Raw genomic sequence first — 57671 nt, 5'->3', positions numbered from 1 at the left:
ATATTAATCGCCTGGTTTACTTTCGTAACAAAACCTTCAGGTGCAGCTGATCCGTGCGCAAGACTCGGTGCGAGACTTGCACTCTTGAAATCTTCAATCGTTTCTTTTCCATATTCATCATAGTTTGATAGATCAGCATCTACACGAGCTGGAATGGAACCTTTTAATGGATTAAATGCATCCTGCCCTTCAACAGAGCCAAGAACAGATAAGAATTTCTTAACGTCTTCAGGATTTGCTACACCCTTTGGCAAACCAAACGTATCCGTAATTACCATAAACATCTCTTCAGTACCTGGCGTTGCCACCCAACCAAAGTCCTCTTTCACCTTCAAATTAAGATCATTCACAAAGTAACCCTTCGCCCAATCTCCCATGACGTTCATCGCGGCTTCTCCATCTGCGACGAGCTGAGAAGCATCTTGCCAGTTACGAGAGCTATGGTCTTCGTTTACGTAGCTCAGCATTTTTTTGAAATTCTCAGTGGCTTCTTTTACTTTTGGATCATTAAATGATAGTTCCCCAGTAAAAAGCTTTTTGTAATCATCCGCACCAAGCGTTCCAAGGAGCGCTGTTTCAAAGAGATGCGTTGCTGTCCAGGGCTCTTTGTCACCTAGGGCAAGCGGTGTAACGCCAGCTTCCTGTAGCTGGTCCGCTGCAGTAAAAAACTCTTCGAATGTAGTCGGCGGCTCAACGCCATTTTCTTCGAAAACGCTCGTGTTATACCAGAGAACGTTTCCACGATGTATATTCACTGGAACGGAGTAAATATCCCCGTCTTTACTAACAAGATCAACTAAATCTTCTGGAAACTTATCTTCCCAACCTTCCGACTCGTAAAGATCGTTAAGCGTTTCCATTTTTCCCGCTGCAACCCAACCGTCATTTAACTCAGAACCACCATGAACTTGAAACGTTGCAGGAGGATCATCACCCTGCATGCGACTTGCAAGTACTGCCTTTGCATTCGTTCCTGCTCCGCCAGCAACGGCCGCATTTTCCACTTCAATATCAGGGTATTCTTCTTTAAATAAATCAATAAGCGCATTCAATCCATCTTCTTCCCCAGCACCTGTCCACCAGCTGAAAATATCAAGTGTTTCTTCATTATTTGACTCGCTATTGCCGTTTGTTTCCCCAGAACTCGAACAAGCAGAGAGTGGTACCAGAGCTAACACTAGAATTAAAAACCAACCGGTAAATGATTTAAGCCTTCCCTTCATACGATCGATCCCCCCATATCTTTTGTTACTCTTACTCTATCAAAATAAATCCTCACAAAATTATGTAAGCGTCTTCATATTTTTGTGGTTACCTTCACTTTTTTGTGGTTGTTTCATAAGCTAGTACAAGACAAATGAAAGAAGGGTCTTCTCATGCAAAGAGAGAATGATAAGGTAAGCAGATATTTCTGTTCGATTGAGGTGAAAATGAAGTGAAGTTATCCGAATTAAATCCAGACACTCTCTCAAGAGAAGAAATTACAACGTTAATGTTTCATGACACCATAGATGATCAGCAAACCGGGGAATGTATTCTCGTGTTTGGTGCCAAAACAATTCACCGCGTCATTAAAGCAGCAAACCTCTATCATGATAAACGCGCCCCTAAAATTCTCGTATCTGGTTCCGCAGCAAGATGGGGAGAAAATGAAGAACCTGAAGCCATATGGATGAGAGATCGGTTAGTCGAACTTGGTGTCCCATCTGAAGATATCCTTCTGGAGCTGGAAGCTGCAAATACAACAGAGAATGTACTCGCCTCGCTTATGGTGCTACAACGCTCCATCGGTCTTAATCAGATTCATCGACTCCTAATCGTCAGCTCTCCCTATCATATGAAAAGATGCCACCTCACCCTTACAACGTATATGCCAGATTGGATCTCTTATAGCTTTTGTAGTGACGATCGCGAATCAGGACAGCGAAACAACTGGTGGAAAGATGAACGAGAGAAGGCGCGAGTGATGAAAGAACTCCATTCGATTCAGCGGTATGTACAGGAGGGTATATTGAAAGATGGGGAGGTGCGTAGATAAACAAAGATAGGATTCTATTCTTTCAATGAATAGCTAAACGCCCAGCCACCTATTGGCTGGGCGTTTTTTATTGAAGAATCATCTTCGCAGTAAGTCATTTTTTATAGTTATAAAGCAGGAGAAATGCTTGTTTGTGCACGATTTCTCTTGAAAAACGCCATGGAAGCAACATTAAATTCTCGAGGTTTTTCAACATTACAAACGTGACCGCATTGCTCTAAAATGAGATGATTTGCCTGTTCATCACTTCTAGTATCTTCTAGCAAAGGCTTCAGAAAAAGGTGATCCTGTTCACCTGAAATGTATAGTTTCGGGATGTTTCCACTATTTTCTTGGACATCCATGTAAGTTTCTTTTACGTGAGGAGCCAGTTTATACCATGCAAGAAAATCGCTTCGATTCATTTTCAGGGCTTCTCTAATAAAGAGTTTTCGTGAACGCGCGTGATTCGATTTTGGCATCATGACATAAGCAAACAATTTATATAACCACATATATGGAATAAAAGATTTCACTGCATTTCCAGCCATCAGCAAAAAGGAAGCTAAGGGATTGAATCGGGTAATCGCTCCACCAAGCACAGCACTTTGAACACGTTCAGGTGCCTGTTGTAGCAAGTGATGTACCGCAACTGAACCTAGTGAAATGCCCACTAAATGGGCTTTCGTAATCTTTAGTTGATCGAGAAGAGCGAGAATTTCATTAGCAATTAGTTCACTCGTAAAAGGTTTCCCATAGCTAGACGTACTTGGTGATTGGCCATGACCTGGTAAGTTGATCGCTAACACATGATACTTCTTTTTGTATGTGCCTATTTGGTGACAGAAGATCCCGTAGTTTCCTCCGAGACCATGTAGCAAGACGATCGTTTCACTGCCACTGACCTTGTTTTTGTAAAGCTTATAATCAAGCATGATGATAATTCCTCTCTGTTTAAGGGATGTTGCGTCCCATAATTGCGTCTCAAGACAGTATAACTTTAGAAGGGTGGAGAAGGAAATAGGTAAATGGGTAATGACAAGAAACCGTCAATAGCTTGATAGGAAGACGATAAGCAGCGACTCCCCTTTTGATCCTAGTTTCATACCAACAACTTGTTACGATATTGCGAAGGCGACAAACCGACTTTTCGCTTAAATACTCGACTGAAATAATTCGGATCTTTATATCCGACGTTGAAACAAATCTCTTTTAAACTTTTGGAGGCATCCAGCATCTCTCGTTTTGCTTCATCAATCCGAACTTCTGTAACGTAATCAATGAATGTTATGCCGCTCTTATCTTTAAATAATTTACTGACGTAATAAGGGCTAAGCTCAACGTGCTCCGCTGCTTCTTCAAGGGTGAGCTGTTTATGAAAATGAGCTCGAATGTATTGCTTGACCTGTTCAAGACGATCCCCGCCGTGGAGCGCACGCCATTCCTGGACATACACACTTAACTTCCGGAGCTTTTCTCGCGCTAGATTGGTAGCTTCATACTCATTTTCCGCACGGAGGTATACATAAGAAGATAAGACGATTCCATTGTTTTGAAGAATACGTTCAGCGACAAGAAAGAGTTCATTCAGTTTTTGAACATAAGTGGAAGCTGGTTCAACTGAAATCATTTCAACATACACATCAAGTTCTTTCATCGCTCTTGTGAAGTCACCATTGTTGATCGCATTGATCACAATCGACTCCTGCTCCTGTGTGCGATCTTGTCTAGGTACGTTAGCACTTTTCCCTTCATGATAAAAGGCATAAGTGACATCTTGTTCAACATCTAGATCGCGAACAGTATGAAGGGCTTCTCGATAAGATGCGACAAATTGCTCGGCTTCCTTATATGGCCTCCCCACCCCAATACAAACCGCTACGCCAAAATGCTGATAGAATTCATGAAGAAGGTTTCGTAACATAGGCTGTAATTTCGCTTTTAGCCGCTTGTCTTTCTCCTGAAGGCTGTCACTAAAAAGAAAGCAGGGTAAATAGAATTCATCTCTTACTCCGATTAAAGCTTCAGCAGGAAAGGCGCTTTTTACTTTCTTTTTGATCCACTGAACCATTTCATTGAAGCAATCCTGTTTGTTTGGAAACTTAAAAACAAGGGCATAACCTGCTGTCGTTTGAAAGCCAAGCAGTTCGCTCCATTCAGCAGGACTGAACTCTGTTACTTGATTCATTAAGATCGCATTCATCCACTCACCTTCTAGTAAGTGAACGGCTTTTGCAAGCTGTGCTTGAACATGGTCTTTTTTGGCAGCTTCTTCTCGCTCTATTTCAAGTTCTGTAGAGACACGTGAAAGGGCAGCTAGAATTTCACTCTTACGTCCTGGCTTTAACAAATATTCTTTCACCCCTTGCTGCATCACGTCCCTTGCATAGTTAAATGTGTCAAAAGCAGAAAGCATAATAAATCGAATGTTCGGATGGTTGCGCTTAATCGTTCGAACTGCCGCTATCCCATCAATCCCCGGCATTTTAATGTCCATAAAAACAATATGCGGATGAAATTCGCCTACAAACGAAATGGCTTCTCTCCCATTTTTCGCTTTTACTAGTTTTACCTGATCGCCATATTCTCGTGTTATCATCATTTCGATTGCATCCCGCTCCAGCTGCTCGTCATCGACAATCATGATTTTAAGCAAATTGTTCATCTCCTTTTTGTTTTCTATAAGGTAAATTCAGTCGAACCGTTGTTCCAACTTCTTTAGAAGAATGAACGGTCATGGAACCGGCCTGCTGGGAGAACAATTCAATTCGTTTCTTCACATTTTGCATGCCAAGACCCGTAGAATGACCCTGTCTATTTCCAATAAGCGAATGTTCATCATTGGAAAATAATTGTGACAACCTTGTCGTTTCCATTCCTACTCCGTTATCCGCCACCTCGATAATGACATCGTCTTGTTCCGCATAAATGCGAATCATAATTTCGCCACCCTCTTCATACGTTTCCACACCGTGTATAAAGGCATTTTCTACAATTGGCTGAAGCGTTAGCACAGGGATCTTGCAGTCGAGCACGTTCTCGTCTGCGATCACATCAAATTTCACTCGTTCACCAAACCGCGACTTCTGAATAAAAAAATATTCTCTCACAATCGTTAATTCATCTTTTAATGTCACGTCTTTTGCTAAATTTCCAAGATTGTAACGTAGAAGAGCGGCTACCGATTCAATAAGCTCACTCGTTTGTTCAGCCCCTTCAATATAAGCACGTCTTGAAATCGTATTAAGGGTATTAAAAAGAAAGTGAGGATTCATCTGACTTTGAAGACTTTTTAACTCCATTTCCTTTAAAAGCTGATCGAGCTCTGATTTTTGCTTCATTTCAATAATTAATCCTTGTATATTTTCCTGCATGCGGTAAAAGGTTTCTGCCAATAACTGCAGTTCACTTCTCGATTTTACGACAACTTTATTTGCCGTAAAATCTCCCCTTGCTAGTTTTTTAGCTGCAGCCGCAAGTTCATGAATCGGTTTTGTAATGCCACGCGAAAACCAGAAGGCCATTAAGAAGCTAAAGATAATCATGGAAACGAATAACGAAATCCCCATCCACTGAAGGTAGGAACTTTTTTGATCCATTTCATTGTAAAACGTGCGGTAATCCGTTAATTCAGAATTAATAAGCGTTAAGGTGGTTTCCTGAATAAAGGTAGAGATTTGCGCCGCTTCGTTTAAGTGACCTGAATATTGATTAATTTCCTGCCTCTGAAAAGCCTGTACGGTAATGTCGCATTCAAGTAAAAAGCTTTCGATCATGTTTTCATAATTTGTAACGATTTGATCGTTTCCTTCATTTTTCACTATATCGAGGAGATCTTCCTTTTCTTGCGAAAGAATTTTTCGTTCAGTCGCATAAGCGGTTAATTCTGTTTGCGTTCGTGCCGTTAAATACGTATTCATCGCTTCATAGACCGTATTGGTTTGTTGCGAGATTTCATTTAAGACGATAAACCGCTCAAAACTCGTGTGATAATCATCAATCGTACGCTGACTGCTATGAAACAAGTAAAACGCGACACCGTTCATCAAAATAACAAGCAATGTAAAAAAGAGAATAAATCTCGCTTGAATTTTCATTGTTGTTTCATCCCTCCCGGCGTCATTGTTTCTGTTTCGATCAAGTCTTTCTGCCGCACTACATCTGTCATCGTGTGGTGATAGGTAGAAACCTTATCACCTTCAAGCACTTGAATCATCAATTCTACGGCGTCGTATCCCATCTCATATGGTTTTTGTTCAACAGTCGCTTCAAGCTTTCCATCTTTAAGAAGTTGAAGGGTTTCCGGGAGAATATCAAACCCAATCACATAAACGCGATCCGTCATGCCAATGCTTTCAAGAACTTGAACGATGCCGATCGCATCAAGGGCACTCGTTCCGTAAAAGGCATTAACGTCAGGGTAATCTTTTATCATCTCATACGTTTTTTCAGCTGCTTGGATTCGTGTAATTTGTGATTCAGCAATAGCAACGACGTTCACGCGATCGCTACCTTTAATTGCATCTTTAAATCCCTCGACCCGAAGCTTTTGATTTGCTGAATCATAACGGCCCGTAATGATGCCAACCTTTATTTCATCTTCTGTATCTTTTAGTAACGCTTGTCCTGCTAGAAACCCAGCATAATAATTATCCGTTCCAACGTACGCCACGCGCTTACTTTCAGGAGCATCCGTATCGATAGTTAAAAAAGGAATCCCTTTTTCTGATACGCGATTAATAATCGGAGGTGATACCTTCTGATTCAATCCCTGCGCGATGATGCCATCCACTTTTGATGCAGCCGCCATTTCAATCATTTTCATATGTTCATCAAGGTTAGCTTGTTTGGGGCCTGTATACTGTAATGACACATGATGCTTCTTAGCTGCAGCGCGTGCTCCTTTTTCGACAAGTCGCCAGTAATCATTATCAACCTCTTCCGTAACAAGGACGAAGCGATAATCCGGAGCTTTATAAGAAGCAGAAGGACGGTCTGGGGTTAAATTGAAAGCCCTTACAGAATAGAATAAAAAAAAAGAAAAGGTTACCGTTACTAGCAAACCACCAATCACGTATATCCAGCGCGCCATTGATTTACCTCCTTTTTTTAGTGGGGTCAGGCTCGCGCCTGACCCCCTCAAAAGACACTTGTCCTCCCTCAGAGGACTTTCCTTATGTCATTATATATCGAACGCTCCAAACGGAATCAACTTGTTTTTATGAAAAGCAAAAAAGACTGTCCGCCGAACGATGATCGACCCTCGTTCAGCGAGACAGCTTTTTCCTTTAACGCCATAGCTTCCATTTCGCTAAAAGCTGTTGTTTCTTCACTTGTAACAGTGTCTCTCCTTCTTCGTTTTTATTCTGTTTCTGCCACTCGTAGAAACTGGCGACAGAAATCAAAGTCGCGCCTGCGATTAAGAGGTAAGCCCACCACGGCATGTTGCCCCAGTAAGGTCTCGTTTGCAATAGAAGATTTAAAAGCAACACGCTACAACCGATCAAGAAGTAAGATTTGATTCGATAGAAAAAGCCTGCAAGGACTGAAGCAAGGGAAAGCCCTCCAGCAATGAGCGCATCATAAATGGTGTTACTCATAAGCGCATCGAATACAAGTATGACCGCTACAATCAAAAGCACGCCCCATTCGATAACATTCATGATTTGTCTACTTTGATCCCATGTTTTCTTTGATAAATAAATACTGACCGCAAGCCACGGTAATACATATACTTCCGTCATAATATATTCATTGATTTCAATGTGATGAAGAAGCGTGTAATACGGGACAAATAGCGAGAGTGCCGCAGCAGTTTTTATCACTTTTGCAGGAATTCCAGCTGGAACCCTTTTTATTTGTAAAAAGAAAAAAGCAACGATAAAGAGAGCTCTTAGTTCATCCGCCCAAAGAGAGACGAGCGTCAGGTCTTGATAAAGGTTGAGCACGAATAGAAAGGCAATAACAGCATACCAATCAATATGCTTTTCATGCATTCGCTTTCCACGAAGGGAATAGAGTTTATGATGAATCAAGGATCCAGTCGCTAACAAAACGACAGCTGCTCCAACGTATACCAACGTTTGAATCTCCACAGTCTCGATTGGTAAAAGAAAGATCATCGATTGCACAAAAAGTAGTGGAACAATCGCGAACAGCTGCCAACCGGATTGATGCATCACGTAAAGAAGCAGAGCAGCATAAAAGAGACCAACAGCTAAAGGGATTAACTGAATTTCCTCGTACGTATTGATAAAAGGAAAAAGTCCAAACACGGCAAACGGCACCGCGTACCATTTCACTCGTTCACTCCATATCTCACCAAGAACGAACCATAAACCAAACATAACTAAACTCGGTACAAACCCTATATACGTATACGCCTTGTTTTGCATTTCTAACGAATCAATGATCGCTATATAAAGCAAAGGAAGAACCGTAAAACCTGCATATAAAAAGGTGCGAATTTGCCATTCGATTTTCCTCGTCAGCATGGAATAAACATAAACGACAAGCGCGATAACGTATAATACCGGCTCGTTTCCATGTTCAGAAACGGTATAAAAGAGAGCGGCGGGTAAATAAAGATGACCCAAATAGAAATAAGCACGCTGGATTACGTTATCTTTTTTTCCAAGCGTATCGGCAATCAGGATCAGAAGAACTGCCCCAGGAATCCACAGAAACATTCCTTGAATAGGGAGAGCTTCTGCAATCGAAAGATAGGTTCCTAGTGTGAAAAAACTTAGCAGTGGCCAAAGCGTCTCTTCCTTGGTGCGCTTGAAAATAAGATAAAGCATCCCAACTGCACCAAGCAATAACCCAGAGCGAACAAACAATTCATTTACCGCCGCTGCAAGCAAGAGAAGTAACGACAATCCATAAAAACTAACACCCGTCCAAAAGGCCATCTCTTCCAATACTTCCGCATCTTTTTTACGCCAAAAATAGTGTAGCCCGACGACCAAAACCGCTACGATGGCTGTATGAAAAGGTAGTCCAAAGGTATTTTCATAGAAATCATTTCTCGCAAATGGAGAGTAAAGCGCGAGTAAGGCAACACCCCACGTGATCGGATTGAGCAATGCGCCAGTAAAGCGAAGCCATTTCCACTTCCCTTTTTGATAGATTGATAAATACAAAAAGCAAAGTACGAGTAATAAGCTACTTTCCAACCACCATCGACTGCTAACGAGTCCAAGTAAAAGCGACAAAAGGATGGGGCCAAACGAAATAAAGAGTGCTCCCGTCTGCATTCTTTTCGTTACATCCCACTCATTCCAATAGAAACCACCTGCATATAAGAGGAATCCTGTTGCAAACATATGAAGCATCACCGTTTCGGTTGAGGGCTCCGTATACAATAAGCCCATTTAATAAAGTCCAGCTACAGCAAGAAATAATGGCGCCAGAAATCCAAAGATCCGGTAACGCGTTACATTCGCAAGAGCGATATAATTGATGCTAATGATCACATAACCGAGCACAAGAAGCCATGACGGATCATCATAACGTAAGATTAATCCTTTATACGTAATAAAGATAAAGGCAGAGAGCGATACGACGCCACTCGTTAACTGAAACACTTTTTTCATATATGGATTTTGAAGACGATCGACCGACTGTAGTCCAATAAAAATAAACCCTACAAGCGCATAAAGCATAACGTCGGCCGACTCAAGGACAGAATGCTCGATTAGCTGATAGATTCCATATATGAGCAAAAACGTAAACACAAAATGATAGTCTTTTTGTTTGCCAATATAGATCATGGCTAGATACAGAAATGCTGTCACAATGACATTGAAACTATAAAAAACTTCGCTTTCGTAAAAGAACAGAAGGAGCAAGGTTGAGAGAATGAGATTGCCTTGAGCATAAATGGGTAGTTCTTTTGTAAAAAGTACAAGCTTCTCTCTTTTTTTTGCGCGTGCATAAAAGAGTAGCAGCAATCCGTTAAACAACACGATTCCAAGATAAAACAAATCCACTGTTGGCTGAAAAACTTGAATAAAGAAAGCAGCGCCGATGCTCAGCGTCACAAATGAAAACCAAACAAATAACCGTGAGTGCTGACGGTTGGCCTGTATGAAATAAAGCGGTAAACAAAGGAAGACACCAATCAAACCAAGTACTTCATTTCCCGCGCCACTGACGGATAGCCATTCCCCAAAGAGCTGAAAGTATCCTGCTGAAAAAACAACGATCGGAAGAAAAAGACTTCCTAAAACTAAAAATGAAAAAGCCGTTTTTTCGATACGGAGCTTATGACCACTCAGCCAGCTGATACCAAAAAACACAGCTGCAATTCCTCCAATAAGAGCGGTCTTCATAATTGAAGTCATCACATCCCACGTACTTGTAGCAAGAACAAGTGCCCCCAGTAGCAGAAACACAACGCCAATAATTAAGATCCACGTTAAATTCCGATCTCTAAGCTCCTGCGTGGATTTCACTTTCTTTTCTTTTACTGGCGCCGGCTTAGCTGGAACCCTTTCTGGTGGAGCAAGGACTTCCTCTTGCTCTACAGGTGCGTCAACCCATTCAATAGAAGAATGAATCATTTTTTCATAAGCGCTAGACACGACCTCAAAAGTTTGATCAGTGATGTAATTTTTTGACCTGAGCCGCCTTAGCTCAAGAAGAAACAACTCTTCTCTTTCTTGCTCATTCACGTTCCACACCCCCAGCGATTAACAACATTTTCCTTATTTTCTTCTTGTACTTAGTTTACTCATACTCATTTCTCCCTTGCAATATGATTTCTGTAATCTGCTGTATCTTCGCAAAAAAAGCGACTGTCCACCTGTGGTGGACAATCGCTTTGTTTTGTCTTTGGAGGGGGTCAGGTTCCGACCTGACCCCACAAATAACCTTTTTGCTCTAACAATTCTTCATGCGTGCCTTTTTCAATAATCTTCCCTTGATCGAGGGCGATAATTTGATCCGCTCGTTGGATCGTATTCAATCGGTGCGCGATAATGAAACTTGTACGTCCCTCCATTAAAGCCCATAGTGCTTTTTGAATTTGAATTTCTGTTCGTGTATCAATGCTGCTTGTTGCTTCATCAAGAATCAAAATCGCAGGATCGGCGAGTACTGCTCTTGCGATGGAAAGAAGCTGTCTTTGACCGAAACTAATCCCTCCCCCGTCTTGATTCAGCACTGTATCATATCCTTCTGATAAACGTGAAATAAACGTGTGCGCATTGGCTACTCGCGCTGCTTCTTCTACTTCTTCATCTGTTGCATCCAGGCGTCCATAGCGAATGTTTTCGCGAACGGTTCCGTTAAACAAAAAGGTATCTTGAAGAACAAAACCCATGTTTTGTCTCAGGCTTTCCCGCTTCACTTTCGTAACGTCGTGATCATCCACTTCAATTGTGCCCTCATTCAGTTCGTAGAAGCGCATAAGCAAGTTCACGATTGTTGTTTTCCCTGCTCCTGTTGGGCCAATAATCGCAACCGATTCCCCTGCTTTTGCTTCAAACGAGAGATTCGTAAGCGTTGCACCATCTTTTTCATAACCAAACGATACGTTCCGAAACGCCACTTTCCCTTTCACCTGTTGGAGTGACACAGCATCCCCTTCATCTGGCCGCTCTTCTTTTTCATCCAAAATGGTAAAGACGCGCTCCGCACCAGCTACAGCGGATAGTATCGTATTAAATTGGTTTGCCAGATCATTCAACGGTCTTGTGAATAGACGCGAATACTGAATGAACGCTACAATGACACCAATTGAAACCAAACCTTGAAGTGACAGCAAACCACCAGCCGCCGCAATCAGCAAGAAACTGACGTTATTCAGTACGTTCATCAATTTCGGAATAAATCCTGAATACGTCATTGCCCAGAATCCCGATGTTCGTAGCGCTTCATTTTTTTCATCCAATTGCGTTAAGACACGTTTTTCTTGAGAAAAAGATTTAATAATTTGCTGCCCTGATAGCGTCTCCTCAATGACGCTATTCATTTCTCCAAGGTTTCGCTGCTGTTCTTTAAAATAATGCCCCGTTCGATTCGTAATCCACTTCATCCCGAGAAACATAAGGGGAATGATCGTGAACGTGATTAACGTTAAAAGCGGACTTAACCACAACATCAGTCCTACTGTACCAATCAAAGTAAGTACACTAGAGAAGATCTGAATGACCGAACTATTTAACGTTCGACTAACATTTTCAATATCGTTTGTTAGTCGGCTCATAAGTTCCCCATGCGTTTTCTTATCAAAAAAAGGAATGGGCAGGCGATGAAGATGATGAAACAAATCTTTCCTCATGCGATAAACCGTTTTCTGTGCAATGCCGATCATCCAGAAATTCTGAAAAAAGGTGGCTGCTGATTGCAACACATAAACGGATACAAGCAAACCAAGAATCCACGGTAGACCTTCTAACTTTCCTGGCACAAGATAGTTATCAATCGCCACGCTTGTTAAATAAGGACCAAGCAAACTAAATCCTGAGCTAAACACGACCATCACAATGACAAGAAAAAGCCAGCCTTTTTGGAGGGATAAATAGCGCCAAATTCGCGCAACCGTGCCCTTCAAATCATCCGGTCGTTTTCGTTTAGAGGGTTTTTTGTTTGAGCTCATGGGCCGCCTCCTCTCCGTACTGAGAAATGTAGATCTCGCGATAAACATCACTTTTTTCAAGAAGATGATCATGGGTTCCTTCTCCGATAATCGCTCCATCTTCGAGAAGAATGATTTTATCTGCTTCTTTAATTGAACTGATTTTCTGAGCAATTAATAAAATCATACTTTCCTGATCCTTAAGTGCTTGTTGCAACTGTGCCTCAGTTTTCAGATCAAGCGCACTTGTACTGTCATCGAGAATTAATATCTCCGGATTTCGAATGAGAGCTCTGGCAATGGATAAACGCTGTTTCTGGCCTCCAGAAAGGTTGATTCCTTTTTGTCCGAGAATTGTATCGTACTGATTTGGAAGCGTCAGAATAAACGAATGAATTTGAGCTGCTTTAGCCGCTCTTTCCACTTCTTCTCTGCTTGCATCCTCTTTTCCCCAGCGAATATTATCACCAATGGTGCCACTAAAAAGAACCACTTCCTGCGGAACAACGCCAATTCGACTTCTGAGTTCATCCAAGGCAATGGCTGTTTCGTTAACACCATTGAATAAAACGTTTCCTTCAGTCGGTTCATACAACCTTGGAATTAACTGAATCATGGAAGATTTTCCAGATCCCGTGGCTCCCATCACCCCAACCAACTGACCTTTTTCTGCTATGAAACTAAGATCTCTGAGAACATCTTCTTCTGAATTCGGATAGCGGAAGCTCACGTGCTGAAATTCAAGCTTTTCTAATGGCGCTATCTTAACGCCTGATTCTTTTTCAACATACGTCTCTGTCTGCAACACTTCCTGCATCCGATAAGCAGAAGCTCTTGCTCGTGAGAGAAGCATAAGAATAAACGAAAACATTGTAAGCGCCACTGTAATTCGCGTCCCATATGTAATGATTGCTGAAATTTCACCAACCTGCGCTGTGCCAGCAACAACTTTCACGCCCCCAAACCAGAGCACAGCAACAATCGCAACATTCATAAGAATTAAGAGAACCGGCGTAGCAAGTTCAATTAAACGAAGTGACGTTACCGTTTGACTCATTAAGTTTTCATTGACCTGCTTAAATCTCTGCTGTTCATGCTTACTTCGAAGGTAAGCTTTAATAAGTCTCACGCCGACTAAATTTTCTCTCATCACGCCGTTAACTCGGTCTAGCTTTTCCTGAACTGAGCTGAAAAGTGGAACGCCTTTTTTCATGACAAAAAAAAGAAAGACAATGACGAGTGGAATCGCAGCGGTTAATAGTAGAGCGAGCTGAACATCCACAACAAAAGCCATAACGACACCACCAACAACAAGCAATGGGGCACGGACCATGATGCGGAGGCCCATAAAAACGACAAGTTGCACTTGATTGACATCATTGGTTAGCCTCGTTAACAAAGAAGATGTTGGAAAGCGATTAAAGTCTGCAAAAGCAAACGACTGTACTTTTTCAAAAAGCGCTTTTCGTAAATCATATCCAAAATGCTGACTAACGTAAGAAGCAAGATACGTGTTAATAATGGAGGCGACAAAAGAAATAGCGGTAAGAACGATCATCCAAATCCCTAATTCAGTAATCACACTCAGGTTTTCTTTTGCAATTCCGTTATCAATAATATCTGCCATGAACAGTGGCAACCAGAGCTCGACGGCCAATTCAACAAGCATTAAAAGGGCCGCTACAATCGCCGCCACTTTGTAAGGTTTAATAAAGGTTACTATTTTTCGCATGGCATCCTCCCTCATTGTCCTTCCTTTTCTCTTATTTTTACATTATACAGGATATTTAGGGGCTCGAACAAAAATGAGCTTTTTCAGGAAAAGGATAAAAATAACAAAAGCCAGCTCCTATTTAGAGCTGGCTACAACCTATGCTTTTTCGCTTTTTGAAACGATCATTTCAAGATCGCCTTCTAATTTGCATGTTTTCATTGTTGTTGGAATAATCAAATGATCCCCCTGCTTAATGTTATGAGAAGAATCGTTAGAGCGAATCATCCCTTCTCCACTAAGGACACTTACAAGCAAATAAGGATGGTTCTCTGGAAGAAAATAAGCTCCATCAAGCTCCCACTTATAAACCGTAAAATATTCTGAAGATACAAGCTCGATCTGCTTCAAACCGTCTTCTTCTGTCACAACGGGAGAAAACGGCGGATCTTCATGAGGAATCGTAGAGACGTCAATCGAACGTTCAATATGAAGCTCGCGTGTATTTCCATTCGCATCGGTTCGATCATAATCATACACGCGGTACGTTGTATCTGAACTTTGCTGGGTTTCAAGAATCATCGTTCCTGCACCGATCGCATGGATGGTTCCACTTGGTACAAAATAAAATTCACCTGGTTCAATTGAAATGCGGCGCAGCAAGTTATCCCAATCCCCAGCTGCAATCATCTCTTTGAACGATTCTTTTGACTGAGCGTGATGCCCAAAAATTAATTCAGATCCCGGATCGCAATCAATGATATACCAACATTCTGTTTTTCCGTAAGCCTCTCCCTCGACTTCTCTCGCATACGAATCATCAGGGTGAACTTGAACGGAAAGATCCTGATCAGCATCGAGAATTTTCACTAAAAGTGGAAAGTGTTCGCCCTCTTCATGACCAAATAGTTCTCGATAATTTTCCCAAACTTCATTTAATTTCTTTCCAGCAAGCGGACCATTACGCACTTCACTTGCGCCGTTTTGGTGAGCTGAAATTCCCCAGCATTCACCAGTCGTTTCAGTTGGAATCGTATACCCAAAAACATCTCGTAGCTTCGTCCCACCCCAAAGACGATCCTTAAATTCGGGTGTTAGAAAAAGTGGTTCGTGTTGATACATGTTCTTCCTCCTACTCTCTTTTTAGCTTTTCATCATCAAATTTCTGCCGTCCATGCATCGCCGCCCCAATAATGCCAGCTTTATCATGGAGTTGAACCGGTTCAATTGCGATTTTCCCTTGGAGTCCTTCGTACACATAAACATCGACTTTCTTTCGTAACATCGGTAAGATCATGTCTTTTGCCTGCATCACGCCTCCGCCGAGAATAAAGATTGACGGATCAACAGTATGAACAAGATTCGCGATTCCGATCGCAAGTGCATCCACTGCTTCATCAATAATCTTGACCGCTTCCTCATTGTCTTCTTTAGCAAGTTGAAACACATCTTCTGCTCCTAAAGTTTTGCCAAGTCGCGCCTGTCCTTCTCGTGCAATTGATGTACCTGAAGCAAGCGCTTCAAGGGATCCAGCGTTCATATTCGCATGCTTCTGACCACCAGGCTGGATAATCATATTACCAATCTCCGCGCTATAACCATGTTCGCCTTGCATAAGGCGATTATTTTGCACGTAGCCTCCGCCAACCCCTGTGCTAACTGTTATGTAAAAAGTACTTTCTCGACCCTTTCCCCCGCCATATAATGCTTCACCAAGCGCAGCGGCATCAGCGTCATTGACGAGATACGTCGGGATGCCGATTGCTTCTTGAATCATTGCGGTAATCGGCACATCTTTCCATCCAGGGAGATTAGGTGGGGACACCACGATTCCATCAAATGGATTTAAAGGTCCTGGTGAACCAATCCCAATGGAAACCGCTGAATACGCTTTTTTCACTTTTTTTATTAAATTGGTCATTCGCTCAATAATCAATTCGTAACCCTGATCGGCTTGTGTCGCTATTTGTTTCACTTGCAGAATTCGTCCGTTCTCATCGACAATCCCAACACGAAGATTTGTCCCACCAAGGTCTACTCCGATATACACGTTTTCCATTTCTCTACCTCCCTATCATTCTTTCTTATATCCTACCACGAATCCTTTTGTAAGAAGGAATTGAACGAAAAATGTGAAAAAATCTCCAAGTTTTCTTAGTGAAGGACAAATAAATTTTAAAGCGAGTATTGTCATTTTTAAGAAAATTCTTCCTAATCATCCAACCCTCTGCTAAACTAATAATAAAATGACACAAATCGGGTGACTTCAATGGTTTTTGACGGCATTTTACTAGCAATTCTTGTCGGGTATTTAAGAAAAGGAAGTTTAAAAGGCTTTGCTTATCTCTCATTTCGAGCTGGATGGATCTTTCCATTGCTGCTTGTCATTGAGGTGCTTATCTTTTCCTTTCAATCGACCTACGCATGGATTGGAAAACTAAGCGCACCGCTCTTTATGCTGATTTACATCGTCGGACTAACATTTCTTTGGTTAAATCGAAAAATGAACATTGGGATCATGATTCTTTTCATCGGTGTGCTATTAAATTTCATCGTAATGGCTCTAAACGGAGGAAGAATGCCTGTATCTCTCGAATCAGCGAATATTCTTGATCCTGCTTATGCAGAAGCTATCAAAAATGGTCTTTATGGAAAACATGCTGTGCTGACCGATCGCACTGCCCTCTGGTTTCTCGGTGACGTGATTCCAATTACGGATCCTTATCCAAAAGATCAAGTCATTAGTATTGGTGACGTTATTATGAATATTGGTATTTTTATTTTCATCCAGCGCGTTATGGTTAAGACCAAACATCCAGATACCCTCATCCAAACGCCAGCGCCTCAAAAAGGGACTTGAAAGGAGGTGGACATTAATGGAAAGGAAAGAGGGAATTAAGCTAACAGGCATACTTATGAATATTGCAATTATTACTACTGCTGTTATCGCACTAACTTCTGGATTTAAATTGGTTTAATCACAAAGGAGAGGCGCTGCTTCTCCTAAAAAACTAAATTTAAATGAGAGTGATCGAGACATGAAGGGCACCTTTCAGAAATCAACTAATGTTGTAAGCGTATATCTTGCACTCATTTCTATCGCAGGAAGTTCACTCTTCCTCACTCAGTACTTACTGACATTTCATTCAATTAACTGGAGTCTGGCCTTCACGTTCATAGCGGCAATCTTATTATTGAATCATTATACGATTCTGTTGCCACCAAGCGGTAACTCGTTATCGATGGATTCAGCGATCTACCTGGCAGTCCTATTTGTATTTGGTCTCCACTTGACGCTATCCCTTTTGCTTGTCACTTCGATCATCTATGCTTTATACAACAAAAACGTTGTCTGGTGGAAACACCTATTTAACTTTGCGATTTATAGCATCATGATCATCGGTGCATATGAAGTTCTTAAGCTCTCCGGTGAATTAAGCGGTATGCTAACATTCTTCAACGTTGCCTCTTATATGTTTTCTTTGGTCGTGTACTTTAGTTTAAATGTACTCTTAATCGGAGTTTTCTTCCTTTTATCCGCATCGGAAAACTTATATCAAATTGTGCAAGGTATGTTGAAAGAAACGATATCAAGTTATTTCATTACGCTTGGTCTTTCCTTGATTCTCGTTTTATTAATGCAACAACAGGTCATTCTTGGCATGCTATTGTTTTTATCCGTAGCTGTCGTGCTATCCGTTTCGTTTAAACAGTATTTTGAACTTTATCAAGAAGTTTCACAGAAAGCAGATATCGATCATCTCACTGAGCTATACAATCACGGTTATTTCAAGTCACTTTTAGAGGACGAAATAAAATCCGCAAAAGCCACAGGACAGCCTTTATCCATCGGGTTAATCGATCTTGATGATTTCAAAAAATACAATGATCAGCACGGTCATTTACAGGGCGACAGACTGTTAAAACACTTCGGTGCCGAACTAAAAAGGTATGCGAAAGACGTGTTTACAGCCGCTCGATATGGTGGAGAAGAATTTGCGCTATTAATGCCCGGAAAAACAGAGCGGGAAGCGTATCACATCATTAACCATCTTCGAAAAGAAGTAAACGACCACTATTTTGAAGGTGTTGAAGTTCTTCCACACGGCTGCTTATCTTTCTCAGCAGGAGTTATTCAATACGATCGGGACATGTATGATTCGTCGGAAGTTCTTGAGAAGGCAGATCAAGCGATGTATTTTTCTAAAACCAAAGGGAAAAACAACGTTTGTATTTATGATGCGAATCACGTTCTTTCCAAAACGTTTTACAACCATAAAGAAATGGAACTTCTAGAGCAACAATTGAAAATTTTTCTATCCAAAGATGTTTATACGTACAAACATAGTAAACGAGTTCATGAGTATGCAATTGAGTTCAGCAATCATTTGAATTTGAATGCAAATGATCAGAAAACCCTCGTAATGGGTGCCTTAATTCACGATATCGGAAAGCTTGAAATTCCTCGTGAAATTATCAACAAAAAAGGCAAGCTGACGAAAGACGAATGGGAAATGGTTCAGAAGCACGTTACCTGGGGCAAGGAAATTGTGTCGACAAATCGCCAACTCCACGACCTCCTCCCACTCGTCGAACTGCACCACGAACGTTTTGATGGAAAAGGTTATCCTTATGGATTAAGCGGTAAAGAGCTCCCAAAACTTGTACGCATGTTAACGATTATTGATTCGTTTGATGCCATGACAACCGAACGTCCTTACCAAAAAACAAAATCGATCAGCGAAGCGATGGATGAGTTAGAAAAATGTGCAGGTACTCAGTTTGATCCCGAACTCGTCCATGAATTTATCAAAGTCATTAATGAGAATCCCGCTCTTAATGAAAATCCGATTCAGATTACGATTTAAATAAGCGAATGCCGAGGCATTCGCTTATTTTTATTGTCGATAGGAAGTTAACTTTTCACTTAACTCCTTCGTATTTGTATAGACCGATTGATAGATTGGAAACAGTCTACGATAGGCCCCCACTCTCTCCTTATTCGGAGTAAATCGTTCTTTCTCTTTTAAGAATCTCACACTGCAAGATTCGAGAGTCGGAAACCAACCGCATCCATACGCTGCGAGCATAGAAGCTCCAAGGGCCGGGCCTTCTTCCGTCTCATATTTAATAATGGTCGCATCAAAAATATCTGCCTGCATTTGAAGCCAGTCTCTGTTTTTTGCACCGCCACCAATCGAGACAATTTCATCAATCCGCTTTCCGCTCTCTCGAAACTTCACAATCGACTCATACAACGAAAACGTGATGCCTTCTAATATAGCTTTTACAAAATGAGATCGCGAATGGAACGTATCCATCCCAATGAAACTTCCGCGTATCGTAGCATCAGCATGCGGCGTTCGTTCTCCCGCTAAATACGGAGTAAACAACAGCCCGTTTGCACCAGGTGGAATTTCATTGATAGAAGAAAGTAACTTTTCAAATGAAACATCTTCAGCAAATTGTTCTCGGAACCAGCTTAAGCTTTGCCCGGCAGAAAGCGTCACCCCCATCGTATAATAAGCATCTGGTTGACTATGATTAAAATAGTGAACGTTCCCCTCAAACTCCAGGTTCGCGCTTTCTTCGTATGACAAAATCACACCAGAAGTGCCAATACTACATAAGGTTCGCCCATTTTTTAAAATCCCTGCTCCAACTGCGCCACATGCATTATCTGCTCCTCCTGCATACACTTTCACACCATCAAGTCCACGCACAAGATCTTCCTTCACTTTACCAGTCTGCTCGGAAGATTCGACTAATGGCGGGCAAAGTGAAAGGTTGATTCCCGTTTTTTCAGCCACTTCTTTACTCCATGCTTTTTCTCGTATGTTTAATAGGAGCGTACCAGCTGCATCTGAGTAGTCCATATGTAGGTCGCCTGTTAATTTGAAGCGCACATAATCCTTTGGCAGAAGAAAGACTTCCGCTTCTTTATAAACATCAGGTTCATTTTCCTTCACCCATAATAATTTTGAAAGAGTCATGCCTTCAAGGGATGGATTTTTCGTGATTTCATAGAGTCTCTTTTCTCCAACTCGTTCCTCAATCGTTCGACACTGTTTCGTAGAACGCGTATCATTCCACAAAATTGCTCGGCGAAGCGGATGCTTTTTTGCATCGAGTAAAACGAGGCCGTGCATTTGCCCTGAAAAGCTAATACCTTCCACATTAGAATAAGGGAGCTGAGACATTAAGTCCTGAAGTGCAGCAATCGTCTCATTAACCCAATCCTCAGGATCTTGTTCACTATAGCCAAACTTCGGATTATAGAGTGGATAGCTCCTTGAGGATTCAGCACATATTTGTCCCTCTTGATCAACCGCAATTACTTTCACTGCACTTGTTCCAAGATCAATTCCAATCACATAGCTCAAAAGAAGAAGCTCCTTTCAACTCAAATTTTTAGAAATGTGACGTTCATTACCACATCGGCTCGTCACAATCCGTAACATGATAAAAGAACGGTAAAATACCGATCGTAACAACTGCCATTGCAAGCTCAACCGGCAAAATAATCGAGAGCGAAACATCAAATGCAAGCATCGGTAGCCAGAGTACCGCAACACTACTCGGAATCACAGCCAGGTTATTCCTTGTCCTGCGAGTAGGGTACTGTTTACTTCCACAAGATGGACAGCAATCGTATTTTTTAAAATTAAGGACAGCGCGAAAGGTTTCTTTCCAAGTCCATTTTGTTTGACATTGCTGACAAATAGCCATCGTTAACCCCCCTACTCTTTATACGAGTAGCGTTTATAATGGGTTTCAAATCGGAAAAAAGCTGACCGAATGGGCTCAGCTTTTTAAGAATAATATTAGTTTTGTACATCCTCTTCTAGAGCGTGAATCATAATTTTAATGGCATCTCGAATACTCGTAAACGGAAAACCGGTGTGTGCTGAATGATGAAGCGTCATCTCAAAAGTAGGTGGCACATGAACAAATCCTGCAGGAATCGTAAGGTCTTTTTGTTCAAGCGCATACAGCACGCTATACATGACGTTATTACAAAGGTAGGTTCCAGCCGTATTGGAAATTTCGGCAGGGATGCCATTTTGCATGAGTGCGTCCGTCATTTTTTTAATGGGAAGCGTGGAAAAATAAGCTGCCGGACCTCCCTCAACAATCGGTTGGTCTTCAGGGGCGTGTCCCGCGTTATCTTCTACACTGTCATTCACATTTATCGCAATACGTTCTGGTGTAATTTTCGTCCGATCCGCAGCAAGTCCAAGCATAATCACTGCTACAGGATCACACTGTTCAACATACTCAATCAGCATTTCTGCCGCTCGTTCATAATCGACAGGCAGCACGCGTGAAATAATTTCAAACCCACCAATCGTTTCTTCGTCCAATTCCATCACAATCTGCTCGGTTGGGTTATGACGATGCTCAAGAAAAGGTTCAAAACCAGTTAACAATAAAGGTTTCACTTCACTCTCCCCTTTCGCTTTAAACCAGATCTGGTGAAGATACAAATCTCCTATATTACCTTTTTATAACCTTTTTTCATCCGATTTAATCTAGAAATTTCAGTAAATCTTTTTCCACAATCATAAAAATTGGTCTTCTATTGAGAAGTTCTTCACATTTTAAATGAAGGGTTTTCTTTATTGAATCACGAACCTCTGTCGTATAACGCTTATCTAAACAAAAGGAGGCAACACCGTATGTCTTTTTCAAAACTTGTTTTCACGCCACTCAGTTACACCGGATGGGGGGCACTTGAACAGCTTTTACCTGAGGTAGAGAAGCACTCGCCTGAGCGTATTCTTGTTGTAACTGATCCCGTTTTAAATGACATTGGTCTCGTTGACCGCGTACGCATTCCCCTAGAGAATGCAGGGTATACAGTCGACATTTATACAGATATTGTTCCTGAACCCCCTCTCGCCATTGGTGAAGAACTCGTCAGCTATACGAAAGAAAAGGCATTCGATCTCGTTATCGGCCTAGGCGGAGGAAGTGCATTAGATCTCGCCAAATTAACGGCCGTTTTATCGGCACATGACGGTTCTGCCAGTGATTATCTCAATTTATCAGGAAACCGAGAGATTACGGACAAAGGCCGCCCTAAAATACTAATCCCTACAACAGCAGGAACTGGTTCTGAAGTAACCAATATCGCGGTGCTCTCTCTTGAAAGCTCAAAAGATGTCGTTACACACGACTATCTACTCGCAGATGCAGCGATTGTTGACCCAGAACTCACCCTTTCTGTACCGGCAAAGGTTACCGCGGCAACAGGTGTTGATGCCCTTACCCATGCGATTGAAGCGTACGTCTCGGTCAACGCAAGTCCGACGACGGATGGACTTGCTTTACAAGCAATCCGGCTAATTAGCCGCTCCATCAGACGCGCCGTTACGAATGGAGAAGATCGGAAAGCACGTATCGATATGAGTAACGGAAGCTATATGGCCGGCCTTGCCTTCTTTAATGCAGGAGTGGCCGGCGTTCATGCTCTCGCCTATCCTCTTGGCGGTCAGTTTCACATTGCTCATGGAGAATCCAATGCGGTGTTGCTTCCATATGTGATGGGATATATTCGAAAAAGCTGTACAAAGCGAATGGGGGATATATTGAACGCGCTCGGTGGTAACTCTCAATTTCTTTCAGAAGAGGAAGCTTCCTATGAATGCGTTCGCCAATTAGAAAGACTTGTTAAGGATGTCGGCATTCCAAGTACACTTAGCGGTTTTGATATTCCAAGTTCAGCACTTGAATCACTCACTGAAGACGGTCTGAAACAGAAAAGACTTCTTGCCAGAAGCCCGCTTCCTCTTTACGAAGCCGATATTCGCGCGATCTATCAATCTGCTTTTAATGGCGAAGTTGTAGAAGCGTCATATGCCAATATTCAGCACCCTTAAATTCAATCATGAAAGCCCGCTGCTTAAGCGGGCTTTCATGATTGATCATCCTATTGTTAGGGAACATCACTTAAAACGGAAATAGGTGGTGTCATACTTGGGTTACTTCTTATTACTTATTCTTTCTCTTGCGATCATGATCTTTCTTATAAGAGTTCCGCTAACCGATCGCTTTCCTCCAGCGATTCGCAAAATGGGCGTAATCTTTCTTGCGTTAATCTCGCTTGTCTTTCTTGCCTTATTAATTGCTTCATTTATAGGATGATAAAAAGGCGAAAGTGTCCGCCTGGGGTGGACACTTTCGCCTTTTTTGTTTGTGAGAGGGGCCAGGCTCGAGCCTGACCCCTCTCACAACCGCTGTTCACACAAACGTCGTCGCTAAATAAATCACCACTGGCATCGTAGCTAAACTCGACACAGTAGATACAAGCGTTGCACTCGAAACGTTTTGAGGTTCCGTATGAAATTGAATGGCGTACATCGTCGTATTGGCGGCAGTCGGCGTTGCCGCCATAATGATCATAATTTGTTTTGTCAATGGATCCACAGGCATAAATACAACAATTCCAGCAGCAATAAGCGGCGCAATCATTAATTTAAGCGATAGCGCCGTTGATAGCTTTTGCCAATCAATCGCACGCAACCGTATATTGGCAAGCTGCATGCCGAGCGTCACCATAATAACGGGAATCGCTGCATCCGCTATCAAGTCCACGCCATCACGGATCGTGCCGAGCGGAATTTGTAACCATTGAAACAAAAGACCAACAATGGCACCGTAAACCATCGGCATTTTTCTCACTGCTCTAAGGGCTGCTTTAATTCCGTCGTGATCTGGACTTCCTTTTGCCGCATAGTAGACCCCAAGCGTGCTCATTAACAACTGCTGTAGCACCATTAACACAATCGCCGTTTCCATTCCGAGCGTTCCAAATAGAAACAGGACAAGCGGCGTGCCATAATTTCCGTTATTCATAAATGCGCTCGACAAAACCAAACCGCACCGTTCTGATTCGGTATAGCCGTATATTTTCGATAAAATGCTGACAAGCCCAATCAGTGCAAAGCACAAACCAAGCATGTAGATCGATAAATACCCGTAGGACGAATCAATTTCTTGTTCATAGAACGTTCGAAAAACAAGAAGCGGCACGAGCACATATAACGCGAGATTTGAGAGGACCCTCGTCTCTAATTTTAAAAAGCGCTGCGCAAGATAACCGACGCCAAATACGAAAAAGATCGGTAGCAGTATGGTTATGATCGACATCTTCATTCTCCTTCAGCTTCTAAAAGCTATAGCGTCCTATTAGAGGATGAAAAGGGAACCGATTCGATTCATCGGCCCCCTTTCTACTCTCATCCGTTAAAAACGATAATTTTTTCTTCCGTCATTTCTTCAATCGCATAGCGCGGACCTTCTTTGCCCGTTCCACTTTTCTTCACGCCACCGTATGGCATATGATCAACACGATAGCCTGACGTATCATTAATTATGAGTCCACCTACATGAACCTCATTGATCGCCTTTAAGGTAAACGCGAGATCATTCGTAAAGAGCCCAGCTTGAAGACCATACTCGGAATCATTCACTCTCGCAATCACGTCATCTGTTGAACGGTACGTGCTTACCGCTACGACCGGACCAAAGACTTCTTGACGACAAACCTTCATATCATCATTCACATTCGTGAGAATCGTAGGTTGATAGAAAACGCCATCTCGTTTTCCACCCGTTTCAATCACAGCTCCCTGATCAACTGCTTCTTGTACCCAGCTCTCGACGCGAATTGCTTCACGTTCAGCAATCATCGGGCCAATATCAGTCGCCGCGTCCATTGGATCACCTAAAACAAGTCCTTCTGTTACTTCCTTCATTTTTGCAAGAAACGGCTCATAAATATCTTCATGGACATAGACGCGTTGGACTGAAATACAAACTTGCCCTGCATTATTAAAACTTTTTTGCGCTGACTGCGTTGCCGCTGTTTCAACGTCGGCATCATGATGCACAATCGTCGCTGAATTGTTTCCTAGCTCTAACGCTACTTTACGCAATCCTGCTTTTTCACGAATATGTTGCCCAACACGTGGACTTCCAGTGAAGGTAAACATGTTCACATCTTGATTCGAAAGAAGCCATTCGCCTACCGTTGCTCCCTCTCCCGTAATCAAATTTAGGCGTCCTGCTGGAAGTCCCGCTTCTTCAAATATTTCCGTTAAAAGAATCGCACAAACCGGCGTCACTTCAGCTGGTTTTAATACCACGCTATTGCCAGCTGCAAGTGCAGGGCCAATTTTGTGGCACACAAGATTCAGTGGTACGTTAAATGGCGTGATCGCTGCAACAACCCCAATTGGAAAGCGTCTAGTATACGCCTGACGCTGTTCTGACCCAGGCGCAGCTTCAACCGGAATACCTTCGCCGTGAATTCGCTTTGCTTCTTCTGCCGAAACTTCTAATGTTAGAGCAGCACGACCTACTTCACCTTTACACTCCGCTAAAGGCTTTCCAACTTCCTTAGCAAGCACTTCTCCAAGCTCATCCTGACGAGCTCGAAGTGTTGCGGCTGCCTTAAGCAAAACCGTGTATCGATCGTAAGGCGAAAAAGGGGTTTTCAATGCTGTCTTAGCCGCTTGCACCGCATCGGTTACATCCTGTTCATCAGCTGTACCTGTTTTCGCTGCTATTTCTTGGGTATACTTGTTTAGCACGTCATCTGTTGCTGTTTTTTCTCGCCATTCCCCATTGATGAATAGCCCATAAGTTCGAACTGAAGTTTGTGTAGCCACGTTAACATCATCCTCCTCTTTTATAACGTTACGACCTTTTTACCTGACAAAAGTTCTTCTGCTTTCCCCTGACTACCAAATACGCGAATCTTTTCCTGAACTTTTTCTTTCATGCGTAAGCGACCGAGACCAAGTGAACTAGCGAGCACAATATCATCCGGGTTTTCTGCAAAAGCTTCTTGAACGCCTCTCGTAAATGCCTGACGAAGCTCAGTGTCCACATTGATTTTCGCAATACCTAGTGAAATCGCTCGTTGCACCTGCTCATCCGGCACATCGGATCCGCCGTGTAGGACAACTGGACGCTTGACTGCATCAACAATTTCTTTTAATCGCTCGAAACGAAGGTTAGGCGTTTCTTTATAAATTCCGTGTGCTGTTCCAATCGATACGGCGAGGTAATCCACATCTGTTGCTTCTACGAAAGCGACGGCTTCTTCTGTCGTTGTAATCAGTGCATCCTTTTCATCAACCGTAATGTCATCTTCCGTGCCACCGATTTTACCGATTTCTCCTTCTGATCCAATCCCAAGTGCTCTTGCAATATCGACCACTTTTTTCGTGGTTGCCGTGTTTTCTTCAAAAGATAAACCAGACCCATCAAACATGACGGATTGGAAGCCCATTTGCACAGCTTGCATCGTTTGCTCGAACTGACGGCTGTGATCAAGGTGAATCGCGACAGGAACATCAAACTCTCTTTCATACGTATCGATCAACCCTTTTAATGCTTCCATGCCCAGGGTTTGAATTACTTTCTGCCCCACTTGTATCATAATAGGTGCCTTTTCCTCTGCAGCTGCTTCAAAAATCGCTAGCACGGTTTCTGCGTTATGTGCGCTAAATGCCCCTACCCCATATCCATTTTGAAAAGCATGATCCAGCATTGTTTTTCCGTTAATAAATGGCATCATCATTTCTCCCTTCTATCGTTTCAATTCAATATTGTAATGGTACTGATCACTTCTGTATTTCGTTTTTGTATATTCGATTGGATGATCATTCAATCCATAGCTGAGACGCGTCATTTCAAGTAATGCTTCACCCGGCCGGATCGCCAATGAATCTGCTTCATCAATCGTAGCGTTAATCGCGGCAATTCGCTCTTTTGCTTTGTTTAAATAAACCTGATAGTTTTCTAGAATTTCATAGTATTTCGCTTTATTTAAATCATGCTGCATAAGTATCTTTCCAATTGACTCTGGCCAGCACGTTCGTTCAAGGGCAACAGGCGTCTCATCCGCAAACCGTATGCGTTCAACGAGAAGAATCGGAGCTCCTTCAGCCACTTGAAGCATTTCACTTTCATGAAAAAGGTTTTCCTTAAATTCAGCTCGTATCAATTTGGATGAAGGAACCTGCCCTTTTTCCATTACTTCTTCCGCAAAACCTTTTAACTGCCCAAGGTTACCTACCAATTGATGTGGCTTTACGATCGTGCCATGACCCTGTTTCTTTTCGAGCAAACCATTTTGAACGAGAATCGCAATGGCCTGACGAATCGTCGTCCGGCTAACACCAAATTCCTTGATGAGCGCTTGCTCTGTTGGAATGATCGTATTTGGTTTCCACGTTCCACTCTGAATGCGGTCGATCAGAACATCTTTTATTTGGAGATAAAGCGCCTCTCCGTTCTGATTAATCGACATACATTTCAGTCCTATGTAATGGCGGTGGGTACGACCTAATATCTTCACCGATAAGCGGTTTTAGCCATTGATAATATGCTTTCTGATCTTCAATGAACACCTCAGGCATCACTCGTTCTCCAGCAGCCACTACGTTACGAAGTTCAATCGGGGTCATCCTTACTGAATAGCGATGGTGAGCATTCCGTTGAATGGAGACCATCACATTTGAAACCCCTTCACGAATCCATTCGCCTCCAACGCTCCCCACACGATAAGCTTCTTCTCGATCAACGTCCGAAACGACTTCAGAAAAACTTCGCTGGTTCATGCCTAGAAGTTCAGCTCTTGTCATAACGTTTAACTCACTTTTTAAAAAGCCAGCTACCTCATTGGAAATTCCACCAAGCACTGTTCTACCAGCGACATTTCCTCGCGCTACTTGACCCGTCTTTCCAAAACAAACGCCTTCACTCACAACGACCGTGGCATACCCAAACCGATTTAATGCGGTGTTTACATTTTCAAGAAGCATTTCTGCTTGAATTGGTCGCTCTGGAATACCAATAAAATGCGGCCCTTCTTCTTCATACTCCTTAAGAAGCCCAGATGCCGCGGCCAGCCACCCTGCGTTTCTTCCCATCGTTTCAAGTACACGAACTTTTTCAAAATTCTTCATAGAAGCGAGGTCGCGGCTCATATCTCGCGTCGCCTGAGCAACATATCGAGCCGAACTTCCAAAGCCAGGCGCATGATCTGTACCACCGAGATCGTTATCCACCGTTTTGGGAAGTCCGATGACTTGAAGGGAAAAATTTTGCCTCTTTGCTTCCAATTCTACTTTCGCTAGTGCTTCCATGGTTCCGTTACCGCCGATAAAAACAAGCACATCGACCCCCTGCGCCTGTAGCAGGTGCACCCCTTTTTCAATATGCTCATCTGTTAGTGGAAACCGACCTGATCCAAGACACGCCCCAGGTACGTCTCGATGAAGATGGATGCGACGTAGCATCTCATCATCACCATCTAAATACATCCCATGCGCTAATCCTTCATAACCATTTTGTATAAAAAGCAGAGAATGATCGCGTTCGATCTCTTTCACAAACCCTGCGAGGGTAGCATTTATTACGGCCGTAGGTCCCCCGGCCTGACCAATAGCGACCTTTTTCATGCAACTGTCTCCCTTCAGTTCTTTGTATAGACCGTCGTCTTCAGACCAAGCTGCTTTCCAAGTTCAACGAGCTCATCGGCTACATCATCATAAATAATGGCGTAGTGTGGTTCGAAGCCTTCTTCCATTAACCCATATAACGTGTCATTGATTTCGGTTTCAAGTTCCACTTCAACAGACGTTCCATTGAAACGCTGAGGCGTATCGAGTGCGTTTCCTCGCATCACAAGCAAGCGATATCCTTCTGGCGTATAGCCAACGCGGAACATCGTCACGCGACCTGGTTTTAATCCAAATTCCATCGTAAAGCCTAGCTTTCGGTTTGGATGAACGCCTGGGCGTGCACCTTGATCAGGATGGGCGAGCGAATAAGCGCCAGCACCGCAATGCCAGAACACAACCGAATTACTTGCTTCATTGACGTGAACCATATCGCCAAGATACGGCGCACTTCCTGTTAGCTGTTGCAGAATAAACATCGATACTGAACCGTGAATATCGGATTCACACGATGACACAACGCCGTCCTCAGTAAATTGAGAAAGGGTTGAACATGCCGCAGCACCAAGCTCATTGAAAAAGTCTGGCCAGCAGCGGATCGCAAGCGCTGATACGTCTTCTGCATCAATTTGTTCCTGAACATACGTCGTAAACTGAGCAAATCGCTGTACCGTTTCTTCATTCCGATTTAGCCCAATCACCTGTTGCTCTGCTCGTTCAATCGCGCCTTCCCATTTTTCACGAGGTAGCTTAACGCATTCTTCAAATGCTTTGTTTAAATCGAAGTTTTTCACCGTTACGCCAAGTTGTTTTTGAAGCGCTTCTTCATCCGTTCCTGAGAAGAAAAAGCCTGGTGGATGTTCTCCAATCACACCAATTGTAAGACCTTTCAGATCTTCAATTACTTTTTGCACTTTCAGTTGAACTTTAATTCTCTTTTGTACTTGCGCCTCATCCCCATTTCCGAATACAAAGCTAAATGGGTGGTTGGCACACCGTAGCACATGACTTGTGCTGTTTCCGCCGGTTAACGAATTTAAGCGAAGTCTTCCGCCTACACTTGGCTCACGTACCGACCAAACAATCACTGGCGCTTCCACTTTTTTTATTAACGCTTCAACAAATTCACCATCAGCAAACGTTACGCTCTGATAGATGCTTGCAATCACATCATCGCTGTTAACGTTTTCAAGAAAAGCCTCAAGATCTTCAGGAGACGTAATGATTTCCTCTGGTTCAATCACGTTCTTGGTCACGCTATGCAGAAATTCCGAACTTTTCTTTCGCTGTAGCTCTCCCGCTTCTAGATCAAACGTCTTTCTTCCGATTGGTACGTATAGAATGCTTGTTTTTGGCACGATTGGTCACAACCTTTCTCCTCCATTTGTTACATTTACTATATCATACATTATTATGTTTTAAAATAGGTAGTAACCTTTTATTTCGCGTGCTTATTTAAGTGCTGCTTGTTGAAAAATAGCTGCATAGTCCGAATGCTTGCGATAGAAGACTGGCGTTTCACCAATCGGAGCGTTCACTTCAATCTGGCCTCCACTTGTTTCCTTACCACTCCATAAATGAACCCAGTCATCTTCAGGCAAGTACACCGACCATGTTTCTTTTCCTTCTTCATAAACCGGTGCAACCACCATCTCTGAACCTAGCATATATTGATATTGGATGTTATAAGAAGCAAGATCATGTTCATACTCCATAAACATCGGGCGTTGAATCGGAATTCCTTTTTCAGCGTTCTCTTTGCTTAACGCTTTTAGATAAGGCTTCAGTGCTGTATAAACGTTTGTCATTTTCACAAAATGCTCGAGCGTCTCTTCGTCTTGATCAAACTGGAAACAATCATCAGGACGATTTCCCTCGTGCGTTCGCATAACAGGTGTAAATGCCGCCATATCAACCCAGCGAAGCAGTAGCTCTTTGTTTCGCATGTTGCCATGAAGACTTGTGTAGCCACCGATATCGCTATGATGAACGCCATTTCCACTCATCCCAGCAGATAGCGTAGCTGGAATAACGGAAGCAAGACCATCGTCGAGACTCCAATCAACACTTTGATCGCCAGCCCATAGTAATGGACAGTACCCCTGACTACCTGAGTAACCAGCACGCATAAAGTACACAATATCGCCCCAGCGTCCTGCTTTTTGAACAGCGTTATGATTCACTTTTGCCCACATGACGGGCCAGGCGTTGTGCATTTTGGTTGCTGGTTCTCCGCTATGAAGCTTTAAGTCTGTTGGCAAATATTCACCAAAATCAGCCATCCATCCGTCCATTCCAAAATCAATCATATTCTTTTGGATGACGTCTTCATACCATTCACACGCCGCTTCGTTTGTAAAATCAACAACGCCACAATCGAATTCACCGAAGTCGACCACATAATCACCGCCATCTAACGCCGTAGCAAGATAGCCATTGTCATAGGCTTCACGGTACAGGTCTCCTTCAACTGCAACATAAGGGTTGATATATCCCATAAAACGAATGCCTTTTTCCTTCCATTGTTTCACTTTTTGATCGAGTTCAGGATACTCCTCCGGATTCCATTTCCAGTTCCACATCAAGCGTTTCCCAAATGACGTCACACGCTTACCTTGCCAGTCCTGGCACCAAACAGCGCCAATTTTCATTCCTTTTTCAATCGCGCGATCAATTTTATTTTGTACGCGTTCCGTTCCTCCCTGCATCCCGAGCCAGATGCCATCAAACGTCCAATCTGGAAGCTCTGGTTGCCGACCGAGACGAGCAGTTAGCTTTTCAACGAGATCTTTATACGTCTGCCCTGTTTCAAACAAAATCGAAGCCGGTGCTTCCCAAATGTGTAGCTCATGAAAATCGTCTCGCTGAAAATCGAAGTCAGCGAAAGCCGTCGTCTCAACATGGCAGTAGTATTTATTCGTAGATACATAGGTTGGCTGAGGATAATTCGTATTGTAATAGTCGCCACCAGCTTGATCTTTCACATCGGCTTGCCAGGTGGTATAAGTCGATTTATTCCGTCCTACACCGGGTTCAGACGTCCAGAGTGGGAAGTTCTTTCCTCTTAAATTGAAATAGGAAAGCTGTTCCCCACACCCATAAATTTTCTCATCGGCATCAGCGGCAACGCGTAACCAGAAACGATTAAACAGAGGATCTACGAGCTCAAACGATACGCGCAGACCTTCTTTGTCTTGCTTTAATACCATTGTTAACAGCTCGTGATCGTGAGAGAAGTGGCGAAATCCGATGCGACACGTCTCTCCTTCATACCGTACTGTTGCATAGCGAAGAGCTACTCGTTCCACAACATAATCTTTTATTTTAAAATTACCTCTGTACATATCAATCGTTTCTTCACCGCTACCAACGAAAATAAATGGTTGGGCTGGTGAATGACGAAACAGTAAGCGACCGTCCAGATGAACGTCAAATTCTTCTCCATTTTGCTTCACTTCAAAACTCGGTTTGATCGTTTTTGTATTTAACATGATTTCCCCCTACATATTTATCGTTTATGCGCTTCTAAATTTCTTTTCAGCGTTAACTGCTTCTTCATGCTTCCTAGTAACAAATCCAGAGTATTTTTTATTCCATGATTTAAGGGCAAGAAGGTAACAAATTCCTCCAATGACAGCCGTTCCTAAGATCGCTGGCCAGAACCATCCAGAAACCATTCCACCCGCGTAGGCAAATCCAATTGGTGAGAAGAGGATGTAGACCATCACGACAAGGCTAATGAGAACAACAGAAACTGGAATCGTAAACTTCCACGGCACCATGTCCACCTTTGGATTCGCTCGGAACTCATACGCTTCAGGAAGAGGACGAATGCGCCCAACGACCATCATGATCGTAACCTCAATAAGGAAAAGGATGGCTGAAATATGAATAAAGTTCATCGTTATTTCAATGTTAAACAGCTGGTTTAATCCCCACACAAGCATGTAGTACGTAATCACGTGGAAAATAATCGCGATTTTCGCTCCAAGTGCAGGGATGCGTTTCGAAACAATCCCAACAAGAACAATGGCAATAATCGGGATGTTAAAGAAGCCTGTAAAGCGGCGAATCAAATCCCACAATCCATCCGGTGCGTTCATAAGCATTGGCGCAATAAAGAAAGAGACAAGCGCGAGAACGCTTCCAAAGTATTTACTAACATTGATCAGCTGGCGATCTGTGGCGTTTTTATTAATACCAGCTTTGTATACATCAAGCGCAAACATCGTTGCCGCACTGTTTAACAGTGAGTTGAAACTTGAGAACACGGCGCCGAGAAGCACAGCTAGAAAGAGTCCAGACATAAATGTCGGCAGCAAATTCGACACAACCGTTGGATAAGCGAGATCCACTGGATCCATTGAGCTTCCATAGAGATGGAAAGCAATTACTCCTGGAATCATCATCATAAATGGTACGGTAAGTTTATAAAATCCAGAAAGTAGTACACCTTTTTGACCTTCTGCTAGGTTCTTCGCACCAAGCGTTCGCTGTATCACGTACTGATTCGTTCCCCAGTAGAACATATTCATAAAAATCATTCCGGTAAAAATAGTAGAAAACGGAACAGAATCTGTACTCGATCCGATCGCATTTAACTTCTCAGGATTTTCTGTTGTAATCGTTTTGATTCCTTCTAACATGTCCCCGTTTCCAAGGGCAAAAAAGCCGAGGATGGGAACAATTAAGCCAATAAAGAGAAGTCCTATTCCGTTCAACGTATCGGATACTGCTACCGCTTTTAACCCACCAAAGATGGCATAAATAGCACCGATAATGCCAATCACCCAAATGACGAGCCAGACAGACGATTCAAATGAAATGCCGAGTAGCTCTGGTACATCGAAAAGACGAAGTATCGCAAGTGCCCCAGAGTAAAGGACTGATGGAATCGTCACAAACATATAACCAAGCATGAATAAAATAACTGTGTATCTGCGAACGCTTTCATCATACCGTTTACTTAAAAACTCAGGTAAGGTTGAAAAGGCACCGCCAAGATAGCGAGGTAGCAAGATAAGCGCCATAATGACGATCGCAAATGCCGCTGTCACTTCCCAGGCCATGTTGGAAAGGTTCGTTCGATAGGCTTGTCCATTCAAGCCAATTAACTGTTCGGCAGATAGGTTTGTGAGCAAAAGAGAACCTGCAATAAATCCACCCGTTAACCCTCGACCTGCGAGAAAGTAACCATCTGAGTCATTGACTGAATTCCTTGTTTTTAAGTATGAAACCCACGCGACGAGCGCCATAAAGAAGACGCATGAAACTAATGTGAATGTGATACCCGACATAAGGTTGTCCTCCTTTATCCCTTGCTGTAAACAACTGTTATATTTTCACCGACAATTCCGTTGTGAGCGCCAAGTGACATAAATCGTTCATGCTCTGGATGAGCAAGTAGCCATTTATTTTTCATAAAAAGGAGCGGATCTTGTTCTTTTTGAGCATCTTCTAACGGCGTATTCGTTCCTTCTGGCAAAATCACTGTACATTTGAATCCTTCATCGCTCACTTTACATGGAGCAAGGTGAAGGGTTGTTTGAAACATTTCAATCGCGGTACCCTCTGGAATATAAAACGCTTTAATATTCTTCACATCGTATGTATGATTTGTAATGTCTTTCGTATGTCCTAGAAGGAGTACAAAATCCGTAATGGCAACGTTAATTTCACTTCCCTTATGAAATTCAAGACCACCTAAAGCGGAATTTTTCCCGTTACAGTACCCAATCTGTACCGGCATCCCTCCATAGTAGCTGTTTTCAACGAAGGCTTTCACCGACTCCGCTTCTAGCTCTTCTCTCGAAGGAACATAGTGATTTCCCTGTTCGGGAATCTCCGTCTTCTTCATCAAATCCGCTATCTTCTCATATGGGAAATCTGGAAGAACCTTTCCAAATGCTCGAAAAGCTTCAGAATCTACTGACTTCACTTCTAGATGTGGATTTAGCTCTCGTAACACTTCAATCATATCCGTACCTCCGATATAAGTAGTAATGTTTATATAAACATCATAACCTTTTATCACATTATATTGTAAACGCATTCATAATTGCAATAGTTTTTTTGAAATTATCAGTACTTTTGTAATAGGGGTCAGATTCGAACCTGACCCCCGCCACGCTACCACTTTAATAAACAACAGCATTCGTCAAATCAACGTAATCCACTTCTTCTCGACTATCAATCAACCATTTCCCACCGTTTTTCACTAGTTTATAGTGAAAACCACTTGAAGTGACTTCCGTCTGCACGTTGGTTTCTCCTTGATCATGATTGGCTGAGTCCATCGTAACGAGAACATCGATTTCTGCTTTTTTTCCAGACGAATCAATAAATAGGCTGTCGAGATCAAAGGCTGCTTCCACAACCTCTCCAGTAAAAGCGGCATTATTTTCTCTGACAGACTGGAAGCGTTCTTCAAAATACGAGTGAAGCTCCGGGGTTAGGTTTGAAAAGTAATCTGTTTCAAGGTTTTCATAGGCAAAGATCCAATCATTTAAGTACGTATTAACAGCTGAAATGATCAGACCTGTTTCATCTTGATTCTGCACCACTTCTGGCTGATCGGCGACTTCCTTTTCAATCGCTACAGGTTCGCGATAGTCGATCGAAAAGAACGGAGCCTCTCCTTCAAAATGAACGGAAGGGCTTTTCACAACGCCTGCTTCAAACGTTTTCTCTGCATGCATAACAACAGATCCGTCCGTTGGATACGGACCGATTTCTCCGGTATCACCTACCGCGATGCCAGTGTCTTTTCCATTTATAAATAAGCGAGCATCTTCGTAGTTCGAATCTGGCGTCACAAACGCGCCATTAACAGGCAAATCGACCTGCACGGTTTCCTCAGACGGCACGAGTTCCACCTCCGCTTCCCCACGCATCGTGTACCCCTCATTTTCTAATTTTGTTTCAAAATGATAGCTCCCTGGCAGAAATGGCCCGATTTTTTTACCATCTTCTCCAATCGTTCCGCTCTCTTCTTTATTAATGAAAAGCGTTGTTTTATTGAATTGTGTTCCTACCTCTACATAGATCGGGGGAGGAGCGATTACGTAATCCTTAAATAGATAAAAAGCCTTCCCATCTTCCATTAACGTCATTTGAAGGAGCATGCTTTCGTTCGGTTTGATAAGCGTATGATCGCTCAAACTTCTAGCCTGTCTCTCCAAATCTTGAACAAGGAGCGTACGTTGGTCAGGATGATCTTTCATAAACGAAACAAAACTCGCAAGTTCAGCTTCCTGTGAAAGCAATGGATTTGTGTCAGGAATGAACTTCCCGATCGCTTCGTAATCCTCTTCCAAAAGCGCATCGCGAAACCGGTCAACTGTTCGCTCAGGAGATGTTACCCATTTTAACGTTAGAAAACTACCAATCAAGACAAGGAGTATCACTCCAATGATCGCTCCCCATAAAAGGCCTCTCGATTTCGTTAATGGCGTTTCCCTCGTTCTTGCTACTTTCTGGCCGCATTTAACGCAAAACGCTCCAGCTTCGTTTCTCTTACACTGATTGCACCAATTCATCTTTCCACCTCCGCCCATTATTCCAAATCATATGGGAGAGATTTCTAATTATGACTGCTATTCCAAACCGTTTTTTTATAACATGATTTAGAACTTTTATCATATCTATGAAAAGGTCGGGAAAAGCACTCGCTCTTCTTTAATGAAGAGCGAATAGAAGCAAGGAGGAGATGGACATGTCGGATCTACAAACGAAAATAGGTGGAGGTTTATCCAAACTTCAAGATGGCCTAAACCAAGGAAAAACGAAACTCCAAACAGCACAGGAAGTTTCTCAGTTAAAGAAGCATGCAAGTGATGCGGCTTCACATCGCATGAAAGTCATCAACCAGCTTGGAGAGCTTACTTATCGACTCTTACGAAAAGGAGAAATCCAGCATTCTGAATTAACAGAACAAGTTGAGCGCCTTCTTCCATACGACCTGGAACTTTATCAAGCGAATCGTTCCCTCAATCAATTGAAAAAAGAATCAAGTGAACACATTTGCGAATGCGGAGCCCCCATTCAAGTAGAGGATACGTTTTGTGGAAGCTGTGGAAGCAAAGTTGTGATAGCAGAACCCCCTCAAGCGCTCGCGACGCAACCGTGTAAAATGTGTAAGGAAGAAGTACCTGAGTCTGCTCGATTCTGCGGCTGTTGCGGTTTAAAAAACGGCTAGGAGGTGGTGATCATCACGTACTGTACAACATGTGGCAACGAGGTTAGCGACAATTACTGTCCTATTGATGGGACTTTTCAGCTTCATGCAGAGACTCCAAGCGTTACATCGGGCGCCAAACCAAAATTTTGTTCAGATTGCGGTACAGAGAATAACAATCACGAGCAATATTGTATGCAGTGTGGTTCTTTTCAACTTCCCCTCGTCCCTTTTAAAGCGGAACGAACACAGGAAAAGATGGCGACCTCTCATGCGATTCCTGATCTCAGCAGTATCAACAAAAGATTGGCCATACTATGCGCCTTTCTTGCCTTTCTTGCGGTTGGCATCATGTCTTTTGTGGTATCAGAAGGCTTTCAGCAGCAAGCCGCTTCCTTTCAACAAACCTTAAATGAGCTCGAGGTTGGGCCCGCAGGCGTCGTAAACGATTTTTATTATAACTACGGTACTGAAAATCCACCATTAACCGACCCCTTTTTTGGAATGACCGATTATTGGATGGCAGCTCATCTTCTTAATTCCACGCTTTCCTTCAATTCCACTGAAGCTGGTGAGCAATTTGGAGGAGACCTTGAGCTTCAGTCTGGCCTGCTGATCCTGCTTTTACTGCCCCTTACTTCGCTACTGATCGCCGGATATCTGTACGGGCGTAGAGCATCCGGAACGTTCCAACACTATTGGGTATCTTCGCTCTTAATCGGACTAGTTTATGGCGTGTTAACGGCACTGATCGCTCTAATCGCGGGATTCCAATTCAATGCTTCCGCACAAGATAGCGGAATAGTTGCAAGTTTGGCAATCGAGAACAACTATCCGTTCATAAAAGCTTTCTTTGCTGCATTTTTCCTGGGGACAATCTTTTCGTTTATTGGTAGTTTGTATGGAAGTGGTGCGATAAAACAACTCACTTCTTCTCCACTAAAAGAAGGCATCAGAACGATCACATTCGGAATCGCCCTCTCCTCTGCAGTGATTATTCTGTTACTCTATCGTTTCATGTCTGACGCTAACCCTTTTCTTAGCTTTGACGATCTTCCTGCAACCTATTTCCTAATCATCGCGGTTCAAGGCGGTTTTCTTCTATGGAATGCGCTCAACCTTTCTTCTCTTACGTTCGATATGAACATACTAGATGAGAAACTGCAGGTGATGTATTCTGCACTTGGTGGGCTGAAATTTCAAACAAATGATCCTTTCTCAATCTTTAGCTTCCTATCAAGTAATCCAGGAAACTTAAAACTCTACATGATCATCGGGTTGCTCATCCCCATTGGTTTATTCCTATGGGCAGGATACAGACTCCAACAGGGAGGCGCCATTCAGCTTCATCGGATTATCGTCTTTGGTTTACTATACGCTTTTCTGATGTCTTTACTAACTGCTGGTTTAAATACTGGATTCACATTTAAATTAGATTTCTCAGCTCGAGAATTTCAAGACATGACAGACGCACCATTTCTTTTTATTGGTTCCTCCGCCATCGCGACATTCTTCAAATGCTGGATCTTCTCAACACTTCTTGCGATTTGTGGAGCTTATTGGAAGAAACGGAAAGCGGAGTGAATGAGCGTCCGCTGTCGGTGGACTTTTGAGGTTTTTTGTTTGCGAAGGGGGTCAGGCTCGAGCCTGACCCCCTTCGCTTTTCACTTCTCTACCTCACCAACACCGCATTCCGCACGTACGTAACGCCTTCTACCTCAACATCCTGGTAAACCCATTCACCTGTATATGTCATAAATTCAAGACCCTCTTCAGTGAGCAGCACCGTGTCTTCTGACTTTACGCCAGGCAAAGAAGGATTCCATGCGTAGGCTTGATTCACGACAATCTTGTTTGGCGTTTCCGGATTCGCGAGAAATTCGCGCGAATTAAATCCGGTTAAACCGCCCTGATGAAGAAGTTTCCAATCTTCCGGGAAGCCTTGCTTCGCGTACTCCTCAATACCAGCTTGAATCACTTCCCCAGCCGTGGCTCCAACTTTTGTAGCATGATTCATCACGCTATCAATCCTTGCAACCGCAGCACTATGCTGACGCAATTCTTCTGGCTGTTCGTCAAAGTAAACGAGTCGCGTCACGTTTGCGACAAGGCCTGCTTCTTCCGCACAAATGACAATCATCGCATGACGCTCAAGCTTCTTCTCAGTTGGAATTGGGTGGCGATAGCGATAGATCCGTTCATCTGTTGCAACGAGCAGCACTTGAATCGACATCCCACCTGCAAGAATTTTTGCTGCAAGATGCGCTTCAATTTCTTTTTCCGTTTGACCTGGAACAATTTCACGGCACGTCTCTTCTACCGCTTTGGCCGCTTTCTGACAGAGATTACGGTACCGTTCACGCTCATCAGCCGACAAGATCGAGCGATACTTTCCAAGCTCTTCATCCACTACATCCCAGTCGCCATAAGGCATGTCAGCTGCCATCCGCAGTCCAGTCGTTACCGATTCAATTAAATCTTCAGCAGGCTTGTACCAATCATCAGACAGCACTTCAAAAGAAAACGACAGATCGGCACATTCTTCTTCCACAATACGGCGCTCTTCCATTTTTGACGTCACCAAGTACGCTTGATCACGCGTGATAATCCAGTCCGCTACGCCTGCTTCCATCGTCTGAACGATATAATTCGTATTCCCGCCTGTGATCCAGGAAAAATTGTTCCGCCTTCTAAGCAAGATCCCATCATAACCGTGTTCTTCTAAAAATAAGCGTACCTTCTCAATACTCATGACTGATCTCCATACCCTTCAGGATGATTTTGATGCCAGCTCCACGCGTGCGCCACAATTTGCGAAAGGTCTGGATAGACCGGCTTCCACCCAAGTTCATTCATCGCTTTGGAAGAAGAAGCAATTAACGTCGCTGGATCTCCAGCGCGACGAGGCGCTACTTCTGCTTCAATGGATTTCTCTGTCACATTACGACACGTATCAATCACTTCTTTCACCGTAAATCCTTTGCCATTACCAAGGTTATAAATGCCGCTTTCATTCGTTTTTTTCATCTTTTTCAAGGCCAGATAGTGCGCCTGCGCAAGGTCAAGGACATGAATATAATCACGGACACACGTGCCATCTTTCGTATCATAATCATCACCGAAAATCGAGACTTTCTCACGTTGACCAAGCGCCGCCTGAAGGACGATTGGAATGAGATGCGATTCTGGTTGATGATCTTCGCCAATATTCCCTTCTGGATCGGCACCAGCTGCATTAAAGTAGCGAAGCGACGTTGATTTTAAGCCGTAAGCATCATCACACCAACGCAGCATCTTCTCAATCGCAAGCTTCGTTTCTCCATACGGATTCGTAGGATTTGTCACGTCATCTTCCTCAATCGGCGTTCGCTCTGGATTTCCATAAGTGGCAGCCGTCGATGAGAACACGATGTATTTCACATTATGTTCAACAAGTTTTGATACAAGCGCCTGCGAACCCGCTACGTTGTTTCGATAGTATTCAAGCGGATTTGTCACGCTTTCTCCAACAAGTGAACTCGCAGCAAAGTGAATGACAGAATCGATCTCATGATCGGCAAAAATTTGATCGATCACTTTTCCATCTGTTAAATCTCCTTTATACAAAGGAACGTTAAGCACAGCTTGTTCATGTCCTTTTGTTAAATTATCAAGCACGACAACATCTTCATTTTGCTGTTGTAAATACATAACCGTATGGCTCCCGATATAACCGGCACCACCAGTGACTAAAATCGCCATGTTTTCCCCTCCAATTAAAGCATTAATGGTCGAATGCGATCGATATTTCCCGGAAAATACTAGTTAAGCTTCAGCACATAGGAACCAAGCGGGGCCACTGTCATTTCTCCTCGATATTCCTCGTGTGAAACGGCATCGTTCCACGTACCATCTGGAAGCAAGAGCGTACCATCATGATCAGTCGAATGGTTTACAACGGATAAAAATACCGCTCCATCTTTTCCAGTACGCGTAACTGCTTCTACGTTTTCACTTGAACGAATCGTCGTGACATCAGTTGCTTTGAAAACTTCAGCATAAAGAGCATCCATCATCTCTTCTTCAAGAGCCGATCCGATGTAGTACACCGTACCTTTTCCATACTTGTTCTTCGTAATCGCCGCTGTTTTTTCATAGAAACAGTCGCGATATTCAGCTAGCACTTCTGCCGTTGTTGGTTCAACGAGATCGCACCAGATGGAAGCGACAGAGTTCACGCCTTTAATCGCTCCTTGCACCCCTTCAACCTCATTGTTCTGACCAAGCTGAAGCGATTCATACTCATTGATTTCAACGCCCGCAAGCTCACGTAATGCGCCTGGAAGCGTATCTTCTACGACAAAATTGTTCTGTTCTTTCACCCCTGCGCGATAAGAAAGAATAACGGATCCACCTTGCTCCGCGAAGCGTGAAATTTTCTCATTAACTGCTGGATCCGTTAAGAAATAAACCGGTACAACAAGCACTTTATATCCGCCAAGATCGCTTTCTTTTGTTACGATGTCCGTCATTGCGTTCATGCGATGGGCAGGACTGTAGAAACGAAGGAACTCTTGCTTGTATTCAAACGCATTGCTTTGTGGCTGAATGCCCCACGCCCAGGCGTTTTCAACATCATAATAAACCGCTACATCCGCACGATATTTCGATGCAATCCACTCATCTCCAAACACGCTCAAGGAATCGATCACTTCTTTTACTTCATTGTATTTGCGCTTTGGTTTTCCATCATGGTCAAGAACACCGTGGCAAAACTCTTCCGTTCCAAAACGAGCCGCGCGCCAGCGGAAGTATACAATCGCTTCAGCACCGCGAGCAATCGCTTGATACGTCCAAAGCTTAATATGACCAGGACGTGGCAAGTAACCGATGCGGCTCCAACCTTGCGCTCCTGAAAGTTCTTCCATCACCCAGAAACCTTTCCCGTCTTTTGAAGAACGACACAAATCATGCTGATGCGCAATTGCAGCTGGCGCAATTGGCTCAGGTAATCCGCCCCACACCGGGTAGTTATCGAACGAAATAAAATCAAGCTCTTTTGACATATCCCATTGATTAATGGCCTGATCGGTGTACACAAAGTTATGTGTAATCCACTGATCAGAGCGAATATGCTTTCGAAGAATGTCGGTTTGAAGCTTGTTATAGGTTGTATACGCATCTGCACAAAAACGATCAAAATCGAGAAGCAAGCTTGGATTATGCTCCTGGAACACTTTACGTGGCACAGGAATTTGAGACCAAGCTGTATACGTTTGGCTCCAGAACACGGTACCCCACGCTTCGTTTAACGCCTCTAGCGTTTTATATTTTTGCTCTAGCCACGCTTGGAACGCCTGCTGATCGACATCACCATAGCTGCGATCTGATTTTTCATGGCCGTATTCATTGTCTACCTGCCAACCAATAATCCCCTCATGCTGACCGTAGCGTTTCGCCATTTCTTCCACGATTTTTGCTGAAAATTCACGGTACACTTCACTATTTACTGTATAATGACGTCTTGCTCCAAAAGAAATAACCGTACCATTCGGATCGACAGGTAAAATTTCTGGATACGCTTCACACATCCAGGCAGGTGGTGTCGCTGTCGGTGTTCCAAGCACCACCTTAATCCCGTTCTTCGTCATCAAATCAATCGCTTCATCATATAGTGCGAAATCATATGTCCCTTCTTTAGGCTCCATCAGCTGCCAACCGAATTCAGCGATGCGCACCACATTCACACCTAGTTCTTTCATTAATCGCACGTCTTCTGTCCAGCGCTCTTTCGGCCACTGTTCCGGGTAATAATCGACACCTACATACATTGAGTTAGCTCCTTTTGCCGTTTTGTAGTTTAGATTCAATGTGAAAAGAAGCTCGCCAGAATCGGCAAGCTCTTATTGGTTTAAATGAGTGTTAAGCGCGTCCGTAAATCGGTCAAACGCTACCTGACCAGATGCGGTTCGTTTGAAGACACCAGCATGACTTAAAATATCAGAGAAGATTAGTCCGACTTCATCACGCAATCGGCTGTGTACATTTGAGGCGTCCAGGTCCGGATATTTTTCAAGAAGGGTTTTCGCCCATTCAACATGCTTGTTAATCCGCTCATCACGTTCGATTTGTTTTATCGGATGTTCACCTATGAGAGATTCGCCAAGTAAATGTAGTTCTTCTTGTAGCCTGCCTGGCAGCACGGCCAGTCCCATCACTTCAATTAATCCGATGTTTTCTTTCTTAATATGATGCACTTCCGCATGTGGATGAAAAAGTCCCATCGGGTGCTCTTCTGTCGTGCGGTTGTTTCGTAGGACAAGATCAAGCTCATAATCATCACCATTTCGACGAGCGATTGGGGTAATGGTGTTATGTGGCTCATCATATGTGAATGCAAGGACCTCGGCGCTTTGATCGCTATATCCCTTCCAGAACTGAAGAATGGCATCCGCAAGTTCACCTAACTCTTCGCGATCATTGCTTTGAAGACGTAGCACTGACATCGGCCACTTCACAATGCCAGCTTTCACATTCGGATAAGCGGGCAGGACAACATCTCGCTCCACCTCGGCTTTCGCCATTGGAAAATCATGCTTTCCTCCTTGAAAATGATCATGACTTAATATGGAACCGCCAACGATTGGCAGATCTGCATTTGAGCCGATAAAGTAATGAGGGAACTTCCCAACAAATTCAAGCAGTCGATCAAACGTACCGCGCGAAATTTTCATTGGTTCATGTTCACCGTATAAAACAATGGCATGTTCGTTGTAATAAACGTATGGAGAATACTGCAAATACCACTGTTTCTCTTCAAGCGTGACAGGAATCATGCGAAGATTTTGCCGGGCTGGATGGTTAATTCGGCCCGCGTATCCTACGTTCTCTTTACAAAGTAAGCATTGAGGATAGCCGCTTGACTTCATCGTTTTCGCAGCCGCAATGGCTTTCGGATCCTTCTCGGGTTTGGAAAGATTAATCGTGATTTCCATTTCACCATATTCCGTTTTCGTTAGCCAATCCTCGTTTTTCGCAATGCGATCCGTACGAATATAGTGCACATCTTTTGAATAGTCGTAAAAGTTAGCTGTTGCAGCTTCAGGGCCTGCCTGTTCATACGTTTTTTCAAACTTTTCAATTACGCCTGATGGCCTTTCCGTTAAACATCCCATTATTTTTGTATCCAGTAAATCACGATAAGTGACCGTATTTTCAACGAGTCTTCCGTTTTCATAAGCCCAATTTAAGATTCGATCTAAAATGGTAACGGGGCTGTCAGGGATATTTGAAGGAACATCACTTGAATCAATCTCTTCAAGCTGAAGCACTTCAAGGATTTGATTTCTCACATATGACAAATCCCACTCATGAATCAGATGCTTCTTCAATCCATATTGGAGGAGACGGTTAATCTCTTGGTCTATGCTAGTCATGGTTTCTCTCCACTCCTCTCCAGATTTACAGCGCTTCTGAAAGCTGGTTGATTTCTCTTGCTCCTGCACCAATTTCCACAACGTAAAATTCAGCTGTTAAACCCGTTTTCTCTTTATAGGTTTTTGCAACATTTGTTTGGAACGAGTCCAAAAATTGATTTTCTACAATGCTAATTGTGCAGCCACCAAATCCTGCTCCTGTCATACGCGAGCCGATAACACCTTCTTCTGCCCACGCCGCTTCAACTAAAGCATCAAGCTCAAGACCAGTTACCTCATAATCATCACGTAAGGATACGTGCGACTCATTCATCAGCTGTCCAAATGCGTCAAAATCCCCAGCTTTCAATCGTTTGGCCGCTTCAATCGTACGAACGTTTTCATAAACCGCATGCTTCGCTCGTTTCTGATCAATCGGATTAGTAATGTGCTGCTTATTTGCTTCAAATGTTTCAACTGTCAGATCACCAAGTGACTCAATCTGTAGGTGCTCTTGAAGCTGACTCAATGCACGTTCACATTCAGAACGGCGCTCATTGTATTTTGAATCTGCTAACCCTCTTCGTTTGTTTGTATTTGCAATTACAAGAGAGGCATTCTCGAGCACAACGGGACTATAGCTATATTCAAGCGTGTTGCAATCAAGAAGAACTGCCGCATCTTCTTTCCCCATCCCAATTGCAAATTGATCCATAATTCCGCAGTTTACGCCAACAAACTCATTTTCCGCACGCTGACTCATTTTCACCATGTCAACCATCTCAAGATCAAGTTGATTCAGTACATTTAATAAGACAGCTGTAGCCAATTCGATTGAGGCTGAAGAAGACAACCCTGCGCCGTTAGGAATATTACCAAAGTAAAGCACGTCAAATCCGCTCACCGCATATCCTGATTCTTTCATAATGGAAACAACGCCTTTGGGATAGTTCGCCCAGTCATCTTTCTCATCATAGATGAGCTCGTTCAGATCGACAGTTATGACGCCCTGATCTTCAAAATTCATGGAATAAAAACGAACCAGGGAATCCTCTCGTTTTCTTGCGACCGCATAGGTTCCAATGCTCAGTGAGCACGGAAATACGTGTCCCCCATTATAATCTGTATGTTCGCCAATTAAATTGACACGCCCTGGTGAGAAGAAGCTTCTAATCTCACCACTGTCTCCGAATACCTCTCGAAATTGTGCATATAGCGATTTCATTTTTTTCACCCGGCCTCGTTTATTTACTGCTTTTTCGCAGTTTTAATTTTGTCGACATCGTTACTTTTTTAGCTACTTTTCTTCTCAGAAGACGCTCCATTAAGAGTCCCACTGCCGTTTCACCCATTAATTCGGTATACACTTTTACAGTGCTTAGCGCGGGATAAACGTATTTTGAAACGCTAATGTCGTTTACACCAATCAAGCTAACACGCTCAGGGACAGCTACTCCATTTTCATGAAGAGCGCGTAGGCACCCAATCGCCATCGTGTCGTTCCCTACAAAGAATGCGGTGGGAAGCTCTTCACCAAGCTCTTTAATCGCTCGATTCATAAGCGAATAGCCGTCATCCACCGTAAAGGAACCCGTAAATACGTAAGAGTTATCATCTCGTTCTTTCATGTATTGTTTAAACGTAATTTCACGTTCATCCACAATTTCAGCACTAGCATCCCGGAACGTTTCTCTACCACCAATGTAACCAATTCGCTCATGACCTTTACTCGTAAAATAGTCGAGTACTTTTTTTGTTGCCTTTTCAAAGTCAACGACAACGGCATCGTAACGTTCGTTATCTGGATCATAGTCAACAAAAACGATGTTTGGGGTTACTTTATTTAATGAAGCAATTTCTTCGCTACTAAACTTACCAACGGCAATCATGCCCTGAATGTTTTCCTTTTCTAGCTCATCATAGTTATCTTTAAAAATCTTTACGAGTTCAAGCCGCTCTTCCTGACAGCGCTGCTCAACTCCAAGTCGAATCGACATGTAATACAGGTCATTCAACTCTTCCTTTTCCGTATACCAGTGAATGATTGCGATCTTCGGTGTAAGTGACTTCTTTCCCCGCTTCTTACTGTAAGAAAGCTCTTCCGCCACTTCAAAAATACGCTTTTTTGTATCATCTGAAACAGATAACGTTTCATCATAATTGAGGACGCGTGAAACGGTCGATGTGGAACATTTCACTTTTTGTGCGATGTCCTTAATCGTTGCCATGGCTATCATCCTTTTTTTATTCTGCTTTTAAGTAAAACACTTTCGATTGAAAGTCACCACCACGCTCCGCTTGCTCGCCATTCGCTCCGTTAAATTCAATTGGAAGTGGAAGGCCATGCTGCATCAGTTCATCTCCGTAATACGTATCTCCGTCAACTTGGTAACCGTAATCTGAGTCTAATCCTCTTAATTTCACAGACTGATTAGTGCGTGGATTCGGCGTACTTGATGCTTTATACCAGCCAACAATCGCTTCTTTTTGATCTGTTGAAACGATCATCCACGCCGTTTCATTGCTTTCAAACGGGCTTTGCAATCGGATAAACTCTCCATCACGAACGAGGTGACGCAGTGACTGATAGCGTTTAATTTGGGCTTTCACAATTTCTTTCTCTTCATCAGAAAGGCTAGAAGGATCCAGCTCATACCCAAATGTCCCAAAGTAAGCCACATCCGCTCGCATGGAAAGCGGTGTTTCTCGAAGCGTTTGGTGATTTGGAACGGCTGAGACATGAGACCCCATACTATAAATCGGATAAGCCATGGAGGTGCCATACTGAATTTTCAACCGCTCCACTGCATCTGTATCATCACTTGCCCAAGTTTGTGGTGCATAGTAGAGAAGAGCCGGGTCAAAACGTCCACCGCCGCCAGCACACGATTCAAACAATACATTTGGAAACTCTGATGTTAAACGCTCATAAAGGTCATAGACACCTAGAATGTAGCGATGGAAAAACTCACCCTGGTGCTCTAAACCTGCAGAGTAGGCCTCCGTAATGTTTCGATTCATATCCCACTTAATATAATCCAGGTTTGTCGCCTCAATGATCGCCTTCATTCGGTCAAAAATGTAGTCAACCACCTCCGCTCGCGTATAATCAAGGACCCGCTGATTGCGCCCTAGCGTCACGTGTTCACCAGGAATACCTATTGCCCATTCCGGATGCTCCCTGAATAAATGACTATCAGGACTAATCATTTCCGGCTCAAACCATAATCCAAATTGAAGTCCAGTGCTCTTTACTTTTTTAGCAAGAGAAGCAATGCCATCTGGCAACTTTTCTAAGTCAACCGTCCAGTCCCCAAGAGACGATCGGTCATTATTCCTTTTTCCAAACCAGCCATCATCAAGAACAAAGAGTTCCACCCCAAGTTCTTTCGCTTCCTTCGCAAAATGAAGCAGCTTCTCTTCATTAAAATCAAAATAGGTCGCTTCCCAGTTATTAATCAGGATAGGACGCTCTTTATACTTCCACTGCTCGCGAATAAGCTGATGACGATACAGGCGATGAAAAGTTTGGCTCATCCCGTTCATCCCTTGATCCGAATAAACCATGAGCGCTTCTGGTGTTTGGAATGATTCGCCCGAACGAAGCTTCCATTGAAAACCTAGTGGATGAATTCCCATCTGCACGCGCGTCACATCATAATGATCAACTTCTGCTTGCGCTAGAAAATTTCCGCTATAGACGAACTGAAAACCAAGTACTTCTCCCGTATGCTCAGTCGCATCTGGCGTTTTTAAAGCAAGAAACGGGTTATGATGATGAGAACTTGCTCCTCGTATGCTCGAAATCGACTGGATTCCCTGCTCTAACTTTCGCGTCTTCACATGACGTTCGCGTGCCCATGTACCCGAGAGGTGTACCATTTCCATATCAGCATGAGGCAAATCAACAGACAGCGACATCATTCGATCAATGGAAATTTCAACATCCGTTTTGTTTATCAGGCGAGCGTTACGAGCAATCACCGCTTCATTTTCAAAAATCGTATAGCTAAGTTCGAGCTCTACCTGCTGATACGAGTCTTCCAACACAACGAAGAGCGTCTCTGCTTCACCTGAGGTTGCATACGTTGCTGGCAAATCTTTTAAACGAGGTTTTCCTTTCACCACTTCATAGGATTTATATACAAAGTTCGCAATCGGTTTCTCGCCGGATACCATAAAGGCAGGCTCTCTAAAATCCCCTTTTCCATAGACAGGATACTCCTGTTGAATCGTTTCAAGCGAAAAAGCAGCATCGTCCTCATACGTATGACAGCTAGCCGGTGTTGGGTTGTTTGTTCTCTGAAAATGACGATAATCGCGCTCACGAAGCGCTTTTCCGAAATACAAATGACCTAACTGCCCATTTTTTAAAACGTGAAAGATGTAGCTGATTTTTCCATTTGTTAGATGAAACTGCTGTTGATTAACGAGAATGCTCATTGCCATCGATCCTTTATCCGAGTTTAGGTTCGTTCATTAATGTGACGCTACTTGCCGTATGTCCCTCTAATTCGAGAACAACGATTTCATTTTCACCTTCGTTCAAAAGTGGTCCCGGTAAGTAGAGACGCTCCTGTGGTCCCATCGTCTGCCAGTAGCGACCAAGGTTAAATCCGTTAATATACACGTTACCTTTTGTAAACCCTTCCAAATCCACAAATGTATCATAGCCTTGATCAACTTTGAATGTGCCCTTCAGATATTTAGGATAACGCTCGCCTGCTGTGTACGTCTTAGGAAGGCGATCACCTTCAATCTTCACCATTTCCCAGTCGAACCAATATTGATTGTTTAACCAGAGGTTTTGCACAATCCCTTTCTGATCAGACAAGTGCTTGCCGTAATTCACTCGACCGAGGTTTTCAACAAGAATTTCAAATGTGTTTACCTCATCTGGGAAAGGAATCATCACCGATTTTGTCTCATCGTTTACCGAAACTGTTGCTTCATGTTTTCCATTCACATAAAGAAAAGCTCTGTCACGGATGGGCGTTGTATCAAGCTCTAATGTTCCTGTCTCATGAATCTTCGTACGATAAAGCGTAAACCCAAAGTTCTGATCAAGCTTTTCCATGCTAAGTGGTGTCACATATTCTACTTTCGTGCCTACATCTTGTAGGACATCGAATAAGCTGGCACTCTCCGTTAGCTGCACTTCACCATAGCTTTTCTTCTCAACTTTCGAAACATCTCCAACCGAAACGCCCGCTACGCTTTTCAACACATCCGCCATGGCAAGATATTTGTCTGTGATATCTCCCCATTCTGTTAGAAGAGAATCATAGTCATAGCTCGTAATCGTTGGTGCATACTTCTCATAATGATTGGCGCCATTATAGAAACCAAAGTTCGTGCCACCATGGAACATATAGAAGTTAACGGAAGCCCCCATATCCATTAGCTTCTGGAACACCTCAGCTGCTTCCTTCGCATCACGCGTATGATGTTCGCCGCTCCAATGATCAAACCAGCCAATCCAGAATTCTGCCACCATTTTAGGTGAATCAGGTTTCATCGCTTCCAGAGCCGCAAACGCTTCTTCTGGTCTTGACCCAAAATTTAGCGTCGTTACGACATTATCCATTGAACCTTGCTTAATGAAATCTGGGCCGTCTGAAGTGAAGTAAAACGTATCAATGCCATGTTTCTCATATTGTGCTTTATGGAACGCAAGGTAGTTTTGATCATTGCCATAAGCGCCATACTCATTTTCAATTTGAAACGCGATGACCGGTCCACCATTTTGTTGTAAAAATGGTTTTAGTCTTGGAAGAAGCTCATTGAAATAATCTTCTACGTGGTTTAGAAAAGCAGGATGACTACAGCGAAGCGCCATATCATCCTGTTTTAGTAACCATGAAGGGAGACCCCCCATTTCCCACTCGGCGCAAATATAAGGAGACGGCCTTAGAATCACATAAAGTCCGATTTCCTCTGCTTCAGCTATGAACCGCTCCACGTCAGCCATTCCTTCAAAACGAAACTGACCTTTCTTCGGTTCATGAAAGTTCCATGGAATATATGTTTCGACAGTATTCAACCCAAGTGCCTTCAGCTTTTGAAGGCGATCTCTCCAATACTCAGGGACAACCCTGAAGTAATGGAGACCTCCTGAAAGGATTTGAAACGGTTCGTCGTTTAGGTAAAATTGGTTCTTTCTCGCTTCTAGCATAACAGCTTCCTCCTATTTCAAGGCGCTTCCGAGCATACCTGAAATGAATTGTTTTTGTAGTGTTAAGAAGAATGCAATGATCGGAACAGTTGCTAACGTAACGCCCATCATCACTTGACCGTAGTCGATATAAGAGAGTCCCATTAAGCTAGAAAGCGCAACAGGGAACGTGTACATGTCGTTCGTGTTCAACACAACGAGCGGCCACATAAAGTTGTTCCACTGCGTCATGAATAGGAAGATTGATGCAGCTGCTAGAGCTGGTCGCATCGACGGAATCACAATTGAAATAAAGATGCGTGTTTCACTCGCACCGTCAAGACGCGCTGACTCCATCAATTCCGTTGGGAAAGCAAGGAAGTTCTGTCTTAACAAGAAAATCGCAAATGGGAAACAGAGTTGCGGTGCAATAACCGCGAAGTACGTGTTTAATAGATTAAAGTCAGACATCATTTGGAACAAAGGAATCAATGTTGCCTGGTAAGGAATCATCATGGAAAGCAAGAATGCGGTAAAGATAAATTTTTTCCCTTTGAAATTGTACTTCGCTAGAACGTAGGCTGCGCTCGCACAGACGGCAAGAGCAATGACGACGTATAGTCCGGATACAAATAGTGAGTTAAACAGAACTCTGAAAATGCCAATTGACTCATTTAGATTGGTTAGGTTCGTCATAAACTGATCGCCAGGTAAAAGCGTTGGCGGGTTCGTGAACATTTTACTAGAATCGTTCGTTGCCCCGATAAACATCCAGTAGAAGGGGAAGATCGAAACAACTAAGAAAATACTAAGAAGCGTGTACATCCAAACAGCTTTTAACTTATTCTTCTTTTTCTTCGGTTTCTTTTGTTGCCTTTCAGCAAGGGTGAGTTTATTTGTCGACTGTTCAATTACCTCTAGGTTCTTAGCCATTATTCATCACCTGCTATCTTGAATTGGATAATGGAGAGAATACCTACCATGACCACAACCGCGTATGCAATGGCGGAAGCATAGCCAAAGTCAAAGTATTCGAATCCACTTTGATAAATATAAAGTCCAAGGGTCATCGTTGAATCTGCTGGTCCACCACCAGTTAAGTTGAACGGTTCATCGAAAAGCTGAAGCGTTCCAATTGTGGATAGGATACCGGCAAAAAGAATAACGGGTTTTAGTTGTGGAACGGTAATATAGAAAAATTGCTTAAACTTATTCGCGCCATCTAGAGAAGCCGCTTCGTATAAATCTTCTGGAATGTTCTGAAGCGCAGCAAGGAAAATAACCATGTTATATCCCGTCCACCTCCAAGTCATGGCGATAATGATCGAAGCTTTCGCCCAAAATGGGTCAGACAACCAAGGAATCGCAGTGATTCCAATGTAGCTTAATGCCGTGTTAATAATTCCCTCTTCTTGAAGCATGATCGAAAACAAGATCGAGTAGGCTACAAGCGACGTGACAGCCGGTAGAAAGAAGGAAACGCGGAAAAATCCTTTTAGCTTTAACAGCTGGTTGTTCAATACATTGGCTAGTACCATTGCAAGAATGATCATAACTGGGACTTGAACAACAAAGATAATGAATGTGTTCTGCATCGCCGTCCAGAAAATATCATCGTTCCAGAGACGCGTATAGTTTTTTAATCCTGCAAAAACGTATTCTCCACCCACTCGTTCCTGAAAACTAAGAACGAAGGACGCGATAATCGGATAGACGGTAAATGCTAGGAAAAGCAGAATGGCCGGAGCTGCGAATAAATATGGAAAACGTTTCGCTCGATTCATGAATATCCCACCTTAGCATGATAGGGGTTGAAATGAATCAACCCCTGATGATTTCTGTAGCTTATTGAATACGGTTTTTCAAACGATCTTCTGATGCTTTTAACGCTTCTTCAATGCCTTTGCCATTTGCGATTTCAGACTGTGCTTTCACAGCTTCATCTTTTGCTACAGCATAGTCTCCTGTGTAGTTAACAGCAGGAATGCTATCCATTTCGTCAGCAAGTAGACTCCAGATTGGCTGATTGCTAAAGAACTCAACTTCTTTTGTAAATGCTTCGTTATCGTAGATTGTGTTCAATGAAGGGAACAGGCCGCCTTCCATTGCTGATAATTGAACATCTTTATTTGTTGAGAAGAATTCCATAAAGTCATAAGCTAGATCCGCATTGTTACTTGCACTTGGAATCATGTAGTTACTTCCACCAAGGTTCGATGCACGATTTCCGCCCTCTTCAAATGCCGGAAGTTCAATTAATCCCCAATTACCTGATGTATCTTTGCCCTGTTGTGTAATGGAACCGTATAACCATGCACCAGATGGAGCAGTAGCCACATCGCCGCTTGTCATTGCACTGATCCATGCGTCCCAACCAACTGTTTCTTTGACAAGACCTTCTTCATTAAGCGTCTGTTGGACTTTCATTGCCTTCTTTGATTCTTCAGAAGTAAGCGCTACGTTCTTCTCATCATCAAAGTAGAATGTTCCCTGCTGATTGAGCATCATGCGGTAAAGACCGTCATCGCCATTAAGATCCAAACCGATCATCGCTTTATCTGTTTTTTCTTTAATCGTTTTACCTGCTTCAATATAGTCATCCCACGTCTTGATATCTTCTGCATTTACGCCAGCTTCTTCAAAAATATCAGTGCGGTAGAATACGCCAGTTGGTCCACCGTCAAACGGGAAGCCGTACATTGCGCCATCTTTTGAAACAAGCTCAGTTTTATAAGAAGGGAAGCTATCCTTCATTTCATCAAAGCCTTTATCGGAAACGTTTACAAAAGCGTCCGGAAAAGCACTCATATACCCTTGAACGCGATCATCTTCGACAAGAACGATATCGGGTAAACCTTTACCTCCTGCTTGAAGACCCGTTGTCAGTTTCGAGTAAACATCATCAGTACCCATTTCAACAACTTCAAGTTCAAAATCCGGATTTTCTTCTTTAAATTTCTCGGCTGCTTTTTCAAGCACCGGTACGTTAATATTCCAAGCCCAGGCTGTTACTTTATTGCTATCACCTGAACCTTCGTCCTCGCTTCCGCCATTCCCACACGCCGCAAGAAACAGACTTAACACAAGCATCATACTTATACTAACTAGACCCGTTACCTTCTTCATCGACTACCCCTCCAATTAATTACTGAAAACTTTCAAAATTCATAATGAAAGCGTCTACACTTATTAGAATAGTCGATGTAGTAAACAGAGTCAAGTAAATGTTTACTAAAAGTTTACTAGTTTATTTACTTACCAGTTAATGGTGGTTTATACAAAGAAGAAAGTGTCCATCTGTGACGGACACTTTCTCTCTTTTGTCTTTATGGGGGGTCTGGTTCGAACCTGACCCCCGCACCATTATTGAATGCGATTCTTCAATCGATCTTCCGCTGCTTTATACGCTTCTTCAATCGATTTCTTATCGTTCATCACTTCAGATTGCGCTTTAATGGACTCATCGCTTGCAATTGCATAGTTACCAGTAAAGTTCACAGATGGAATATCATTCATTTCACTCGCAAATAGCTCCCAAATCGGCTGGTTGCTAAAGAACGCCACATCTTTCGTGAAAGCTTCACTTTCATAAATCGTGTTCAGCGTTGGGAACAAACCGTTGTCCATCGCCGTTAACTGAACACCTTCACTAGTCGTAAAGAATTCCATGAAGTCATAAGCCATGTCCTGGTTTTCACTTGCACTTGTAATCACATAGTTACTTCCACCAAGGTTGGCTGCGCGGTTTCCGCTTTCTTCAAAAGCAGGAAGCTTGAACACACCCCAGTTGCCTTCTGTATCTTTCGCCTGTTGTGTAATCGATCCACTTAACCATGCGCCAGATGGAGCAGTTGCTACTTCGCCTTGAGCCATCGCACTAATCCAGGCATCCCAGCCTACTGTATCTTTCACCAGGCCTTCTTCTTTCATCATTTTCACTTTCTCTGCGGCCATTTTTGATTCTTCAGAAGTAAAGTTCACATTCTTTTCATCATCAAAATAGAACGTGCCTTGTTGCGTCATCATCATACGATAAAGACCGTCATCACCATTCAAATCAAGTCCAAGCATCGCTTTTCCAGTCGCTTCTTTGATTTTTTTACCAGCATCAATAAAGTCATCCCACGTTTGAATATCGTCAGGATTCACTCCAGCTTCTTCAAAATAATCAGTGCGGTAAAAAACGCCTGTTGGCCCACCGTCAAACGGGAAACCATACATCGCTCCGTCTTTTGACAGAAGATCTGTTTTATAAGTAGGAAAGCTCTCTTTGCTCTCATCAAATCCCTTATCCGATACATTTACAAATGCATCAGGGAATGTTTCCATATATCCCTGGATCCGATCATCCTCTACAAGAACGATATCTGGCAATCCTTTTCCTCCAGCTTGGAGACCAGTCGTTAACTTCGAGTAAACGTCTTCACGACCAAGTTCCACTACTTCTAACTCAAAATCCGGGTTTTCTTCTTTAAACTTCTCAGCCGCTTCTTCAAGAACTGGAACGTTAATGTTCCATGCCCATGCCGTAACTTTCTTTCCACTACTCTCTCCATCACCTGATCCTTCACTCGAGCTATTGTTACTAGAACAAGCACCGAGAACCAACATAAGAATCAATAAAATACTTACTCGACCCATTACCTTTCTCACCTTAACCCCTCCTGTTTGTTTACTAAACAATACTGAAAAAGAAAATGAAAGCGTATTCATGTTTTTAGATTAAGGTACAAAGGCCTAATAGTCAAGTAAATATTTACTGATAAGTTTACTTTCACACCCAAAACTTCACCTCTATAAAATAGTTATTAAATAGAGTGTTTTCATAGGAGGACAATTGTCTTTGAAGGGGGTCAGGTTCGAACCTGACCCCCTCAAAGACCCCCATCTCAATCCACTACACTACCGCCGTTACCCCATAAACAGCCTCATGAAAATGATGCACCTCTGGCTTAAGACCATTTTCTTCAAAAATCTCCTTCATCTTCTGTGAAGAAATTCGCTCATGAAGGGGAGGACCCATTTCCATTTCAATAGCTTCCCATTCGAGCACGAGTATTTTGTTACCCGCCTTAACAATTCGCTTAAATTCTTGAAAAGCTTTCTTGAGATCAGGTACTTCATGAATAACAAAAGCAGCAACAGCTTTATCCGCTACTTGATCAGCCAGGTTAATTTGTTCAAGACTACTGACAATGTAATCGATATTCTCCACTTCTATCGCACGTTTTTTAAGAAGATCTAACATCTGCTTCTCAATATCAACCGCATAGACCTTTTCAGCCACTTCCGCTAGAGGTAAGGTGAAATACCCATTCCCCGCACCAAAATCAGCTACATAATCGGTCGTCGTTACTTCAAGATGAGCTATAACTTGTTCAGGTGAAATGATTTCCTTTCGCTTCGGATCAAGAAGTCGATCCGCCTTTCCCGGTTTAAATCGTTTCCCGGCCATAGTGAAAACCTCCTTAGAATTTCTTCCTATCGTTGAATACCACTATAGGTATTATAACAAGAATGCTTCATCCAAACACAAAAGCCCGCTCTATGAAAGAGCGAGCTTTACTGTGTCTTTTATATAGGGACACTTGTTTGTGATGGGGGTCAGGTTCGAACCTGACCCCTTCGACGACGCCCTTCTTTATATCCATCTGGATTCTCCGACTGCCAGCGCCACGTGTCGCGACACATTTCTTCAATGCCTTTCGCTGCTTTCCATCCAAGCTCTGTTTCAGCTTTCGTGGGATCGGCGTAGCATTCTCCGATATCGCCAGGCCGGCGTGGTGCAATCGAATACTTCACTTCTTTTCCTGTTGCTTCTTCAAAAGCCTTTACCATTTGAAGTACACTATAGCCATTACCTGTCCCAAGGTTATATGCTTCAACACCTGTCGTACCTAGAATATGCTCAAGAGCTTTTAGATGGCCATTCGCTAGATCTTCCACATGAATGTAATCACGTACCCCCGTACCGTCAGCTGTGTCGTAATCGTCACCAAACACGCTAAGCTGTTCAAGCTTTCCAACAGCTACCTGACTAATATATGGCATCAAGTTGTTAGGAATCCCGTTCGGATCTTCTCCAATTCGCCCGCTGATGTGCGCCCCAATTGGATTGAAATAACGAAGGAGAGCAATGCTCCAGTTTGAATCTGCCACGTGAAGATCACGAAGAATCTGTTCAATCATAAGCTTCGTTTGGCCATAAGGATTCGTCGCACTTAGGGGCGCTTTTTCTGTAATCGGCATTACGTCTGGCATCCCATATACAGTGGCAGAAGAGCTGAAGACAATATTCCTTACGTTATACTTCTCCATCACTTCACATAGAACGAACGTCCCTGTTAAGTTATTGTGATAATAATGAAGCGGCATAGAAACGGATTCACCGACCGCTTTCAAGCCTGCAAAATGAATAACCGCTTCAATCTCATTTTCTTCAAATACCTTTTCTACCGAAGTACGATCAAGGAGATCCACTTCATATATGGGAAAATCTCTCTCTGTTAATTCTTTCACACGATCAAGCGACTCCATCTTACTATTCGAAAAGTTATCAACAACAACAATATCAGAACCGTGATCAAGTAACTGCACACACGTATGACTTCCAATGTAGCCAGCACCGCCTGTTACTAAAATAGCCATTCTTTCTCCCCCACTTCTTGTGATGTCACCAAAAAATTCCTTCTCATCATATCACATTCATTCCCGTAAATTCATCGTTAATCATGAAAAAATCGCTCTCTACTGAGAGCGATTCGGTTAAAGAAGAAAGCCAATTACCTAAACAAAAGCCTGGATTTCTTTCGTTTCCCTTTTTCTTCTGAATCAGCAGCTAAAAGACCTTCCTGCTTCTTCATTCCTTCTTCTTTAAAACGGCGTTTTTCTTCCTTTGACCACGATTTGTATTCTTTAATAAAGGCTTCATACTTCGGCATGATATCCTTCATCGGTCCATACTCACGGATCGTACCATGTTCAAGCCAGATTGCTTTATTACAAAACTTCTTCATCTGTCCGTTCGAGTGACTAACGAAGAAAATCGTCTTGCCTCTTTCTTTGAACTCTTCCATTTTCACAAGGCATTTATCAGCAAATGTTTTATCACCAACGGAAAGCGCCTCATCGACAATCAGAACATCCGGATCTACGCTAAT

General features: G+C 43.0%; 45 protein-coding genes and 1 pseudogene (2 of these 46 cut by a window edge). 7 read left to right on the top strand and 39 right to left on the bottom strand.

Annotated elements, in window-relative coordinates:
- Window positions 1-1223: the 5' portion of an ABC transporter substrate-binding protein gene (locus LCL91_RS09780; RefSeq protein WP_224882032.1), read on the bottom strand. 70 nt of this gene lie to the left of the window's left edge; only the first 1223 of its 1293 coding nucleotides appear in the window; it begins with the start codon at window positions 1221-1223; the stop codon falls past the left edge of the window.
- 212 nt (window positions 1224-1435) lie between these two features.
- On the opposite strand from LCL91_RS09780, the gene LCL91_RS09775 reads away from it, so the two are divergent.
- On the top strand, window positions 1436-2038 hold the full coding sequence (locus LCL91_RS09775; RefSeq protein WP_224882030.1) for a YdcF family protein: 603 nt from the start codon (window positions 1436-1438) through the stop codon (window positions 2036-2038).
- Window positions 2039-2145: 107 nt separating this feature from the next.
- On the opposite strand, the gene LCL91_RS09770 is transcribed toward LCL91_RS09775, so the two are convergent.
- The 10 genes from LCL91_RS09770 to LCL91_RS09725 all read right to left on the bottom strand — a co-directional run bounded on the left by LCL91_RS09770 (window position 2146) and on the right by LCL91_RS09725 (window position 16369).
- Complete coding sequence (locus LCL91_RS09770) at window positions 2146-2952, bottom strand: alpha/beta fold hydrolase (protein ID WP_224882029.1); 807 nt, start codon at window positions 2950-2952, stop codon at window positions 2146-2148.
- Window positions 2953-3119: 167 nt separating this feature from the next.
- Entirely contained in the window at window positions 3120-4673 is a 1554-nt protein-coding gene (locus tag LCL91_RS09765) for a helix-turn-helix domain-containing protein (protein WP_224882028.1), read from the bottom strand.
- Window positions 4666-6114: a sensor histidine kinase gene (locus tag LCL91_RS09760; RefSeq protein ID WP_224882027.1), complete on the bottom strand. Its 1449-nt coding sequence runs from the start codon at window positions 6112-6114 to the stop codon at window positions 4666-4668. The genes LCL91_RS09765 and LCL91_RS09760 overlap by 8 nt, the downstream gene beginning before the upstream one ends.
- On the bottom strand, window positions 6111-7109 hold the full coding sequence (locus LCL91_RS09755; protein ID WP_224882026.1) for a sugar-binding protein: 999 nt from the start codon (window positions 7107-7109) through the stop codon (window positions 6111-6113). The genes LCL91_RS09760 and LCL91_RS09755 overlap by 4 nt, the downstream gene beginning before the upstream one ends.
- 196 nt (window positions 7110-7305) lie before the next feature.
- Window positions 7306-9390: a hypothetical protein gene (locus LCL91_RS09750; RefSeq protein ID WP_224882024.1), complete on the bottom strand. Its 2085-nt coding sequence runs from the start codon at window positions 9388-9390 to the stop codon at window positions 7306-7308.
- Window positions 9391-10692 (bottom strand): DUF2157 domain-containing protein, encoded by a 1302-nt coding sequence (locus LCL91_RS09745; protein ID WP_224882023.1) that lies wholly within the window; start codon window positions 10690-10692, stop codon window positions 9391-9393.
- 170 nt (window positions 10693-10862) lie between these two features.
- Window positions 10863-12620, bottom strand: coding sequence for an ABC transporter ATP-binding protein (locus LCL91_RS09740; RefSeq protein ID WP_224882022.1), 1758 nt, complete (start codon window positions 12618-12620; stop codon window positions 10863-10865).
- Window positions 12595-14331, bottom strand: a complete 1737-nt coding sequence (locus LCL91_RS09735) for an ABC transporter ATP-binding protein (protein WP_224882021.1) — start codon at window positions 14329-14331, stop codon at window positions 12595-12597. Before LCL91_RS09735 ends, LCL91_RS09740 begins: the two co-directional genes overlap by 26 nt.
- 138 nt (window positions 14332-14469) lie before the next feature.
- Window positions 14470-15432: a mannose-6-phosphate isomerase, class I gene (gene manA / locus LCL91_RS09730; RefSeq protein ID WP_224882020.1), complete on the bottom strand. Its 963-nt coding sequence runs from the start codon at window positions 15430-15432 to the stop codon at window positions 14470-14472.
- Window positions 15433-15442: 10 nt separating this feature from the next.
- Window positions 15443-16369, bottom strand: coding sequence for an ROK family protein (locus LCL91_RS09725; protein ID WP_224882019.1), 927 nt, complete (start codon window positions 16367-16369; stop codon window positions 15443-15445).
- A gap of 210 nt (window positions 16370-16579) precedes the next feature.
- Here LCL91_RS09725 and LCL91_RS09720 point away from each other — a divergent pair, with 210 nt between their 5' ends.
- Together LCL91_RS09720 and LCL91_RS09715 are read left to right on the top strand one after the other, a co-directional pair.
- Entirely contained in the window at window positions 16580-17170 is a 591-nt protein-coding gene (locus LCL91_RS09720) for a DUF5317 domain-containing protein (protein ID WP_224882018.1), read from the top strand.
- Between the two features lie 178 nt (window positions 17171-17348).
- Window positions 17349-19178: a bifunctional diguanylate cyclase/phosphohydrolase gene (locus LCL91_RS09715; RefSeq protein ID WP_224882017.1), complete on the top strand. Its 1830-nt coding sequence runs from the start codon at window positions 17349-17351 to the stop codon at window positions 19176-19178.
- A 30-nt stretch (window positions 19179-19208) separates the two neighbouring features.
- On the opposite strand, the gene xylB is transcribed toward LCL91_RS09715, so the two are convergent.
- The 3 genes from xylB to pcp all read right to left on the bottom strand — a co-directional run bounded on the left by xylB (window position 19209) and on the right by pcp (window position 21752).
- Window positions 19209-20693: a xylulokinase gene (gene xylB / locus LCL91_RS09710; protein ID WP_224882015.1), complete on the bottom strand. Its 1485-nt coding sequence runs from the start codon at window positions 20691-20693 to the stop codon at window positions 19209-19211.
- Window positions 20694-20739: 46 nt separating this feature from the next.
- Window positions 20740-21039, bottom strand: a complete 300-nt coding sequence (locus LCL91_RS09705; protein ID WP_224882014.1) for a TIGR04104 family putative zinc finger protein — start codon at window positions 21037-21039, stop codon at window positions 20740-20742.
- 95 nt (window positions 21040-21134) lie between these two features.
- Window positions 21135-21752, bottom strand: a complete 618-nt coding sequence (pcp, locus tag LCL91_RS09700) for a pyroglutamyl-peptidase I (RefSeq protein WP_224882013.1) — start codon at window positions 21750-21752, stop codon at window positions 21135-21137.
- A gap of 237 nt (window positions 21753-21989) precedes the next feature.
- Here pcp and LCL91_RS09695 point away from each other — a divergent pair, with 237 nt between their 5' ends.
- Together LCL91_RS09695 and LCL91_RS09690 are read left to right on the top strand one after the other, a co-directional pair.
- Window positions 21990-23192: an iron-containing alcohol dehydrogenase gene (locus LCL91_RS09695; protein ID WP_224882012.1), complete on the top strand. Its 1203-nt coding sequence runs from the start codon at window positions 21990-21992 to the stop codon at window positions 23190-23192.
- Between the two features lie 97 nt (window positions 23193-23289).
- A complete protein-coding gene (locus LCL91_RS09690) occupies window positions 23290-23457 on the top strand; it encodes a hypothetical protein (protein WP_159785234.1) in 168 nt (55 codons plus the stop codon).
- Between the two features lie 96 nt (window positions 23458-23553).
- Here LCL91_RS09690 and LCL91_RS09685 read toward each other — a convergent pair whose 3' ends face one another.
- From LCL91_RS09685 to LCL91_RS09640, 10 genes are all read right to left on the bottom strand, one after another.
- On the bottom strand, window positions 23554-24462 hold the full coding sequence (locus LCL91_RS09685; RefSeq protein WP_224882011.1) for an AEC family transporter: 909 nt from the start codon (window positions 24460-24462) through the stop codon (window positions 23554-23556).
- Window positions 24463-24551: 89 nt separating this feature from the next.
- Window positions 24552-25985 carry an aldehyde dehydrogenase family protein gene (locus tag LCL91_RS09680; protein WP_224882010.1) on the bottom strand — a complete coding sequence of 478 codons (1434 nt, stop codon included), beginning with the start codon at window positions 25983-25985 and terminating at the stop codon, window positions 24552-24554.
- Window positions 25986-26005: 20 nt separating this feature from the next.
- Window positions 26006-26896, bottom strand: a complete 891-nt coding sequence (locus LCL91_RS09675) for a class II fructose-bisphosphate aldolase (RefSeq protein WP_224882009.1) — start codon at window positions 26894-26896, stop codon at window positions 26006-26008.
- 15 nt (window positions 26897-26911) lie between these two features.
- A complete protein-coding gene (locus LCL91_RS09670) occupies window positions 26912-27634 on the bottom strand; it encodes a GntR family transcriptional regulator (RefSeq protein WP_224882007.1) in 723 nt (240 codons plus the stop codon).
- Complete coding sequence (locus tag LCL91_RS09665; protein WP_224882004.1) at window positions 27624-28787, bottom strand: diphosphate--fructose-6-phosphate 1-phosphotransferase; 1164 nt, start codon at window positions 28785-28787, stop codon at window positions 27624-27626. The genes LCL91_RS09670 and LCL91_RS09665 overlap by 11 nt, the downstream gene beginning before the upstream one ends.
- 14 nt (window positions 28788-28801) lie before the next feature.
- Window positions 28802-30145 carry a sulfoquinovose isomerase gene (sftI, locus tag LCL91_RS09660; protein ID WP_224882002.1) on the bottom strand — a complete coding sequence of 448 codons (1344 nt, stop codon included), beginning with the start codon at window positions 30143-30145 and terminating at the stop codon, window positions 28802-28804.
- Window positions 30146-30238: 93 nt separating this feature from the next.
- A complete protein-coding gene (locus LCL91_RS09655; RefSeq protein WP_224881999.1) occupies window positions 30239-32278 on the bottom strand; it encodes an alpha-glucosidase in 2040 nt (679 codons plus the stop codon).
- 24 nt (window positions 32279-32302) lie between these two features.
- Window positions 32303-34084 (bottom strand): solute:sodium symporter family transporter, encoded by a 1782-nt coding sequence (locus LCL91_RS09650; RefSeq protein WP_224881998.1) that lies wholly within the window; start codon window positions 34082-34084, stop codon window positions 32303-32305.
- Window positions 34085-34098: 14 nt separating this feature from the next.
- Window positions 34099-34764 carry a DUF4867 family protein gene (locus tag LCL91_RS09645; RefSeq protein WP_224881997.1) on the bottom strand — a complete coding sequence of 222 codons (666 nt, stop codon included), beginning with the start codon at window positions 34762-34764 and terminating at the stop codon, window positions 34099-34101.
- 160 nt (window positions 34765-34924) lie between these two features.
- Window positions 34925-36325 carry a zinc ribbon domain-containing protein gene (locus LCL91_RS09640; protein ID WP_224881996.1) on the bottom strand — a complete coding sequence of 467 codons (1401 nt, stop codon included), beginning with the start codon at window positions 36323-36325 and terminating at the stop codon, window positions 34925-34927.
- Window positions 36326-36501: 176 nt separating this feature from the next.
- Here LCL91_RS09640 and LCL91_RS09635 point away from each other — a divergent pair, with 176 nt between their 5' ends.
- Together LCL91_RS09635 and LCL91_RS09630 are read left to right on the top strand one after the other, a co-directional pair.
- Window positions 36502-36984 (top strand): zinc ribbon domain-containing protein, encoded by a 483-nt coding sequence (locus tag LCL91_RS09635; protein WP_224881995.1) that lies wholly within the window; start codon window positions 36502-36504, stop codon window positions 36982-36984.
- Window positions 36985-36990: 6 nt separating this feature from the next.
- Window positions 36991-38547, top strand: a complete 1557-nt coding sequence (locus LCL91_RS09630) for a zinc ribbon domain-containing protein (protein ID WP_224881993.1) — start codon at window positions 36991-36993, stop codon at window positions 38545-38547.
- An 88-nt stretch (window positions 38548-38635) separates the two neighbouring features.
- Here the strand turns inward: LCL91_RS09630 and LCL91_RS09625 are convergent, their stop codons facing one another.
- The 15 genes and pseudogenes from LCL91_RS09625 to tagH form a co-directional block, all read right to left on the bottom strand.
- Window positions 38636-39715: a M24 family metallopeptidase gene (locus LCL91_RS09625; protein WP_224881991.1), complete on the bottom strand. Its 1080-nt coding sequence runs from the start codon at window positions 39713-39715 to the stop codon at window positions 38636-38638.
- A complete protein-coding gene (galE, locus tag LCL91_RS09620) occupies window positions 39712-40704 on the bottom strand; it encodes a UDP-glucose 4-epimerase GalE (protein ID WP_224881988.1) in 993 nt (330 codons plus the stop codon). The genes LCL91_RS09625 and galE (LCL91_RS09620) overlap by 4 nt, the downstream gene beginning before the upstream one ends.
- Window positions 40705-40763: 59 nt before the next feature.
- Window positions 40764-42773, bottom strand: coding sequence for a beta-galactosidase (locus LCL91_RS09615; protein WP_224881986.1), 2010 nt, complete (start codon window positions 42771-42773; stop codon window positions 40764-40766).
- A gap of 72 nt (window positions 42774-42845) precedes the next feature.
- On the bottom strand, window positions 42846-44378 hold the full coding sequence (gene galT, locus LCL91_RS09610; protein ID WP_224881983.1) for a UDP-glucose--hexose-1-phosphate uridylyltransferase: 1533 nt from the start codon (window positions 44376-44378) through the stop codon (window positions 42846-42848).
- Window positions 44379-44403: 25 nt separating this feature from the next.
- Complete coding sequence (locus LCL91_RS09605; RefSeq protein WP_224881982.1) at window positions 44404-45582, bottom strand: galactokinase; 1179 nt, start codon at window positions 45580-45582, stop codon at window positions 44404-44406.
- Between the two features lie 19 nt (window positions 45583-45601).
- Window positions 45602-46585: a LacI family DNA-binding transcriptional regulator gene (locus LCL91_RS09600; protein ID WP_224881981.1), complete on the bottom strand. Its 984-nt coding sequence runs from the start codon at window positions 46583-46585 to the stop codon at window positions 45602-45604.
- Window positions 46586-46601: 16 nt separating this feature from the next.
- The gene (locus LCL91_RS09595) at window positions 46602-48800 is read right to left on the bottom strand and encodes an alpha-galactosidase (RefSeq protein ID WP_224881980.1); all 2199 of its coding nucleotides are present in this window, start codon (window positions 48798-48800) and stop codon (window positions 46602-46604) included.
- 13 nt (window positions 48801-48813) lie between these two features.
- Entirely contained in the window at window positions 48814-50532 is a 1719-nt protein-coding gene (locus tag LCL91_RS09590; RefSeq protein WP_224881979.1) for a glycoside hydrolase family 35 protein, read from the bottom strand.
- Between the two features lie 12 nt (window positions 50533-50544).
- On the bottom strand, window positions 50545-51336 hold the full coding sequence (locus LCL91_RS09585) for a carbohydrate ABC transporter permease (RefSeq protein ID WP_048312872.1): 792 nt from the start codon (window positions 51334-51336) through the stop codon (window positions 50545-50547).
- A gap of 107 nt (window positions 51337-51443) precedes the next feature.
- On the bottom strand, window positions 51444-52295 hold the full coding sequence (locus tag LCL91_RS09580; protein ID WP_098445132.1) for a carbohydrate ABC transporter permease: 852 nt from the start codon (window positions 52293-52295) through the stop codon (window positions 51444-51446).
- A 61-nt stretch (window positions 52296-52356) separates the two neighbouring features.
- On the bottom strand, window positions 52357-53637 hold the full coding sequence (locus LCL91_RS09575) for an ABC transporter substrate-binding protein (protein WP_224881978.1): 1281 nt from the start codon (window positions 53635-53637) through the stop codon (window positions 52357-52359).
- Between the two features lie 237 nt (window positions 53638-53874).
- Window positions 53875-55164: an ABC transporter substrate-binding protein gene (locus LCL91_RS09570; RefSeq protein WP_224881976.1), complete on the bottom strand. Its 1290-nt coding sequence runs from the start codon at window positions 55162-55164 to the stop codon at window positions 53875-53877.
- 244 nt (window positions 55165-55408) lie between these two features.
- Window positions 55409-55966, bottom strand: a complete 558-nt coding sequence (locus tag LCL91_RS09565) for a class I SAM-dependent methyltransferase (RefSeq protein WP_224881974.1) — start codon at window positions 55964-55966, stop codon at window positions 55409-55411.
- A gap of 149 nt (window positions 55967-56115) precedes the next feature.
- Complete coding sequence (gene galE, locus LCL91_RS09560; protein WP_224881972.1) at window positions 56116-57159, bottom strand: UDP-glucose 4-epimerase GalE; 1044 nt, start codon at window positions 57157-57159, stop codon at window positions 56116-56118.
- A 197-nt stretch (window positions 57160-57356) separates the two neighbouring features.
- Window positions 57357-57671 (bottom strand): annotated as a pseudogene (tagH, locus tag LCL91_RS09555) (teichoic acids export ABC transporter ATP-binding subunit TagH); its annotated part runs 471 nt beyond the window's last position; the annotation flags it as partial.

Source organism: Guptibacillus hwajinpoensis (genome assembly GCF_020171785.1).
GTDB classification, from domain to species: domain Bacteria; phylum Bacillota; class Bacilli; order Bacillales; family Guptibacillaceae; genus Guptibacillus; species Guptibacillus sedimenti.
Note: the sequence above shows the minus strand (reverse complement) of the source record. Positions and strands in the feature narration are given on the sequence as shown.

Excerpts from the sequence above, each read along its gene's own strand:
- LCL91_RS09665 (WP_224882004.1), bottom strand. The coding sequence starts at position 28,787 with ATGAAAAAGGTCGCTATTGGTCAGGCCGGGGGACCTACGGCCGTAATA.
- manA (WP_224882020.1), bottom strand. The coding sequence starts at position 15,432 with ATGTATCAACACGAACCACTTTTTCTAACACCCGAATTTAAGGATCGT.
- LCL91_RS09750 (WP_224882024.1), bottom strand. The coding sequence starts at position 9,390 with ATGGGCTTATTGTATACGGAGCCCTCAACCGAAACGGTGATGCTTCAT.
- LCL91_RS09595 (WP_224881980.1), bottom strand. The coding sequence starts at position 48,800 with ATGAGCATTCTCGTTAATCAACAGCAGTTTCATCTAACAAATGGAAAA.
- LCL91_RS09670 (WP_224882007.1), bottom strand. The coding sequence starts at position 27,634 with ATGTCGATTAATCAGAACGGAGAGGCGCTTTATCTCCAAATAAAAGAT.
- LCL91_RS09740 (WP_224882022.1), bottom strand. The coding sequence starts at position 12,620 with ATGAGCTCAAACAAAAAACCCTCTAAACGAAAACGACCGGATGATTTG.
- LCL91_RS09565 (WP_224881974.1), bottom strand. The coding sequence starts at position 55,966 with ATGGCCGGGAAACGATTTAAACCGGGAAAGGCGGATCGACTTCTTGAT.
- LCL91_RS09720 (WP_224882018.1), top strand. The coding sequence starts at position 16,580 with ATGGTTTTTGACGGCATTTTACTAGCAATTCTTGTCGGGTATTTAAGA.
- galE (WP_224881988.1), bottom strand. The coding sequence starts at position 40,704 with ATGGCGATTTTAGTCACTGGTGGTGCCGGTTATATCGGGAGCCATACG.
- LCL91_RS09640 (WP_224881996.1), bottom strand. The coding sequence starts at position 36,325 with ATGAATTGGTGCAATCAGTGTAAGAGAAACGAAGCTGGAGCGTTTTGC.
- LCL91_RS09585 (WP_048312872.1), bottom strand. The coding sequence starts at position 51,336 with ATGTACACGCTTCTTAGTATTTTCTTAGTTGTTTCGATCTTCCCCTTC.
- LCL91_RS09725 (WP_224882019.1), bottom strand. The coding sequence starts at position 16,369 with ATGGAAAACGTGTATATCGGAGTAGACCTTGGTGGGACAAATCTTCGT.
- LCL91_RS09615 (WP_224881986.1), bottom strand. The coding sequence starts at position 42,773 with ATGTATGTAGGTGTCGATTATTACCCGGAACAGTGGCCGAAAGAGCGC.
- LCL91_RS09695 (WP_224882012.1), top strand. The coding sequence starts at position 21,990 with ATGTCTTTTTCAAAACTTGTTTTCACGCCACTCAGTTACACCGGATGG.
- LCL91_RS09715 (WP_224882017.1), top strand. The coding sequence starts at position 17,349 with ATGAAGGGCACCTTTCAGAAATCAACTAATGTTGTAAGCGTATATCTT.
- LCL91_RS09635 (WP_224881995.1), top strand. The coding sequence starts at position 36,502 with ATGTCGGATCTACAAACGAAAATAGGTGGAGGTTTATCCAAACTTCAA.
- LCL91_RS09645 (WP_224881997.1), bottom strand. The coding sequence starts at position 34,764 with ATGATTGAAGTGTTACGAGAGCTAAATCCACATCTAGAAGTGAAGTCA.
- galT (WP_224881983.1), bottom strand. The coding sequence starts at position 44,378 with ATGACTAGCATAGACCAAGAGATTAACCGTCTCCTCCAATATGGATTG.
- LCL91_RS09580 (WP_098445132.1), bottom strand. The coding sequence starts at position 52,295 with ATGAATCGAGCGAAACGTTTTCCATATTTATTCGCAGCTCCGGCCATT.
- LCL91_RS09575 (WP_224881978.1), bottom strand. The coding sequence starts at position 53,637 with ATGAAGAAGGTAACGGGTCTAGTTAGTATAAGTATGATGCTTGTGTTA.
- LCL91_RS09590 (WP_224881979.1), bottom strand. The coding sequence starts at position 50,532 with ATGCTAGAAGCGAGAAAGAACCAATTTTACCTAAACGACGAACCGTTT.
- LCL91_RS09735 (WP_224882021.1), bottom strand. The coding sequence starts at position 14,331 with ATGCGAAAAATAGTAACCTTTATTAAACCTTACAAAGTGGCGGCGATT.
- LCL91_RS09625 (WP_224881991.1), bottom strand. The coding sequence starts at position 39,715 with ATGAGTATTGAGAAGGTACGCTTATTTTTAGAAGAACACGGTTATGAT.
- LCL91_RS09675 (WP_224882009.1), bottom strand. The coding sequence starts at position 26,896 with ATGCCATTTATTAACGGAAAAACAATGCTGGATCATGCTTTTCAAAAT.
- LCL91_RS09755 (WP_224882026.1), bottom strand. The coding sequence starts at position 7,109 with ATGGCGCGCTGGATATACGTGATTGGTGGTTTGCTAGTAACGGTAACC.
- LCL91_RS09600 (WP_224881981.1), bottom strand. The coding sequence starts at position 46,585 with ATGGCAACGATTAAGGACATCGCACAAAAAGTGAAATGTTCCACATCG.
- LCL91_RS09760 (WP_224882027.1), bottom strand. The coding sequence starts at position 6,114 with ATGAAAATTCAAGCGAGATTTATTCTCTTTTTTACATTGCTTGTTATT.
- LCL91_RS09705 (WP_224882014.1), bottom strand. The coding sequence starts at position 21,039 with ATGGCTATTTGTCAGCAATGTCAAACAAAATGGACTTGGAAAGAAACC.
- LCL91_RS09605 (WP_224881982.1), bottom strand. The coding sequence starts at position 45,582 with ATGAAATCGCTATATGCACAATTTCGAGAGGTATTCGGAGACAGTGGT.
- LCL91_RS09685 (WP_224882011.1), bottom strand. The coding sequence starts at position 24,462 with ATGTCGATCATAACCATACTGCTACCGATCTTTTTCGTATTTGGCGTC.
- LCL91_RS09770 (WP_224882029.1), bottom strand. The coding sequence starts at position 2,952 with ATGCTTGATTATAAGCTTTACAAAAACAAGGTCAGTGGCAGTGAAACG.
- galE (WP_224881972.1), bottom strand. The coding sequence starts at position 57,159 with ATGGCTATTTTAGTAACAGGCGGTGCTGGCTACATTGGAAGTCATACG.
- LCL91_RS09655 (WP_224881999.1), bottom strand. The coding sequence starts at position 32,278 with ATGTTAAATACAAAAACGATCAAACCGAGTTTTGAAGTGAAGCAAAAT.
- LCL91_RS09650 (WP_224881998.1), bottom strand. The coding sequence starts at position 34,084 with ATGTCGGGTATCACATTCACATTAGTTTCATGCGTCTTCTTTATGGCG.